This is a genomic window from Streptomyces sp. NPDC048361, from assembly GCF_040651795.1.
Lineage (GTDB): Bacteria > Actinomycetota > Actinomycetes > Streptomycetales > Streptomycetaceae > Streptomyces.
The window spans coordinates 57,672-105,573 of the sequence record NZ_JBEZKW010000024.1 but is presented as its reverse complement, the minus strand read 5'-3'; the positions used below and the strand labels follow the sequence as shown (position 1 = coordinate 105,573).

Sequence of the window (47,902 nt, the reverse complement as noted above, 5' to 3'; positions counted from 1 at the left end):
CCTGGCCCTTGAGGCCTTGGGGGAGATTGAGGACGAGCGCCCTCAAGGCGCGAACCGGGGTCTGGGGCGGAGCCCCAGGTGCGCCGGGGTCAGGTCAGCGGGAGGCCCGGGGCCGGGTACGTGGCCAGGAGGTCGGCCACCTCGGAGCGGATGGCCGCGAGGGCACCCTCGTCGGCGGACCGGGCCGCCGCGACACCCCGCTCGATCCAGCCCGCGACCAGCGGCATGTGCTCGGCCCCAAGACCCCGCGACGTCAGGGACGGCGTACCGATCCGGATCCCCGAGGGGTCGAACGGCTTGCGGGGGTCGTACGGCACGGTGTTGTAGTTGACGACGATCCCCGCCCGGTCGAGCCCCTTCGCCGCGACCTTGCCCGACACGTCGCGCGAGGTCAGATCCATCAGGATCAGGTGATTGTCCGTGCCGCCCGACACGAGGTCGAACCCCCGGTCCAGCAGCGCCTGCGCGAGCGCCTTCGCATTGGCCACGACCTGGTGCGCGTACGCGCAGAACGCCGGCTGCGCCGCCTCGTGCAGCGCGACGGCGATCGCCGCGGTGGTCTGGTTGTGCGGCCCGCCCTGAAGCCCGGGGAAGACCGCCTTGTCGATGGCCTTCGCGTGCTCCTCGCGGCACATCAGCATCGCGCCCCGCGGCCCCCTCAGCGTCTTGTGCGTCGTCGTGGAGATGACGTCCGCGTACGGCGCGGGCGAGGGGTGGGCGCCGCCCGCGATGAGCCCCGCGATGTGCGCCACGTCCGCGACGAGCACCGCGCCCGCCTCCTTCGCGATCTGGGCGAAGGCGGCGAAGTCGATCGTGCGGGGCAGCGCCGTACCCCCGCAGAAGATCACCTTGGGCCGCTCCTTCAGGGCGAGGTCGCGCACCTCGTCGAAGTCGATGAGCCCCGTGTCCGCCCGCACCCCGTACTGCACCCCGCGGAACCACTTGCCGGTCGCCGAGACGCCCCAGCCGTGCGTGAGGTGGCCGCCCATGGGCAGCGCCATGCCCATCACGGTGTCGCCCGGCTCGGCGAAGGCGAGGTACACGGCGAGGTTGGCGGGCGAGCCCGAGTACGGCTGGACGTTGGCGTGCTCGACGCCGAACAGGGCCTTGGCGCGCCGCACGGCGAGCATCTCGACCTTGTCGATGTTCTGCTGGCCCTCGTAGTAGCGCCGGCCCGCGTACCCCTCGCTGTACTTGTTCTGCAGCACCGTCCCCGACGCTTCGAGGACGGCCGTCGAGACGTAGTTCTCGCTGGGGATCAGGCGCAGGGTGTCGGACTGGAGCCGCTCCTCGGCGGCGACCAGACCGGCCAGCTCGGGGTCGGCGGCCAGCAGGGCGGGGTGGGAAAGGGGAAGGCTCATGGCGTCCTCCGGGGTCCGTGGTCGGGTTCCCGGGGTGCCCAGGCGGGCGGCACCTCTGCGGCAGGCCGCGCGCGGCTCCCCCGGGGTCGCTTCCCCGCTCGCCAGTCGCCGCGCGTACCGACCACCCTACCGGCCGCCTCGAACGGCAAGGTTTCCCCGTCCGGCATCCGAGCGACGATAGAAAAGGGCACCATCGACGCCCCATGCCGCATGACGATCGGAGAACCCGTGTCGACCCACGCAGCGACCGAAGACGCCATCCGTTCCGCCGAGGCACACAGTGCGCACAACTACCATCCCCTGCCCGTCGTCGTCGCCTCCGCCGAGGGCGCCTGGATGACGGATGTCGAGGGCCGGCGCTATCTGGACATGCTGGCCGGATACTCGGCGCTCAACTTCGGCCACGGCAACCGCCGTCTCATCGACGCCGCCAAGGCCCAGCTGGAGCGCGTGACGCTCACGTCGAGAGCGTTCCACCACGACCGCTTCGCCCAATTCTGTACGGAACTCGCGGAGTTGTGCGGCAAGGAGATGGTGCTGCCCATGAACACGGGGGCGGAGGCGGTGGAGACCGCCGTCAAGACCGCCCGCAAGTGGGGGTACAAGGTCAAGGGCGTACCGGACGGGCAGGCGAAGATCGTCGTCGCCCGGAACAACTTCCACGGCCGTACGACCACGATCGTCAGCTTCTCCACCGACCCGGAGGCCCGCGCGGATTACGGCCCCTACACGCCGGGCTTCGAGATCGTCCCGTACGGCGACCTCACCGCGATGCGCGCCGCGGTCACCGACACCACCGTGGCCGTGCTCATCGAGCCGATCCAGGGCGAGGCGGGCGTACTGGTCCCGCCGCCCGGATACCTGGCGGGTGTACGGGAGTTGACGCGCGAGCGGAACGTGCTGTTCATGGCGGACGAGATCCAGTCCGGGCTCGGCCGCACCGGGAAGACCTTCGCGTGCGAGCACGAGGGCGTGGTGCCCGACGTCTACATCCTCGGCAAGGCGCTGGGCGGCGGCGTGGTGCCGGTGTCGGCGGTCGCCGCATCGGCGGAGGTGCTCGGCGTCTTCCGGCCGGGCGAGCACGGCTCGACGTTCGGCGGCAACCCGCTGGCCTGTGCGGTGGCCCTTGAGGTCATCGCGATGCTGCGCACCGGCGAGTACCAGCAGCGGGCCACCGAGCTCGGCGACCATCTCCACCGCGAGCTGGGCCTGCTGACCGGCGGGGGCGCGGTCGAGGCGGTCCGCGGGCGCGGCCTGTGGGCGGGCGTGGACATCCATCCCTCGTACGGCACCGGGCGCGAGATCTCGGAGAAGCTGATGGGCCGCGGGGTCCTGGTCAAGGACACCCACGGCTCGACCATCCGGATCGCCCCGCCCCTGGTCATCAGCAAGGAGGACCTGGACTGGGGGCTGGACCAGCTGCGCTCGGTACTCGACGAGCGCTAGGCACTCAAGCGTCAACTCGGTGTGGCTGAGGGGCAGTTCGAGCCCGCACAGAACACGCTGAGTGCAGTCTTGAGGGTGTTCTCCTGTTCGGGCCACGCGTCGGCGGGGGCGGCGGACAGGACGGCGTACTGATCGCCGCCGGGCGTCAGGAAGGCGTAGTCCGCCACCTGGCGCCGGTGGCCGAGCTCCTGGTTGTCGTAGGCGTACACGAGACGCGCCACCGGTCCGGTGATGCCGGGCACGGTGGCGTCGTCGGCGAGGCTGATCTCCTGATACCCGGGGTTCTTCGCGAGCTCGCCCGAGGTCTGCTTCAGCGCGTCGTACGGGGTGAGGGCGGACCCGCCGAGCGCGTAGACCTGGATCAGCCGCTTGCGGTCGGGGGAGTTGAAGAAGACACCCTTGGCGCCCTGGTCCTCGCGGGTCCAGCCCTGCGGCACGTAGAGCCTGAACCCCTTGGGATCCTGGGCGAGTTGGAAGCCGACGGGCACGGTCGCGCTCGGTGACGCCGACGGTGACGGTGATGCCGTGAGCGACGGGCCGCCCTTGCCGTCACCGGTGCGGTCCGGGGTGTCGGAGGGTGCGCCGGACGCGGACGAGGAGGGTGCGGCCTTGGCGTGGCCGTGGCCGCCGCGCGCCATCAGATAGCCCCCGCCCGCGCCGGCCACCGCGACGACGATCAGCGCGACCAGGACGGCGACGGGCACGCGCCGCCCGCGGCGCGGCTCGGCGGGCGCCAGGGGGTCGGGCCGGTACCCGGACACCGGGTAGCCATCCGGGTTCCAGGACACGGGGTAGCCATCCGGATTCCCGGACACCGGATACCCGTCCGGGTTGCCGGACACCGGATACCCGTTTGGTGTCCGGGAGCCGTCACTCCCCGGCGCGGGCGATGCGGACGGGGGCCCGGGCGGCGCGGCCGGCGCCGGAGGAGCCGCCGGGGGCACCGCCGGGACGGCCGGTGCCTGAGGAGCCGGGGGCCCGGACGTCACGGGCGGAGCCGAGGGCCCGGGCGCCGCCGGAGGAGCCGCGGATCCGGACGTCACCGGCTCCCACTTCTGGGTCTCCGCGTTCCAGCGGACCTCGCCGTGGCCACCGCTCACCGCGCGCTCACCCGCCGATCAGGGCGTGGACGCGCTGGACCAGCGCCTCGCCGGACGCGAGCAGGCCCGTGAGGGAGGTGGCGCCCGCGAGGAGTTCACCGAGCCGGGCCAGACGCCCCGGCGCCGCCCGGCCGTCGGTGCGGATCTCGTCCTCGGTGTCGGCGAGTTCGGCGTCCAGGACGCGGGTGCGGTCGTTGACCACGAGCTGGGTGAGCCCGGCCCTGAACTCGACGATGGCGTCCAGGAGTTGACGGTGGGCCTCGTCGTCGGCGGAGCCCGCGTGGTAGGTGCTGTGCACCGTGTTGTGGTCGCCCACCGAGACCGATCCGGTCACTCCGCTGATCTGCACGGACCGCTGGGCGCGGTCCCGGCGCGCCTGGTCCCGGCCCGCCTGGTCCCGGTCCTGCTGCGTGCTGTCCTCACCCGGCATGGTCATCTCAGCCCTCGTTCGTGACGGTGTTGTGGTCGCCGACGCTGATAGCCCCGCGGGCGTTCTCGATCATGACGCCGCCCTGGGCGATCTGGACGATCTTCTGCTCGAACTGCCCGGTGTCGTAACCGGCTTCGTACAGCGCGCTGCGCACGCCGCTGGTCACCCGGTCCTCGATGGACTTCACGTAGCGCCGGCAGTCCATCGCCTGGAAGAGCGAGGCCTCGGGCGCCGCGGCGAGCTCGCGCACCGAGCGGGCCGGACCGTCGGGCAGCGCCCGCGCGTACCCGCCGGTCAGGCGGACCCAGCCGGAGCCGACGGCGCGGACCAGGACGACCAGGGAGGCCACGAGCGAGCCCGGGGTGCGCCGCAGCGCCCAGCCGGCCTTGCCGAGCGGGGAGCGGCAGCCGAAGTCGTGCGCGGTGCGGTCGGCGCGGAAGAAGTCCTCGCGCAGCGGGGCCAGGATGTGCGGGGCGATCTCCAGGACCAGCATGCCACCCTGGGTGTGGACGCGTACGAAGACGGTGGTGACGAGGTGTTCCTCCCAGCCGCCGACCCGGATCCGCAGGAAGTGCCGGCGCGCCTCGCCGCCCTCCTCCAGAGCGGCCGAGCGGTGCTGCTCGAAGTCGCCGTCCCGGTACGGGGCGGCGGTGCGCGAGGGCAGTCCGTCGACGGGCAGGAAGACGTACTCGGCCACCTCCAGCTGGCGCAGCCGGTCGCGTACGGCGGTGGCCCGGTCCGGCGCGGTCGGCGCGGGGATGCGCAGCTGCGTGATGAGGGGCTCGACGATGCGCAGGATCTCCGCGTTGCTGATCGGCTCGGGGCGTTGTTCGCCGAGCGACTTGCGGGGGCGCAGCTGGATGGAGACCGACCAGGGGTCGAGGGCGTCGCCCGCGCCGCGGAAGGGCGCGTCGGCGCGGTAGACCGCGAGCGGGGCGTGCTGCTCGGCGCGGATCAGGGCGCTGAGGCGCTGGAGCCGGCCGTTGTCGTTGTTCTGCGCGGGGTCGGCGGCGAAGTCCTTGAAGCCGTCCGGGGAGAGCTCGTTCGCCATGATCCGGCCGAGCTGGAGGCGCCGCAGGACCACACAGAGCGCGAGGACGGCGAAGCAGCCGAGGATGCCCCAGCCGAGGCCGGGGCTGAACCCCTCGTCCGCCGCGGTGACGGCGGTGCCGCCGAGGAGCTGGGCGGGCCCCGCGACGAGCGGCGGGACGGCGTTGCCCGAGCTGCCGTAGGCGTCGCCGTACGGGTCCTCGTAACTTCCGTAGGAGTCGTGCGTGGAGGAGTCGTAACCGCCGAAGAGGGAGATGACCACGGCGATGGCGAACACGGTCAGCAGAATGCGGCCCCACCAGCGCAGCAGGAAGGCGGGCACGGTGCGGTACCAGGGCGCGGTGCGCGCCGTGCCGCGGACGAGGCGGCCGACGCCGATGTAGAGGGACGGCACCACGAACAGGAAGAGGATGGCGTAGCGGGTGACGACCGCGCTGAGCACCCAGAAAGCCAACGTGCCGACCGCCCAGGCGAGTTCGAGGGTACGGGCGCGCAGCGCGTGGGCCAGGACGCGGGCCGCGTCGAAGCCGAGCGAGGGCGCGGTGACCCGCTCCTCGTGGACGTACAGCTCGTCGATGACCGCGTCGCGGTACTCCCCGTCGAGATAGGTGCCCGCCGCCATCAGGCGGGTCGCCTCGCTGAGCGAGGGATGCACCGGCGGCAGCCCGCCGGGCCGCGCATCCGACGGTTGTGCCTGCTGCGGCACCTGAGCGTGCGTCATGTCCTGTTCCCCCGGGGCGACGGGCGTACGCCGCATGCCTCAACCCGCTTGGGCGGAAGAGGTGTTCCAGGGCGCCGCCAGCTGGACATGGTAGCGGCGCGTCACCTCGCGCGCCGCCCTGTTCACACCCTTCCCACCACCCTGCGGGGGGCATCACGCGGGAGCAGAAGGGGCACGCGGGGGCGCACCGCGGGTCGGGCGCGGCCCGCCGGGCAACAGCCATGGGACTCGTACGGCCCGCCGGGCGACAGCGGTCGGGCTCTCGCGGTGCGCCACGGCGACGGCCGTCAGGCTCTGATCACGTGTGGCAGGAACCTGGCGTACTCGTCCGTGATGAGCCCCGACGACTCGCGGATGCCCAGCCCCGCCGCCTCGTCCTCCACGACCCATGCCCCGAGGACGACCCGGTTGCCGTCGAAGTCGGGCAGCGGCGCCAACTCCTGGTAGCAGCACGCCTCTTCTGGCGTGGGGGCCGGCCCGGAGCCCGGCGGGTGGAGGGTGACGCCCGCGCCCTCGCGGCCGAGCAGCGGCTTGGCGGCATATCCCCGCCCGGTGGGGAGGTCGCGCGGCCCGTCCAGGTAGGCCGGGACCAGGTTGGGGTGGCCGGGGTACAGCTCCCAGAGGATCGCGAGGAGCGCCTTGTTGGAGAGCAGCATCTTCCAGGCGGGCTCGATCCAGCACGTCGTGCCGGTGCCGCCGCCGTTGTCGAGGGTGTCGAGGACCTGCGGCCCGAACACGTCCGAGGCGAGCCACTCCCACGGGTACAGCTTGAAGCAGGCGCGGATGAAACGGAGCCGCTCGTCGACGAAGCGGCCGGTGACGCTGTCCCAGCCGATGCTCTCCACCGACAGGGCAGCGGTGTCGAGGCCGGCCTGCTCGGCGGTCTCGCGCAGATAGGCGACGGTCATGAGGTCCTCGCCCAGCTCGTCGCTGTCCGAGTGGGCGAAGTGGACGGGCCCGGGCGGCAGCAGCGGGGCCTGGCGCCGCCAGGCCTCGACGAGGCGTTCGTGCAGCGAGTTCCACTGGTCGGCACCGGGGAAGCGGTCCTCCATCCAGAACCACTGCGCGCTCGCCGCCTCGACGAGGGAGGTCGGGGTGTCGGCGTTGTACTCCAGCAGGGTGGCGGGTCCCGTGCCGTCGTACCGCAGGTCGAACCGGCCGTAGAGGGAGGGTAGTTCGGCCCGTCTGCGCCAGGATTCGGCGACCAAGTCGGCGAGGCGGCCGTCCATGATGCCGAGGTCGGCGAAGCGTCCCTTGTCGACGATGTGGGCCGCCGCGGCGAGGCACATGGCGTGCAGCTCCTCGACGGTCTCCTCCAGCGCCTCGACCTCGTCCGGCGTGAAGGAGTAGTAGGCGCTCTCGTCCCAGTAGGGGCGCAGCGAGTCGTCGGGGTAGCGGGTCAGCGGGTAGATCACGCCCTGTTCCTCGACCGTCCGCTGCCAGTCGGGGCGCGGCTGTATGCGATGGCGTTCCATGTGGTGGCCCTACGTCGTTCCTGTGCCCGTGGGGGGCGGGTGGCCGGGTAGCCGGGTAGCCGATGCGGCCGTAGCCCCTCAGCCGTCGGCTACTCGGCTACTCAGTTACTCGACTACTCAGTTGCTCGACTACTGAGTTACTCAGCCGCCACTGCTGCCGCCGTCGCTGCCGTGGCCGAACCCGCCGCGCGAGACCCCGGACTTGTCGAAGGAGCCGCCGGAGAGCTTGCCGCCCCGGCTCTTGCCGCCGTAGTAGTACTGACCGGTGCCGCCGCTCTTGCACTGGTACGACGGCAGTTCCTTGTACGTGTGCGGGTCGACGCACCGCTTGTCGGGCTCGTCGCTGCACGCGGTGAGCGTGGCGGCGAGCACACCCATCCCGCCGAGCACCACCGTGGTGGACCTGAACCTGCGCATCGTGCGACCTCCCCCGTCGACGTACTGGCTTAAGTGGGACGCGTTCGGGCCACACCCTAGTTCCCGGGATCCGGCGACCCACCCCCGGGCTTTCTCCGGCGGCCCGGCCTGCGACTACAGTCCCGGTGTGTTCCTTGGGATGATCTGCGCGCTCGCCTCAGCGGTCTGCTTCGGCACGGCCACCGTCCTCCAGGCCGCCGCGACGCGCGCCGCCGAGCCCAGTACGGGGGCGGGGGCCGGTTCCGGGGTCGACGCGGCGCTGCTGCTGCGCGCGGTGCGCCAGTGGCGCTATGTCGTGGGGCTCGCGCTCGACGGGCTCGGCTTCGTCTTCCAGATCGTCGCCCTGCGCTCGGTGCCGATCTACGCGGTGGGCGCGGCGCTCGCGGCGTCCCTCGCGGTGACGGCGGTGGTCGCGGCGCGCGTCCTGAAGGTACGGCTCTCCGGTACGGAGTGGGGGGCGGTCGCGGTGGTGTGCGCGGGGCTCGCCATGCTCGCACTGTCGGCCGGCGCCGAGGGCGACGACGCAGGCCCGGCCTCGCTGCGCTGGTGGCTGCTGGGCGTTGCGGCGGCGGTGCTGGCAGCCGGGGCGCTCGGGGGCCGGCTGCCGGGACGCGCCCGCGCGCTGGTGCTCGGCCTCGGCGCGGGCTGCGGCTTCGGCGCGGTGGAGGTCGCGGTGCGCCTCATCGACGACCCCTTCGACCTCACCAACCCCGCGTTGTACGCGCTGCTGCTCGGCGGGGGCGCCGCGTTCCTGCTGCTGACGTCCGCCCTGTCGCGCGGCTCGGTCACCACGGCGACGGCCGGCATGGTCATCGGCGAGACCATCGGCCCGGCCGTGGTGGGCGTCGCCTGGCTGGGCGACCAGTCCCGCGCGGGCCTGGGCTGGCTGACGATCGCGGGCTTCGCGGTAGCGGTCGCGGGCGCCCTCGCGCTGGCCCGCTTCGGAGAGGCGCCGGGGACGGCGCCGGCGCCGGTGCGCGAGGGCCAGGGCCAGGGCTAGGGCTTGGGTGCCGTCGGCGGGCGCGCTGCCCCGGCTCACCTCCGAGTGCCGGGCCGCTCCTGGTAGCGGGGGCTCAACGGCCGGACCCGCCTCCCTGGGCGGCGGGTAGCGGGGGGCCCAGCCACCCGCCCCGCGCCCTCAGGGCAGCACCCGCATCAGCGCCTCCAGCGCCCCCGCCCATTCGCTGTCCGAAGGCGTTCCGTAGCCGATGACCAGGGCGTCACGGCGGGGTTCGCGGGCGGCGGGGTGGTGGTAGCGGGAGAGCCCCTCCAGGGCGAGGCCCTGCCAGGTGGCGCCCTGGACCACGGAGCGTTCGGTGCCGGGCGGGAGTTCGAGGAGGACGTGCAGGCCCGCCGCGACGCCGGAGACGTGCAGGTGGGGGGCGTGTTCGGCGAGGGCCGTCACCAACTGGTCGCGGCGGCGCCGGTAATGGAGGCGCATGCCGCGTACGTGGCGGTCGTACGCTCCGGAGGAGATGAACTCGGCGAGGGTGAGCTGGTCGAGAGCGCCGCACGACCAGTCGGCCGCGCCCTTGCCCTCGGCGACCTCGCCCACCAGGTGTTCCGGCAGCACCATCCAGCCGAGGCGGAGCCCGGGGGCGAGGGACTTGCTCACGGTGCCGAAGTAGACGACGTGCTCGGGGTCGAGTCCCTGCAACGCGCCGACCGGCTGGCGGTCGTAGCGGAACTCGCCGTCGTAGTCGTCCTCCAGGATCAGGCCGCCGGTGGTGCGCGCCCAGTCGACGGCCGCCGCCCGCCGGTCGGGCAGCAGCGGAAGACCGATCGGGAACTGGTGCGCGGGCGTCAGCAGCACCGCGCCCACACCGCGCCGCTCCCCCAACTCGCGGGTCCGCGTGCCCAGTTCGTCGAGGGGCAGCGCCGCGGTGCGCAGCCCCGCCTCGGTCAGCACCTTCCAGTGGAAGTCGAGCCCGTACGCCTCGACGGCCACCTCACGCACCCGGCGGGCCCGCAGCGCCCGGCTCATCAGCATCAGCCCGTGCACGAACCCGGAGCAGACCACGATGCGTTCGGGCGAGGCGTACACGCCGCGGGCGCGGGCCAGATAGTCGGCGAGGGCCGTGCGCAGCTCGATCCGGCCGCGGGGATCGCCGAGTCCGAACGCCTCGTGCGGGGCGGCGGTCAGCGCCCGGCGGGCCGCCTTGAGCCATTCGGCGCGCGGGAAGGCGGCGAGGTCGGGCGAGCCCGCCAGCAGGTTGTAGGTGGGGGTGCGGCGGGTGGGGAGGCGGCGGGTGTGGCTGCGGTCCTGGCGGGCCTCGGCACGCCGGGCCACCCGCGTGCCGGAGCCCTGGCGCGCGGTGAGCCAGCCCTCCGCGACCAGCTCGGCGTAGGCGTCGGCGACGGTGTTGCGGGCGACCCCCAGGTCGGCCGCGAGCGTGCGCGAGGACGGCAGCCGGGTACCGGGCGTGAGGCGTCCGCTGCGTACGGCGTCGCGCAGGGCGCCCATGAGACCGGCGCGCAGGCCGCCCGCGCCGCCCAGGTCGATGTGCAGATCGACACCGAGTGTTTCCGTGGAAGTGGCCCAAGATCTCACCATGGAAATGGACCATACCCGTGTGCCACACGCACCGTACCTTCGTTGCATGACGACGAACGAGAAGACGAACCAGACCGCGCAGTACGCGCCCGAGCACACCCCCCGCCTCGCCTGGGCCAAGGCCGCGCCCGAGGTCTACAAGGCCATGATCAAGCTGAACGCCGTCGCCGAGCAGGGCTTGGACCCGGTCATCGCCGAGCTGGTCAAGATCCGCGCCTCGCAGCTCAACCACTGCGCGCTCTGCCTGGACATGCACACCAAGGACGCACTGGCGGCCGGCGAGTCGGTGGAGCGGATCATCCAGCTCAGCGCCTGGGGGGAGTCCGCGCATTTCTACACCGCGAAGGAGCTCGCGGCCCTGGAGCTGACCGAGGCGATCACCGTCCTCACCGACGGCTTCGTACCGGACGACGTGTACGAGAAGGCCGCCAAGCAGTTCGACGAGCCCGAACTCGCTCACCTCATCGCCGTCATCACCGTCATCAACGCCTGGAACCGCTTCGGCGTGACCACCCGTGGCGTCCCGGGCCACTACACCGCAGGCATGTACAAGTGAGCTTTGGCGTACGGGAGTTCCGGGTTCCCGGGCAGGTCTACCTGAGTCTCGCGGGGCTCGGTGCGGCCGCCAAGCGGGGCCTGGGTGACCCGGCCCTCGCCGAACTGGTGATGGTCCGGGCCTCCCAGCTCAACCACTGCGCCTTCTGCCTGGACATGCATCTGGCCGCGGCGCGCGAGGGCGGCGAGTCCGAAGAGCGGCTCGGTCTCCTCGCCGCGTGGCAGGAAGCCGGTTCCGTCTTCAGCGAGCGGGAGCGGGCCGCGCTCGCCTTCACCGAAGCGGTCACGGTCCTCACCGAAGGCTTCGTACCGGACGATGTGTACGAGGGCGCCGCCGCGCACTTCACCGAGGCCCAACTCGCCCATCTCATCGCGGCGATCACCGTCATCAACAGCTGGAACCGGCTGATGGTGACCCGCCGTACAGCACCTGGAGAGACGCAATGGCACAGCTGAACCCCGCCGCCACCTTCCGCGCCCTGCACCAGGGACGCGCCACCGGCGACCCGCTGATCCTGCCGGGACCGTGGGACGCGGCCAGCGCCCGCGTCTTCGAGGAGGCCGGCTTCCCGGCCCTGGCCACGCCGAGCGCGGGGGTGTCGGCGTCGCTGGGGTACGAGGACGGATCGACCCCGGCGGACGAGATGTTCGCCGCCGTGGCCCGGATCGTCCGGTCGGTGTCGATCCCGGTGTCGGCGGACATCGAGGCCGGCTACGGCCTCGCGCCCAAGGAGCTGGTGGAGCGGCTCCTGGAGAGCGGCGCGGTCGGCTGCAATCTGGAGGACTCCGAGGACGGCGCCCTGAAGGACCCGGCGCGGCACGCCGACTGGCTGGCCGAGGTACGGGCCGAGGCGGGCGACCGGATCTTCGTCAACGCCCGCGTCGACACGTATCTGCGCGGCCGGCCCGAACGGGACGAGACCATCGCGCGGGCCCGCGCCTATGTGGCGGCCGGCGCGGACGGCGTCTATCCGATCGCCGCGCCGCCGGAGCACCTCCCCCAGATCGCCGCGGCCGTGCCGGTACCGGTCAACATGGCGGCCCTGCCCGACGCCCCGACACCGCGCCGCCTGGGCGAACTGGGCGCGGGGCGCGTCACGTTCGGCCCCGGTCTGCACATCCGCGCGACGCAGGCGCTGCGGGACATCGCCCGCCAGGTCCGCGAACTGTAGCGGCGGTACGCGTGCGGGGCGCCCCCGGTCGGCGGGCGGCGACCAGCAGCCGCCTCCGGACCCCCGTGTGTCAGGGTTTGATGTACAGGAACACAACGAGCGGGGAGTTCGTCATGGGCAATTTTCTTGGTTCCTTCGGCCGCAAGGAGCTGTCGGTCCTGACGGTGCGCGACGCCGATGACATCGTGGCGGCGCTGCGTACGGCGCTGACGGACGCGGGCGAGGTCGAGCGGCCCGGGCTTGAGGCGGCGCTGCGGGTGGCGGAGGAGGCGGCGGCCGTGCCGGAGCGCGAGCTGCGCGGGCGCTGGGTGCGCGAACAGCGGGCATCGGTCGGCTACCTGGGCCCGGACGACGAGTCGGTGCGCGCCGTCAAGGCGCTGCGCGATGCCCAGCCGGAGCTCAGCCTGCTCGCCGCGGTCCAGCTGACCCGGGACGCGGTGCGCGCGTAGCCCACACGCGCCGGAAGAACGGGCGAAGCCCCGGCAGTGGCTGCCGGGGCTTCGTCACGGGTACGTCAACAGACGCGCGGGCGGGCTCAGAAGGCCCGCAGGTACGTCGACCCCCGTACGGGCGGGCTCAGATGAGGCCGAGCTCGCGGACCGCGTCGCGCTCCTCGGTGAGCTCCTTGACGGAGGCGTCGATGCGCTTGCGCGAGAACTCGTTGATGTCCAGGCCCTGGACGATCGAGTAGACGCCGTCCTTCACGGTGACCGGGAAGGAGGAGATGATGCCCTCGGGGACGCCGTAGGAGCCGTCGGAGGGGATGCCCATCGAGGTCCAGTCGCCCTCGGCGGTGCCGTTGACCCAGGTGTGCACGTGGTCGATGGCGGCGTTGGCGGCCGAGGCGGCCGAGGACGCGCCACGGGCCTCGATGATCGCCGCGCCGCGCTTGGCGACGGTCGGGATGAACGTGTCGGCCAGCCACTGCTCGTCGTTGACGACCTCGGCGGCGTTCTTGCCGGCGATCTCCGCGTGGAAGATGTCGGGGTACTGGGTGGCCGAGTGGTTGCCCCAGATGGTCAGGCGCTTGATGTCGGAGACCGTGCTGCCGGTCTTCTTCGCCAGCTGAGAGATCGCCCGGTTGTGGTCGAGGCGGGTCATCGCGGTGAAGCGCTCGGCCGGAATGTCCGGGGCCGAGGCCTGCGCGATGAGCGCGTTGGTGTTGGCCGGGTTGCCGACGACGAGGACCTTGATGTCGTCCGCGGCGTTGTCGTTGATGGCCTTGCCCTGCGGCTTGAAGATGCCGCCGTTGGCGGAGAGCAGGTCACCGCGCTCCATGCCCTTGGTACGCGGGCGGGCGCCGACGAGCAGGGCCACGTTGGCGCCGTCGAAGGCCTTGTTGGCGTCGTCGGTGATCTCGATGCCGCGCAGCAACGGGAAGGCGCAGTCGTCGAGCTCCATGGCGGTGCCCTCGGCGGCCTTCAGGGCCGGGGTGATCTCCAGGAGGCGCAGGTTGACCGGCACGTCCGGGCCGAGCAGGTGACCGGAGGCGATGCGGAAGAGCAGCGCGTAGCCGATCTGGCCGGCCGCGCCGGTGACGGTGACATTCACGGGAGTGCGGGTCATGGCGATCTCCGTAAGAAACAGCAGGTGGTGGGGGGTTTCCCCTCGGCTCCGGGCACCCCGTAAACGCCGGGAACCCGACGTGCGACCGTCTGAATCTTGACGTGAAGAGATGTCCAGCGGTCAGGCTATCCGACCGTGGGGGTTCTACACCCCCGGCGCCCTGTGGGACGGCTCACGCTGATCGATCATCGGCCGGTTGTGGTCGTCGCCGACCACCGGCGACCGCGACAGCCGTCCCTCATCGGCGACCGGGGGGCCGTGGTCGGTCATCGGCGACCAGGGGCCGTGGTCGGTCATCGGCGACCAGGGGCCGTGGTCGGTCATCGGCGACCAGGGGCCGTGGTCGGTCATCGGCCGGTTGTGGCCGTCCCCGTGGCGCAGCCGCTCCTGCCGTCCTTCAGCGTGGCGCATGCCTTGGCGGCCGCGGGCCCGGCCACGGCGAGCATCTTGGTGTAGACGTCGCGGCGGGCGCCGGCCACCACCGCTTCCTGCGCCGCGGCGCCCGCGCCGATCCGCACCCGGTCACCGGGGGCGACCTGCCGGAGCCGGGCCCAGGCGGCACCGCACGTCTTGCTGTAGCGGACCTCGACGACCGCGACGCCGACCTTGACACTGCCCACCGTGCGGACCAACTGGTCGGAGCAGCCCATCACTTCGGGGTCCTGGCCGGCGCACGAGGCGGCCACGCACTTCACCCCCGCGGGCGGCACGGGCGCCGGGGCCGGGTGGCTGGGCGACGCCGACGGACGTGCGGCCACGGGCGCCGTGTCGCTCTTGCCGCGGTCGGTCAGAAGGACCGCCGATGTGACGACGAGGAGCGCGCCGACGACCCCGGCCAGGAACATGACGATCCGGCGCCGGCGCCCCGGCCCGGCGGGCGGCCCGCCCGGTGCGGGCCCCCCGGGTGCCCGGTCGGCGCCCTTTCGCCGTGGCGGCCGGTCGGCATACTCGGCAGCCTTTGCCGCGGCGCCCGGTCCGCAGGCCCGACATCCCCTTGCCGCGGCGGCCATTCGGCGGGCCCCGCAGGCCTCGCGTTCCCCTGCCGCGGCGGCCGGTGGGCGAGGCCCGTGCTCGGTGTCCCGGCGCGCGCCCCGCCCGGCGCCGCGGGTGGCCCGGACGCGCCGGGCGCGGTCCGCGTCCGGTCGGCCCGCATCGCCTCCACCGTGCGCTCGTGCCGCTGCTCGGAGCGGCTCCAGGCCCGCTCGGCCAGCTCCCACATGGTGGTCAGATGGACGGGGTTCGTGCCGGTCACCTCGGCGAGCGCGACGACGGCCGCCTTGGGGGCGAGCAGACGCCCGCCCAAGTACCGCTCCCACGACGTCCTGCCGTACCCGGTGCGGTCGGCCATCGCCGCGACGCTGAGCCCGCTGCGGTCCACCAGCCTGCGCAGCTGACTCGCGAACTCCCCCACCTGCGGGTCGAGTTCGTCCGGCAGCGCCTTCCAGCGAGGCATCGCTTCCCCCAGAGTCGTCGATTCCCCCGGCGTGCACGGCACGCACCCGCCCAGGATGGCAGTTCCCGGGGTGGCGCGCACCGGCGCGCGTTCGGGCGAAGGCGGCGGACGGCGGGTGGTCAGGGGCGGGGGCCGCCCGGGGTGACCAGGCCCGTCTCGTACGCCATCACCACGGCCTGCGCCCTGCTCGCGAGGTCCAGTTTGCTCATGGCGCGGTTGAGGTGGGTCTTGACCGTGGCCTCGCTGATGAAGAGACGGCCCGCCATCTCCAGGTTCGACATGCCGCACGCGGTCAGGCGCAGCACCTCGGTCTCGCGGGCGGTGAGGGCGTCGAGTTGCGCGACCGGGCCGGTCTCGGGCCGCCGGGCGAAAGCCTCGACGAGACGGCGGGTGACGCTCGGCGCGAACAGTCCGTCGCCGCCGACGACGGCCGCGACCGCTGCGAGCAGCCGTTCGGGCCCCGAGTCCTTCAGCAGGAATCCGCAGGCCCCGGCGCGCAGCGCGCCGTAGACGTACTCGTCGAGGTCGAAGGTGGTCAGGACGAGGATGCGCGGCGCGGGGTCGACGGCCTCGGCCAGGATGCGTTCGGTGGCCTCGATGCCGGTCATGCCGGGCATCCGGATGTCCATGAGGATCACGTCGGGCCGGGTCGCGGCGGCCTGGCGCACCGCTTCGGCGCCGTCGCCCGCCTCGCCCACCACCTCCATGCCGGGGGCGGCCCGCAAGAGCCCGGCCAGGCCGGCCCGGATGAGGAACTGGTCGTCGACGACGAGCACCCTGGTCATCCCGATGCGTCTTCTTCCCCCGGAGCCGCCGCTGCGGAGGTCGGCAGGGTCAGGGTCACGGCGAACCCGCCTCCGCTCCGCGGGCCGACGCGGACCGACCCGCCGTAGAGCTTGGCCCGCTCCCGCATGCCAATCAAGCCGTGGCCGCCCCCCGCGCCCACTCTGTCCGAAATCACCTCCCGCCGTTCGCCGCTCGTTCCCTGGTTGACTATGGAGACCACCAACTGGCGTGGTGCATAACGGAGTTCCACATCCGCCCGGGTATCTGCCGCGTGCTTGAGTACGTTGGTGAGGGCTTCCTGCACCACGCGGTAGGCGCACAGCTCGACGCCGGGCGGCAGCGGGCGCGGGGTGCCGGTGACGCGCAGGGCGACGGGCACGCCGGCAGCGCGGATGCGTTCGGTCAGCTCGGCCACGCGGTCGAGGCCGGGCATCGGGGCGCCGGGTGCCTCGTCCTCCACCTCGCGCAGCACCTGGAGCATCCGGCGCAGCTCCTCCAGGGCCTCGGCGCTGGTGCCGGAGATGGTGGCAAGCGCGGCCCGCGCGGTGGGTGGATCGGAGGCGAAGACGAACCCGGCGAGCCCGGCCTGCACGGAGATGACCGACATGTGATGGGCGACCACGTCGTGCAACTCCCGTGCGATGCGGCCGCGTTCGGCCAGGACCTCGCGCCGGGCCCGGTCGGCCTGCTCGACGCGGAGCCGGCGCGCGAGCTCGGTGGAGCGGCGGGCCAGCACTCCGAAGCGGAGCAGGACGAGCACGAAGACGAGGGCCTGGGTGACGACGGAGGGCATGGCGCTGTGCGGGCTGACCACCCCGGCGTACATCCACGCGCCGGCCATGAGGACCCCGCAGGCGACCGCCGTGCGCAACGGGCGCAGCGAGGCCACCGTGTACGTCGAGAGCATCGGCCCGAAGCTCGTCACCACCGGCCAGTACCCATCGGCCACGTACACGACGAAGACGAGGTGCGACCAGAGCAGCACCGCGACCGGCGCCCGGACGCGGAAGGCGAGCGGCAGCCCGGCGAGCGCGGCCAGGGCGTACCCCCAGGCGTCCAGGGCGTACCAGCCCTGCTGCGCGGACTCCTGCGCGAGCACCACGGAGGCACACGTCAGCGCCACGGCCATGAGCGCATCGGCGAACTGGGGGCGGATCCGCATCGTCGCAGCGTAGTCGCGGTGCGGCGGTGGGGCGTCAACTGGGCGTGGTACCACGCAGGTTGTAGTGCGCTCCGGTCTACTGCCGTGGTGGGTAAGGGAGTTCAACCCGGCGCGGGACGACGCGGGCCGCGGGGCGCCCGTAGCGTCCTGGTCCATCAGCACGCGGCGCCGGCCGACCACCGGCACCGTGCGCACCGCACCACGGGCCACAGCGGGGGACCCAACGGGGGGACCCGGCCCGCCCCTTGAAGGGAAACGATCACCCATGAACGTATCGAAGCGCCTCGTCCTGGCCGTGGCGACCGCCGCGCTCGGCACCGGACTCGCCGTGGCACCGGTGGCGTCGGCGGCACCGGCCTCCGCGAGCGTGGTCGGCACGTACGGCTGCACGTACACCGACAGCCAGCCGGAGATCAGCCGGGGCAGTGCCGGGTCCGCGGTGAAGGAGGCCCAGTGCCTGCTCAAGCACTGGAACGTCAACATCGGCCGGTACGGCGTCGACGGCCAGTTCGGCGCCGACACCGACCACGCCGTGCGTGAGTTCCAGTCCCGGGTGAAGACCATGTGCCACATGCCCGTCGACGGGATCGTCGGGCCGAAGACGTGGAGCGCTCTCAAGCACACCGTCTGCTGAGCACGCGGCTGCCGAGCACCGGAGCATCCACCGAAGAAAGAGACGGCCCGCACTCACCCGGGGGAGAGTGCGGGCCGTCCGCTGCCCGGGGTGCGGCTAGCGCACGGTGAAGTGGACCGCGTCCTCAAGGAACGGCACGTTCAGCCAGGGGCGGGGCTGGGCCATGAGGGCGAGCAGCACGATGGCCACGCCGAGTACTCCGTAGGTGGAGATGTCGGTGAAGCGGGACCTGACGGCGAGCATGCCGACGGACGGCAGCGTCCAGCGCAGGGCCGCGCCCGCCATGAGGGCGGCTCCGATGATGACGAGCCCGACCCGGAAGGCGCTGCCGAACGGCTCGACCGCCACCATGAGCAGCCCGAAGCCGACCGCGAGCAGCACGGAGAGCAGCGGCCACTGGCGGGCGGGCGCGGGTGCGTCGCCCCCTGCGGCCCGGCCGCCGCCCTCGGGGCGCGCGGTGTCCCGGGTGACGGAGGGAGGCCGGCGCGAGCCGCTCGCGCGAGAGGCCGCGTCGGGTTCGCCCTCCACGGGCGCGGAAGGCTCCGCGTCCTTGGACGGCTCGTGACTCGTACCAGCACCCATGGGGTCAGGCCCTTTCGTGTCAGCCCGCAGCGGCGAGCTCGGCCGCTTCGACGACGTTGACGAGCAGTTGGGCGCGGGTCATCGGACCGACGCCGCCCGGGTTGGGCGAGAGCCAGCCCGCGACCTCGGCGACGCCCGGGTGCACATCGCCGACGATCTTGCCGGTCTCGTCGCGGCTGACGCCGACGTCGAGCACGGCCGCGCCCGGCTTCACGTCCTCGGGCTTGATCAGGTGCGGGACACCGGCCGCCGCGACGATGATGTCGGCCTGGCGCAGGTGCTTGGACAGGTCGCGGGTGCCGGTGTGGCACTGGGTGACCGTCGCGTTCTCGGAGCGGCGAGTGAGGAGCAGCGGCATCGAGCGCCCGATGGTGACGCCGCGTCCGACCACGACGACCTCGGCGCCGTTGAGCTCCACGCCGTGCTTGCGGAGCAACTGGATGATGCCGTACGGGGTGCAGGGCAGCGGGCCCGGCTCGTTGAGGACGAGACGGCCCAGGCTCATCGGGTGCAGCCCGTCGGCGTCCTTGGCCGGGTCCATCAGCTCAAGGATGCGGTTCTCGTCGATGCCCTTGGGCAGCGGCAACTGGACGATGTAGCCGGTGCACTCGGGGTTGTCGTTCAGCTCCCGCACCACCGCCTCGATCTCGTCCTGCGTGGCGGTCGCGGGCAGTTCGCGCTGGATGGAGGCGATGCCGACCTGGGCACAGTCGCGGTGCTTGCCCGCGACGTACTTCTGGCTGCCGGGGTCCTCCCCGACGAGCACCGTCCCCAGACCGGGGGTAATGCCCCGCTCCTTCAGGGCCGCCACACGGACGGCCAGTTCGGACTTGATCGCTGCGGCGGTGGCCTTGCCATCGAGAATCTGGGCGGTCATGTTTCCCATTCTTTCAGGGCGACGCATGATCGCCCAAGTTGCACTTGCACAACACATCCAGCGTTCGGCTGGACAAACTTATGTCTTATTTAGAACGATGATCCGCGCAGTGCCGCGGGCAGTGCCGGGGGGCATCCGCTCAGAACAGCTACTCCTCCGCTCGGGCCGCGTCGTCCCCGCACCACCAACGGAGGAAATCCGCCATGAGCTTCGGCGACCCGAACAACCCCTACGGGCAGCAGCCCCAGCAGCCCCCTCAGGGCGCCAACCCGTACGGCCAGCAGCAGGGCGGCCAGCCCGGCTACGGCTACCCGCAGGGCCAGCAGGCCCCGCAGGGCGTCCCGCAGCAGGGGTACGGATACCCGCAGCAGCAGTACGGCGGTGACCCCGCGGGACCGCAGACGATGCCCGGAACCGTCTCCGCGGCCCGCGTGATGCTGTGGGTCATCGCCGGCCTCCAGGCCATCGGTGCCGTGATCATGGTGATCGGGGCGGTCGGCGTGAGCGCCGCGAAGGACCGGGCCGCAGCGCGGGACGACGTCCAGTTCCAGCAGCTCGCCGACTACCCGGTGGGCGTGCTCTACGTGTTCGCGGCCTTTGCGGTGGCCTGGCTCGTTTTCGCCGTCGTGCTCGCCGTGAAGTTCGGCAAGGGCGGCAACGGACTGCGCGTCACCACGATGGTTTTCGCCATCGTGACAGCGGTGCTCGGCATCTACCCGTTCGTCGTCATCGGGCTGATCCACACGGTACTGGCCATCCTGATAGCCGTGTTCGTCGGCAAGGAGAGCGGCGCCCAGTGGTTCAAGCGCCCGCGCTACTGAGCCGGTGAGCTTCGGAGCGCCCGGCTCCGGCCGCTGAACACGAGGGCCGCATCCCGCACGGGGTGCGGCCCTTCGCGCTTCGCGTATCCGAGGCCGCCGGCTCAGTGGAAGAAGTGCCGCGTGCCGGTGAAGTACATCGTCACGCCCGCCTTCTTCGCCGCCTCGACCACCAACTCGTCGCGGACCGAACCGCCGGGCTGGACCACGGCCTCGACCCCGGCGTGGGCCAGGATCTCGAAGCCGTCGGGGAACGGGAAGAACGCGTCGGACGCGGCGTACGAGCCGCGCGCGCGCTCCTCGCCGGCCCGCTCCACCGCGAGCTTCGCGGAGTCGACCCGGTTGACCTGGCCCATGCCGACGCCGACCGACGCACCGTCCTTGGCGAGCAGGATCGCGTTGGACTTGACGGCCCGGCAGGCGATCCACGCGAAGGCGAGTTCCTTCAACTCGGCCTCGCTCAACGCCTCGCCACTGGCCAGCGTCCAGTTCGCGGGGTCGTCGCCCTCGGCCTGGAAGACGTCGGTGTGCTGGAGCACCGCGCCGCCCGATACGGCCTTGAGGTCGCCGGGCTGGTGCGGGGTGCCGTCGACCTTGAGCACCCGGATGTTCTTCTTGCGGGCCAGCACCTCGACCGCGCCGTCCTCGTAGCCGGGGGCCGCGATGACCTCGGTGAAGATTTCGGCGACCTGCTCGGCCATGGCCACCGTCACCGGCCGGTTGACGGCGATGACGCCGCCGAACGCGGAGAGCGGGTCGCACTCGTGGGCCTTGCGGTGCGCGGCCGCGAGGTCGGCGTCGACCGCGATGCCGCACGGGTTGGCATGCTTGATGATCGCGACGCAGGGCTCGTCGTGGTCGTAGGCGGCGCGGCGCGCGGCCTCGGTGTCCACGTAGTTGTTGAAGGACATCTCCTTGCCGTGCAACTGCTCCGCGTTGGCGAGCCCGCCCGGCTGACCGTCGGTGTAGAGGGCCGCGGCCTGGTGCGGGTTCTCCCCGTAGCGCAGGGTCGACTTGCGCTCCCAGGTGGCGCCGAGGAACTCGGGCAGCTGGGCGTCGCCCTCCTCGGGCGCGTACACATTGGTCATCCAGGACGCGACGGCCACGTCGTACGCAGCGGTGTGCTGGAACGCTTCTGCGGCCAGGCGCTTTCGGGCGGTCAGGTCGAAGCCGCCGTTCTTGACGGCGTCGAGGACGGCCGCGTACCGCTGCGGGCTGGTGACGACGGCGACCGAGGGGTGGTTCTTGGCGGCGGCGCGGACCATCGAGGGGCCGCCGATGTCGATCTGCTCCACACACTCGTCGGGGCTCGCGCCGGAGGCGACGGTCTCCTTGAACGGGTACAGGTTGACCACGACCAGCTCGAAGGGGCGCACGCCGAGCTCGTCGAGCTGCGCCCGGTGCGCGTCCAGGCGCAGGTCGGCGAGGATGCCGGCGTGCACCTTGGGGTGGAGCGTCTTGACCCGCCCGTCGAGACACTCGGGGAACCCGGTGAGCTCCTCGACCTTGGTGACGGGCACCCCGGCGGCGGCGATCTTCGCGGCGGTCGACCCGGTGGACACCAGCTCGACCCCGGCCGCGTGGAGCCCTTGCGCCAGCTCCTCCAGGCCCGTCTTGTCGTAGACGCTGACCAGCGCCCGCCGGATGGGCTTGACGGTGTCCGTGTTAACCGAGTTCACCGATCTGAACCTTTCGTCCCTCAATGCGGTAGCCGTTACGGGCCAGGCGCCCCACGACATCGACGAGCAGCGCTCGCTCGACTTCCTTGATCCGCTCATGGAGAGCGGCTTCATCGTCCTCGTCCCGGATCTCGACCACGCCCTGGGCGATGATCGGGCCGGTGTCGACGCCGTCGTCGACGAAGTGGACGGTGCACCCGGTCACCCGCGCGCCGTACGCGAGCGCGTCGCGTACGCCGTGGGCGCCGGGAAAACTGGGCAGCAGCGCGGGGTGGGTGTTGACCACACGCCCCCCGAACCGGGCGAGGAATTCCTTCCCCACGATCTTCATGAACCCGGCCGATACGACCAGGTCCGGCGCGTACGCCTCGGTGGCGGCGGTCAGCGCCGCGTCCCACTCCGCGCGCGAAGCGTGGTCCTTGACCCGGCACACAAAGGTCTCGATTCCGGCCCGCTCGGCGCGCTCCAGGCCGGCGATGGCGTCCCGGTCGGCGCCCACCGCCACGATCTCGGCGCCGTACCCGGCGGGATCGGCCTCGATGGCATCCAGCAGGGCCTGCAGATTCGTACCGGAGCCGGAGACCAGCACCACGAGGCGCGCGGGGCGGGTACTGCCGGGTGGGATCTCGTCAGGGGAGGCGGACGCGGAGGGGGGCGGGGAGGCCACAGCGGGGCTCTTTCTCGCGGACGTACGTCTTTGTGTGGTCATACGAACGAATCGTGCCCCTCGATACGGGGAACTCTACGAAAGCGCCGACCGTCAGCAACGATACCGGCACACCGGACGGCCCCCACGGGACGGGGGCCGGACCGCCAGGTAGCGTCTGCGAGGACGCCGCGAGACGAGACCAGCCCCCTGTGGGCGCGACCAGCCCTCCAGCGGGCGCGTACCAGCCCTCCTGCGGGCGGGACCGGGAACAGGACCGGCCTCACCCACGTGTTCGACTTGACCGACGACGTACTTGTTTCACTTACATGCGAGATGCGACCCCTCTGGCCGGACCGGCCGGTCGCGGGTCCGAGGGGAAGACGTTCACCAGATGCCGGACCGACGCCACCAGCTGTTCGCAGCCCGCCAGTCCTCCTCCCCCGGCTCCTCTCATTCGACGGACCCGGAGGACTCGGGACCGCAGGGCACGGGGAACGGCACCGGAGCGGGCCCCGCCGACGACAACCCCTTCGCCCCGCCGCCCGAGGGCCGGCCCGACCAGCCGTGGCAGCCGCGTCATCCGGTGCACGGGGGACAGGGCGGTCAGGGCGGTCAGGGGGGACAGAGTGGCCACGGCGGCCAGGGCGGCCCTGGTCACGGCCCCGGGCCTGGTCACGGTCCCGGCCAAGGTCCTGGTCAGGGTTCGCCGTGGGGCAGTCAGTGGAGCGACCGGCAACCGGGGCGCGCACCGGGCGGTTTCGGGCAGCGGCCCGAGCGGCCCGAGAGCGGCCCGGGCCAGAACCCGCCGCCCACGCCCGGCCTGCGCTGGGACCCCACCGACCCGGCACAGCGCCGCGCCCGTTACGCGCTGCTCTCCGGAATGTGGGCGTTCTTCTTCGCCCTGTTCGACATGCCGGAGATCGCGCTGCTGCTCGGGTCGCTCGGCCTGTACTGGGCGATCAGCTCGCTGCGAGCCAAGCCCGAGACGCCGCGGGACGCGTCGGCGGCGCCCGCCGACGCCGGGGCTCCGCCCCTGCCGCAGGCCCCGGCGCAGCCGGCCGCGCAGGCCGCACCCCGGCCCGCGCCTCAGCAGGCTCCGCGGCCCGCGCCGGGCAGGCCGCAGGTGACGGCGGCGGTGACCGGTCTGGTCACGGCCGTGCTCGCGCTGATGGTGGTGGCGTCGAGCTTCACCATGCAGATCGCGTACCGCGACTACTACAGCTGCGTGGACGACGCCCTGACCAAGACGGGCCAGCTGTCCTGCAACGACCTCCTGCCGAAGAAGCTGGTTCCGCTCTTCGGCGTGAAGGAGTAGCTGTCCGGAACGGGGCTGTCCGGAACGGAGCTGTCCGGATCTGTCCAGGCAGCTCCGGACTGGGCTATCGGTCGCTCGGAGGCGGTGCGTGTGGGCCGCTGGGGCCGGGTTCCGCTTCCGGTCCCGGTTCCGGGTTGGACGCCGGCGCCGACGCCGGCTTCGGCTGCGATGCCGCTTCGGGGTCGGGTTCAGGTCCGGGTTGAGGCCCGGACTCTCCCCGCGGCGTGTGCTGTGGTCGGCGTTCCGGAGCGAGGCCCTGCGGGAGGTCCACATCTCCGCCGGGCGGGGGAGCGTCCGGGGCGCCGACAGGACGCGGGGCCGGGGGGACGCTGGCCGGGGGGAAGTCTGCCGCCGCGGAGAAGTTCGTGGCGGGGAAGTCCTTCGTTACGGGGATGTCCTTCGCCGCGGGGAAGTCCTTCGTTACGGGGATGTCCTTCGCCGCGGGGAAGTCCTTCGTCGCGGGGATGTCCTTCGCCGCGGGGATGTCTGCCATCAGGCCGCCCGACGCCTCCTTGAGCGCGGCCCAGCGAGCCTCGCGTGCCCCGTCCTCGTGCCACAGCCCGGCCCCGCCGACCGGCAGGAAGTCGTACGGCTCGTAGTCGCCGTCCGCCGCGGACCCGTACCCGCCATACCCGGCGTACCCGTCGGCCGGGGGCGCCGACACCGCGGCCGGGGCCTTCCCGCGCCGGCCCGGTCGCCACGAGAACACCCCGACGATCCGGGCCCGCGCAGAGGCACGGCGGGTCGCCGGCACCGACGTCGTCGGCTCCGGCTCCGCCGCGGAGTGCGAAGCAGCCGCGCGCAGGCGCAAGCCCCGCAGGAGTACCGCGCAGGGCGCACCCACGACCGCCGTCCACAGCAGCGCCGCGCCCCCGGTACGCCACCACACCGGCCCGAGGGCGGCGAGGGCCCCGCTGCCGAGCGGCCCGCTCGCGAGGGCGGCGAGGGCGGCCAGGGCGCAGCCGCACAGGGCCGCGCCGAGCAGGGCGATCCGCGCGGTCTCCCGGCGCCCCCAGCCCTCGGCCACGGCGGCCCGTGCGGTGAAGCGGGCCAGGAGGAGACCGGCCGCGAGCGGTACCGCGGCGGCCGCCCAGTTCCACCAGGAGCCGTGTCCGCCCGAGGGCACCGCCGCGAGCAGCGGGAAGTGCGGCAGGGCGGGGGCGCCCGCCGGGGCGAGCGGGCTCGCCACCGCCCCCGCGCCGACGGCGAAGCCGGGCCCCAGTCCGTAGGCGGCGCCCCACACCGCGGCGTTCGGCACCAGGGCGAGGGCGAGCAGCAGGAGCGCGAACCGTCCCGACCAGTCCTCCGCGAGCCGCAGGAACGCGTCCTCGGCCACCCCGATGTGCCAGGCGAGCCCGACGGCCGCGAGCAGCGCGCCCCCGCCGAACAGCGTCGCCGCGCCCGCTCCGGCGGCGCGTGCCGCGGTGCTGTTACGGAGGTCGAGGAGGGTGCTGCGAACCCGGGCCGGGACCCGCGCGGGCAGCGGTCCCAGCGGGCGGCCGTGCGCGGTCCAGACCCCGGCGGCGGTCGCCAGGACCACGGTGAGCGGCAGGTGCAGCGCGGCACTCAGTGGGGCGGCGGGGAGTGGGCCGGCGGACGCGTACAGCACGGTGGCGCCCGCGACCAGCAGGTAGCCGCAGCTGACGGCCGTGAGCACGAGCCACCCCGAGGGCAGCGGCGCGGCGTCCTCCGCTTCGTACGTCTCGTCGCCGTTCTCGTCCTGGTCCTCGCCGGGCATGAGCGCGTCGCGCGCGGCGCGGTGGGCGAGCCAGACCGGCAGCGCCGTCAGGAGGAGCGGGACGATACCGACCGGGGCCGGCGTTCCGGTCAGCGTTTCGGGTCTGACCAGCTGCGTTCCATGGGCGAGCAGCCAGAGCGAGGCCGCGGTGCGCAGGGCGCCGCCGGGGCCGCTGTCGGGGTACGGAGAGCTGATCCACAGCACCATCACGAGCACGGCCAGGGCGCCGAGCCCGAGCCCCGCCGCGATCGCGCCGCGCAGCAGGCAGGCGGCGAGCGCGGAGGAGCGCGCCTGGACGGAAAGCAACGGCAGGCCGCGGTCGGTCACTTGGGTCACGCCACCCATGCTCCCAACGACACGCGCTTTCTCCGCGTAATAGGCGAATACCCGATGTGTCGCTCAATATACGGTTATGTACTTTTTCACCCGGGTCCCTACCGAGCCGCCTCGCCCCGGGTGCACGCGCCGACACGGCCTTCGCGGGGAGTCCTGGGAGCCCTTGATGACACAGAGCACGGCCGGTACCGATGAAACCGATGCCATGTCCCCCCTGCCCACCCCCAAGGAGCGGCGCCGTCTGCGCGAGGCGAAGGCGCTGAGTGAAGCGCAGGTCGCGATGGCCCTCGGCGTGACGCGGGCGACCGTCCGCTCCTGGGAGACCGGCCGCACCACGCCGCGCGGACGCAGGCTCGCCAGTTACGCGAGGCTGCTTGCCGCGTACGAGGCAGAAACGTCACCGCACCCGCCGGGGCCGCCGGGGTCGACCCCGTCGGCCTCGCCGACCCCGTCGGACCCGTCGAGCCCGTCGACCCCGTCGACCCCGTCGGCTCCAGGGGTGAACGCCGCGGACAGCGGGGGCCGCGGGGCCCGCGGGGTCAGGAGCCCCGATGCCCCGCGCGGCTACGCCCCGACGGGCGCGGACACGCGCGACTGCGCCACGACCGGCCCTGCCCCGGCCGACGCGGACACGCGCGACTGCGCCCCAGGCGACGCGGACGGCGCGGACGACTCGGACTGCCCGGACGCGAGGGGCGCGGACGGCGCGGACACCGACGGCGTCCGCCCCCGCAGCCGCGCCACCGCCGGCAACGGCGGCGCGGGCCCGCGCGGGACCGGCGAAGGCGTCGGCAGCACGAACGCGAACACCACTGGCGAAGGCCCCGGCCGCCCGGGTGGTGGTGGCAGCGAGCGGGGTGGGGAGCCTCGGGGCGACCGGCATGCCGCCGCCCGCGCCCAGTCGGCGAACCCCGCCAAGCCGCCGGCCAAGCCGCACGCGGTGAACACCCGGCCCAAGCCCGCCGCCGACGGCGCCGCCCCCAAGTCGTCGCGGCCCGGGGGCAGGACCGCCAAGCCCTCCGCGTCGCCGCACCCGGCGTCGGCTCCGACTCCGGCTCCGACGCCCGGGGGACCCTCCTCCCCCGCCGCCGTCGCCGTGCCCGAACCCGCCAAGGAGGCGCTCAAGTCCAACGCGCTGACGCGTACGGGCGCGCCGGCCAAGGGCGGCGTCCGTACTCTTCCCGAGCGGCCGCCGGAGTCCGTCGACGAGCTCTGCACGGCCGCGCCCGGCGAACCCCACGGCGGCGCCACGCCGAAGGCGCGCACCGCGCCCGCCGGCAACCCCGCCTCCCCCACCGTGGACGAGCACGCTCCGGATGCCGGGCCGTCGTGCGCCGCCTCGGCCGGGCTCACCCCCGCCGAGGCGTTCGACGCGCTGTACGCGGCGACCGCGTCCGGCCTCGCCCAGCAGGCCTATCTGCTCACCGGGCGCACCCGCCTCGCCAGGGAATCGGTGACGCACGCGTTCCATCTGGCCTGGGAGAACTGGCCCCGGGTCGCCACCGACCCCGACCCGGTGGGGTGGGTGCGGACGGCGGCGTACGAGTACGCGATGGCGCCCTGGCACCGCTTCCGGCGCACCCACAAACACCCCGACCAGCCGCCCGTCGAGCCTGAACGCCGGGCGCTGCTCGACGCGCTGCTCGCCCTGCCGCCCGTCTACCGCCGCACGGTCCTGCTCTACGACGGGCTCGGGCTCGACCTTCCCGAGACGGCGGCCGAGACGGAGGCGAGCACCCCGGCCGCCGCGAACCGGGTGCTGAACGCGCGCGCCGCCATTGTCGACCGGGTGCCCGCGGCGGGCCACGCCGGGACCCCGCAGGCCCTCTCCTCGGTGCTGCGTGAGCGCATCACCGATCTCGCGCAGGCGGGGCCCGCGTCCCTGACCGCGCTGCCGAAGGCCCGGGTCGTACGTGTCGGGGGCGAGCGGCGCCGCCGGTTCTGGACCCGGGCCGCGATCGCCTTCACGACACTGATCGTGGGCGCGACGGCCTTCACCGTCGTGACCGTCCCGCCCCACCATGTGCGCCCGGTGCCGGTCGGCCAGAGGGTCGGCGGCATCCCCGTCAGCAGTGGCCCGCAGCGGCTGACCGTCGAGGACATCGAACTGCGCGACAAGCTGCGGAGGGAACCGGCACGCGGCCCGCACCGCCTGGTCCTCGACATCCGCTGACGCGGTCCCTTCGGCACGACCCGCCACCGGCTCCGGCGACCCGACCGCAGGCCACTGAGCCGGGCACGCACGAGGGCCCGCACCCCGAGGTGGGGTGCGGGCCCTCGTGCGAACGCATGCGCGTGGAGCTTCAGCTCCACGAGGCGGTGCTCAGACGGTGCTCGGGAAAAGCTCAGTTGCCGAGGATGGCGCGCGCGAGCTTGGCGGTCTCGGTCGGCGTCTTGCCGACCTTGACGCCGGCGGCCTCCAGGGCCTCCTTCTTCGCCTGGGCGGTGCCGGAGGAGCCGGAGACGATGGCGCCGGCGTGGCCCATGGTCTTGCCCTCGGGCGCGGTGAAGCCCGCGACGTAGCCGACGACCGGCTTGGTGACGTTGGCCTTGATGTAGTCGGCCGCACGCTCCTCGGCGTCGCCGCCGATCTCGCCGATCATCACGATCAGGTCGGTCTCGGGGTCGGCCTCGAACGCGGCGAGCGCGTCGATGTGCGTGGTGCCGATGACCGGGTCGCCACCGATGCCGACGGCGGACGAGAAGCCGATGTCACGCAGCTCGTACATCATCTGGTAGGTCAGCGTGCCGGACTTCGACACCAAGCCGATACGGCCCGGCTTGGTGATGTCGCCCGGGATGATGCCGGCGTTGGACTGGCCCGGCGTGATCAGACCGGGGCAGTTCGGGCCGATGATGCGGGTCTTGTTGCCCTTGGAGTTCGCGTACGCCCAGAAGGCGGCGGAGTCGTGCACCGCGATGCCCTCGGTGATGACGACGGCGAGACCGATCTCGGCGTCGATGGCCTCGACGACGGCGGCCTTGGCGTGGGCCGGCGGCACGAAGAGGACGGAGACGTCGGCGCCCGTCTTCTCCATCGCTTCCTTGACGGAACCGAAGACCGGTACGTCGGTGCCGTCGAAGTCGACCGACTGGCCGGCCTTGCGCGGGTTCACGCCACCGACGATGTTGGTGCCGTCGGCCAGCATGAGCTTGGTGTGCTTCATGCCCGTGGCGCCGGTCATGCCCTGGACGATGACCTTGCTGTCCTTGGTGAGGAAGATAGCCATGGTGGTGTCTTAACCTCTTCCCTTACTTCGCAGCCGCGAGCTCGGCGGCCTTGTCGGCCGCACCGTCCATGGTGTCCACGCGCTGCACCAGCGGGTGGTTGGCGTCGCTGAGGATCTTGCGACCCAGCTCCGCGTTGTTGCCGTCGAGACGGACGACGAGCGGCTTGGTAACCTCTTCGCCCTTCTCGGCGAGCAGGGCCAGCGCCTGGATGATGCCGTTGGCGACCTCGTCGCAGGCGGTGATGCCGCCGAAGACGTTGACGAACACGGACTTGACGTCCGCGTCGCCGAGGATGATCTCCAGGCCGTTCGCCATCACCTGGGCGGACGCGCCGCCACCGATGTCGAGGAAGTTGGCCGGCTTCACGCCGCCGTGGGCCTCACCGGCGTACGCGACGACGTCCAGGGTGCTCATGACGAGACCCGCGCCGTTGCCGATGATGCCGACCTCGCCGTCGAGCTTCACGTAGTTGAGGTTCTTGGCCTTGGCGGCCGCCTCGAGAGGGTTGGCCGCGGCCTTGTCCTCAAGAGCCTCGTGGTCGGGCTGACGGAACTCGGCGTTCTCGTCGAGCGACACCTTGCCGTCGAGGGCGAGGATGCGGCCGTCCTTGGTCTTCACCAGCGGGTTGACCTCGACGAGGAGCGCGTCCTCGGCGACGAAGGTCTTCCACAGGGTGACCATGGCCTCGGCGACGCCCTCGGCCACGTCGGCCGGGAACTTCGCCAGGGCCACGATCTCGCGGGCCTTCTCGATGTCGACGCCGTCGACGGCGTTGACCGGGACCTTCGCGAGGGCCTCGGGGGTCTTCTCCGCGACCTCCTCGATGTCCATGCCGCCCTGCACCGACGCCATGGCGAGGAAGGTGCGGTTGGTGCGGTCGAGGAGGTACGAGACGTAGTACTCCGCCTCGATCTCCGGGGACAGCTCGGCGATCATCACCTTGTGGACCGTGTGGCCCTTGATGTCCATGCCGAGGATGTCCGTCGCGCGGGCGACGGCCTCGTCCGCGTCGGCCGCCAGCTTCACGCCGCCGGCCTTGCCGCGGCCACCGACCTTCACCTGCGCCTTGACGACCGACTTGCCGCCGAGACGCTCAGTGGCCTCGCGCGCCGCCTCAGGCGTGTCGATCACTTCACCGGCCAGCACCGGTACACCGTGCTTGGCGAAGAGGTCCCTCGCCTGGTACTCGAACAGGTCCACGCGCGTCCGTCCCTTTTCAGTGGTATCGCGGTTGCGTTGTCTGCTGGGCGTGCCGCGAAGGGCAACGTGACGGCGCTGTCACTGAGGGAGGCGTACACGGTGTCCGAGTACGCGGCATGTCCGTCTCGCAGGTTATCTCCGCAGGCCCTGCCTCCCTAAATCGCAGATCACACCTGAGCGGTGATACCTGTCACAGATCACCTGCCCGGGCGCGCGCCCGGGCAGGGCTCGCCTCACGCGTCGGGTATCGGCAGCGGCCTGCGCTCGATCGCGGCGGCCATCACGTCGGGGAAGAGGTCCGGGGTGCAGGCGAATGCCGGGGCGCCGAGAGCGGCCAGCGCGGCGGCGTGCTCGCGGTCGTACGCGGGGGCGCCCTCGTCGGAGAGGGCGAGCAGGGCCACGAACTGGACGCCCGAGGCCTTCATCGCGGCGACCCGCTTCAGCATCTCGTCCCGTATCCCGCCCTCGTAGAGATCGCTGATCAGCACGACGACGGTGTCGGCGGGACGGGTGATCTGCGCCTGGCAGTACGCGAGGGCCCGGTTGATGTCGGTGCCACCGCCGAGCTGGGTGCCGAACAGGACATCGACGGGGTCGTCCAGCTGATCGGTGAGGTCGACGACAGCGGTGTCGAAGACGACCAGGCGGGTGGCGATCGAGCGCATCGAGGCGAGCACGGCGCCGAAGACGGAGGCGTAGACGACCGATGCGGCCATCGACCCCGACTGGTCGATGCAGAGCACGACGTCCTTCTTCACACCCCGCGCCGCCCGCCCGTACCCGACGAGGCGCTCGGGAACGACGGTGTTGTACTGCGGCAGGTAGTTCTTGAGGTTGGCCCTGATCGTGCGGTCCCAGTCGATGGAGTGGTGGCGGGGGCGGCTGACGCGGGCGCTGCGGTCGAGGGCGCCGGTGAGGGTGGCCCTGGTGCGGATGGCGAGCCGCTTCTCCAGGTCCTCGACGACCTTGCGCACCACGGCGCGCGCGGTCTCCCGCGTGGTGTCGGGCATCGCCTTGTTGAGCGAGAGCAGGGTGCCGACGAGGTGGACGTCGGCCTCGACGGCCTCCAGCATCTCCGGTTCGAGGAGCAGCGCGGCGAGGCCGAGCCGTTCGATGGCGTCGCGCTGCATGACCTGCACCACGGAGCTCGGGAAGTACGTACGGATGTCGCCGAGCCAGCGCGCGACGGACGGCGCGGACGCACCGAGCCCGGCGCCGCGGTCCTTCGCCGTGCCCTTGCCGTTCTTGCCGTTCTGACCGTTGTTGCCGTTGCCGGCCCCGCCGTAGAGGGCGGTCAGGGCGCCGTCCATCGCGGCGTCCTGCCCGGTGAGCTCCCGGCCGGTACCGTCGGCGCCGGGCTCCCCGCCGAGCACAAGACGCCAGCGCCGCAGCCGCTCGTCGTCACTTGGTCGCGTGCTGGTCGTCATCTGCCCACCTCCACGGGGTAGTTGAAGCCTTCAGAGCTGTTGAAGCCTTCAGGGTTGTTGGAGTCTTCCAAGCCGCGTGAGCCATCGAGGTCGTCGGGTCCGTGAGGGCCGTCGGGTCCGGCAAGGGCGTCGATTCCTTTCAGTACGTCAGGATCGGTGAGGGCGCCGGTGTGATCGCGGGCGGCCGCCGCGGAGGGCGCGGCCATGCCCGAGGTTTCGGCTCGGCGGCCGTGGCCGTGTGATCCGTCCCGGCCGAGGAGCAGGGCCAGGAGCGGCAGTACGGCGTCGGCGCGCGCGGCGTCGAGGGCGGCGCCGAAGCCGGGGGCGGCGGCGTCCGCGGGCGCGGTGCGCACCGTGGACCCGCGCCGCGCCAACTCCCCCAGGGCGCGCCGCACACCGGCCTCGTAGGCGGCGAACGTGCGGCGCAGCAGCGGCAGTACGTCGGTGAACGCCTCCGGGGTCACGCTCGTCAGCCAGCCGTCGACCAGGGCGCGCAGCCGGTCGTCGTGGACCAGCAGCATGCCGCCGCCCGATGCGCCGCCGACGAACCCCTCGATCCACGCGGCCGCGTCGGCGGGTGCCGTGCCCGGAGAGAACGCGAGTCCCATGTACCGGGCGGCTTCCTCGCTCTCGACGCGCCCGTCGTCGAGGAGCAGCCGTACGGCGCGGCCGCGGAGCACGCCGGGCACGGTGTCCCGCGCGGCGAGCCGGGCGAGCATCGCGGACCAGCGTTCGCGCAGCGCGCCCGCACCGGGGCCGACCGGCCCGGTCGGGTCGGTCGGGTCGGTCGGGTCGGTCGGGTCGGTCGGGTCGGTCGGGTCGGTCGGGTCGGTCGGGTCGCCGAGGAGACAGATCGAGGCGTGGACGGCGTCGAGGTGCGTACGCATCTCAGCCGCGCCTTCGGCGTCGAGGCCGGCGCAGGCAGGCGGCAGGCCCACGCAGATCCGGTCGGCGAGGCCCCATGCGACCTCGGCGAGGCCGGCGGCGGGGGTGCCGCGGACATCGCCGTAGCGCAGGGTGCGGGCGAGGGCCGGCAGGGCCTGCGCGAGATGGGCGACGTCCGTGTCGAGCGCGGCCCGGTCGGCGAGGGCACGCATCACCACCGGCAGCGCGCCCGGCAGTTCGGCCGCGAGGCAGCGCTCCGCGAGGGTGGCGAGCGCGCCGAGGGCGGTCGTGGCGACGGCGTCCGACTCCGCCTTCGCGGTGGCGGCGGCCTCCACGGTGGTGCCCCAGACCCCGGCCTCGGCGACCCGCACCGACAGCTCGGGCTCCCAGCGCAGCCGCCAGTTCTCCCGGAAGGTGCCGGTGGAGCGGGCCCGGGCCTGCTCGCCCCAGCCGATGCCGAGCAGCCGCAGCCGGTGCAGCAGCCGGCTTCGCCCCGCGTCGGTCTCCTTGCGCAGATCGAGCTCCACCTCCCGCTCCAGCGCCTCGGGTTTGAGCCGCAGGCTCCGCTGGGCCCGTACGAGATCGCGCTGGAGCGGCACGGCCGGGGCGGTGTCGGGCACCTCCCCGAGGACATCGCCCACGATGAGACGGTCCTGGATGAGGGCGAGCGGCACGTCGGACCCCTCGCACATCACGGCCCGTATGGCGTCCATGGTCTCGGCGAGGCCGGGCAGCGGGCGTCCGCGCATCGCGGCAAGCGTCTCCGCGAGCCGGACGGCCTCGATGACATGGGCCGACGAGACGAGGCGGTCCTCGGCGCGGAGCAGCCCGGCCACCTTGGTCATCCAGCGCTCCAGGGGGCGGTCGGGGGCGCTGAAGAGGTGCCCGTACCAACCGGGCGAGTCGATCCCCGCGCCGTAGCCGCTGCGCCGGGCGAGCCTGCGGTGCGTCCAGGGCACCCAGGTCATGTCGGTCCTGACTTTGGGCAGCCCCTTGAGCAGCGCGCGGTCGGCGGCGACGGTGAACCTCCCGGCGAGCGCCGGCATGTGCCAGGCACCGCAGACAACGGCGACCCCGTTCGGCCCGAACTCCCTTGTGGCCGACCGCAGTTGCTGTCGCATGTACGCCTCGCGGACCAGATCGCGCGGGGCGCCGCCGTCGCCGTACGTCTCGCGCAGTGCGGCCATCGCCGCGCCGAGCGCGGCGAACGGCGCCCGAGGGTCCCCCGCGGTGTCCCGGTGCTCGACCACGTCCTCCCACCAGCGCTCCGGATCGTCGTATCCGGCGGCCTCGGCGAGCGCGCCGATCGGGTCGATCGGGTCGACGGGGTCGGGCACCGGGGCGCCCTCGGCGTCGGGCAACGGGCCGCCCTCGGCGGGGACCGAGGCCGTGGGAAGCTCCGGGTCCGGGCCCGGGCCCGTCGGGTGGCTCTCCATCGCGAGCGAATGGGCGGCGGGCAGGTCGATGAAGCGGACCTCGGCGCCGTGGGCGAGCGCCCAGCGGATCGCGACCCACTCCGGCGAGAACTCGGCCATCGGCCAGAACGCGGCCCGTCCCGGGTCATCGACGACATGGGCGAGCAGCGCGACCGGCGGACGCATGGCCTCGTCGGCGGCGAGCGCCAACAGAGCGTTGCCCTCGGGAGGCCCCTCGACGAGCACGGCGCGCGGCATGGCGGACTCCAGCGCGGCACGCACCGCCCGGGCCGAGCCGGGCCCGTGATGACGCACGCCGAGCAGCAGTGGTCCTTCCGCGCCGGCCGGGACGGCGCCCGGCTCGGGCGCCGTCATACCGTCACCTCGCGGCAGGCGCGGTAGAAGTCCTTCCAGCCGTCCCGCTCGCGGACCACCGTCTCCAGGTACTCCTGCCAGATGACGCGGTCCGCGGCCGGATCGCGCACCACGGCCCCGAGGATGCCCGCGGCCACGTCGCCGGACCTGAGCACCCCGTCGCCGAAGTGGGCGGCGAGCGCGAGACCGCCGGTGACGACGGAGATCGCCTCGGCCGTGGAGAGCGTCCCCGAAGGGGATTTGAGCTTGGTACGGCCGTCGATGGTCACCCCCTCGCGCAGCTCGCGGAAGACGGTGACGACCCGGTGGATCTCCGCCATGCCGTCGGGGACGGCCGGCAGGTCGAGCGAGCGGCCCAGCTGGTCGACCCGGCGCGACACGATGTCCACCTCGGCATCGGCGGTGGCGGGCAGCGGCAGCACCACCGTGTTGAAGCGGCGGCGCAGGGCGCTGGACAGGTCGTTGACACCGCGGTCGCGGTCGTTGGCGGTGGCGATCAGGTTGAAGCCGCGTACCGCCTGTGTCTCCGACCCCAACTCCGGGATCGGCAGGGTCTTTTCGGACAAAATCGTGATCAGCGTGTCCTGCACGTCGGCCGGGATGCGGGTCAGCTCCTCGACGCGGGCGGTCATGCCCTGCGCCATGGCCCGCATGACGGGGCTCGGCACCAGCGCGTCCCGGCTCGGGCCGTGGGCGAGCAGTTGGGCGTAGTTCCAGCCGTAGCGGATCGCCTCCTCCGGGGTGCCGGCGGTGCCCTGCACGAGAAGGGTCGAGTCGCCGCTGACCGCGGCCGCGAGATGCTCCGACACCCAGGTCTTGGCAGTGCCGGGCACGCCGAGCAGGAGCAGTGCGCGGTCGGTTGCGAGCGTGGTGACGGCCACCTCGACGATGCGCCGCGGGCCCACGTACTTGGGGGTGATCACGGTGCCGTCGGGCAGGGTGCCGCCGAGCAGATAGGTGGCGACGGCCCACGGCGAAAGGCGCCAACGGGCCGGACGCGGGCGGTCATCGGCCGCGGCGAGCGCCGCGAGCTCGTCCGCGAAGGCGTCCTCGGCGTGCGGACGCAGGGCCTCCTGCGCCGCGCCCTCCGCGGGCGACGCGGAAGGCGCCGCAGCGCGGGCATCCGTACGCGCCGCGCCGTAGGAATCGGCGCGGGAATCGGCGGGCGATTCGGCGCGGGCGGGCTCGGTTGCGCATGCTGCCGCGCACCCGTTTTCGGACACGGTCATGGCTCCCCCTCCAGATCGTTCGACACGTTCGACCGGCTTGTGTCCCAACCGTGCACCACGCCACTGACAATGACCCCCCGACAGGGAATCGCCGCAGGTCAGAGCCGATTGTCAGTGGTCACCCGTACCGTCGGGGACATGACTCAGCAGGGGGTCCGCTGGACGGCGGAGCAGGTGCTCGCGCTGGCGCCTGACGATGCGTCACGCAAGGCGGGAAGCAGGCTCGGCGCGGCCGGGCCGTGGTCACAGGGCGGGTACGACGGATCGGGGGCGGTGTGGGGCCTGTGCAAGGGCAGCGGCTGCACGCCGTACCGGACGGTGGTGGACACGACCGGCCCCGCGTACAAGTGCAGTTGCCCGAGCCGGAAGTTCCCGTGCAAGCACGCGCTGGGGCTACTGCTGCTCTGGTCGGGCGACGAGCGGGCGGTGCCGGACGGGGCGCCGCCGGACTGGGCGGAGCAGTGGCTCGCGGGGCGCGGGCACGGGCGCGCAGGGACGGGGGAAGAGGGGAAGGAGCGTGACGCCGCACCGGCCGGCGACGGCGGCGTCGCCGACCCCTCGGCGGCCCGGCGCAGGGCCGAGAGGCGGGCGGAGCGGATCACCTCGGGGGCCAGGGAGTTGGAGCGGCGTCTCGCGGATCTGCTGCGCGGCGGCCTCGCGGCGGCGGAACGGCCCGGATACGGCCTGTGGGAGGAGACGGCGGCCCGCATGGTCGACGCCCAGGCACCCGGACTCGCCGCGCGGGTAAGGGAGTTGGGGGCAATACCGGGCTCGGGCGCAGGATGGCCGACACGGCTGCTCGAGGAGTGTGCGTTGCTGCATCTGCTCGACCGGGCCTGGCTCGGCCGGGACGCACTGCCCGAGCCGCTGGTCGCGACGGTACGCACCCGGGTCGGCGCACCCGCCCCTGCGCAGGGCCCCGCGATCCGCGACAGCTGGCAGGTCCTCGCCCAGTACGACACGGCCGACGCGAAGCTCACCACCCGCCGGATCTGGCTGCACGGAAAGGAGTCGGGCCGCTCGGCGATGGTCCTGGACTTCGGCGCCGCGGGCCGCGCCCCGGCGGTCGCCCTGCCGGTGGGCCTGGCGATCGACGCCGATCTGACGCCCTACCCGGGCGCGGGCCAGGTGCGGGCGGCCCTCGGCGAGCGCTACGCGCCCCCGGTCGCGGCCGGGGGTCCGCCACCGGGCGGCACGACGACCGAGGCGGTGGAGCGGTATGGCCGGGCGCTCCTGACCGACCCGTGGCTCGAAGCGTGCCCGGCGACGCTGACCGAGGTGATCCCGGTGCCACCGGAGGACGCCACAGGCGACTGGCAACTAGCCGACGCCAAGGGCGAGTTGGCCCTACCGGTCACCGCGCCCGGGCCCACCCGCGCCGGACTGTGGCGGCTCCTGGCGGTGTCCGGTGGCGCGCCGGTCACGGTCTTCGGCGAATGCGGCCACCGCGGTTTCACGCCGCTGGCGGTGTGGGCGGGGGGTGGAGGGGAGGCGGTGGCGCTGACGTGAGGGGATGGGTCGGCGGGGGCGTGCTCGGGCTGGGGCCGACGGGGCGTTCAGGCTGGGGTCGGCGGGGCGTTCAGGCTGGGGCCGGCGGGGACGTGCTCGGGCTGCCTCCGACGAGGTGGGTCAGCGGGGGCGCGCAGGTCGGCGCAGCCGGCACGGCGCGGCGTCGGTGGATCGACAACGACAGAAGACGCACGTCGGAAGACGGAAGACTGCGGAACGAGGGAGCCGATGACCAGTACCGGAGCCAGCACGACCACCAATACCGATACCGAGACCGATGCCGAGACCGATATCGGAGCCCTTGCCCATGTCGATGCCTACTCGGACATCGAGGCGGGAATCCATGCGGATGCCGGCCCGCGCTCCTGGGACGAGTTGGTGACCGCGGCGCTTCTCGGTACCGAGCGGCGCCCGGCGGCAGGCACCCCGGAGCAGGTTCTCGACGCCGCGGTGACCCGGACCGTACGGCGCAGGGCGGGGCTGGTCCCGGCGGCCGCGGGCGGGCTTCCGAGCGCCGCGCCGCCGGACGGGCGCCCAGCGCTGCCGGACGCGGCCCGGCGTCGCCTGGCACTTCTCCTCGCGGACCGTTCCGCACCCGCCCACGCAGGCGGCCGGCGCGGGAGCGCACCCGATCTCGGCGAGCTTCTTCCGCAATGGCTGGCCCTGGCGAACGAGCGAGGCCTGCGTCCGCCGGCGGAGCTGATGCCGGCGCTGCTCGACGCGGCACGCGCCCGCACGGATCTGCGGCCCCAGGCCCTCGCCTTCGCGGGGCCGGGCGGACTGTGGCTCGCCCGGTTCAACCCGGAGTGGCGCTTCGCCCTGCGCGGCGCGTCGGGCGGGGTGGCGCTACCCGACCTCGCGGACGTCGAGGTCGTACAACTCCTTTGGGACGAGGGGCTGTTCGCCGAGCGGGTGACGCTGCTCGGGGCGGTGCGGGCGGGCGACCCGGAGGCGGGGCGGCGTCTGCTCGCGGGGACATGGACGACAGAGCGGGCCGAGGACCGGCTGATGTTTCTGGACTCGCTGCGCTGCGGACTGTCGTCGGCGGACGAGCCGTTCCTGGAGCGGGCCCTGGCCGACCGGAGCCGCAACGTGCGGGCGACGGCGGCGGAGCTGCTCTCGGCGTTGCCCGGTTCGGCGCTCGCGGCGCGCATGGCGCGGCGTGCGGCGTCATGCGTGTCCCTGGACCGCACGGGGGGCCGTACGGGGGGCTGCGCGGGCGACGGGGCGGGCGACGGGGCGGCGATATCGGTGGAGGCGCCACATGAGTGTGACGCCGAGATGCAGCGGGACGGGATCGCCGCGAGGCCGCCGGCCGGACGGGGTGAACGGTCGTGGTGGCTGGGCCAGTTGGTGGAGTCCGCACCGCTCGGCAGCTGGGCAGCACGGCTGGGCGGGCGGAGCGCCGAGGAGATCGTGGCGCTGCCCGTGGCGGACGAGTGGGGTGCGGAACTGCACGCGGCGTGGTGCCGGGCGGCGGTGCGGCAGGGGAACGCGGAGTGGTCCCGGGCGCTGCTCGGCTCCCCGTCGGCGCCGCCCGGGGAGGGCGCGGGCACGGGCTCCCTCGCGGGGCGGGCCAAGCTTTTGTCCGTCCTTCCGCAGGACGAACGGGCGGACTGGGTGGCCCGGTTCATAGCCGCGCACGGGTTGTCGGAGGCGTTTCAGCTGCTCGGGGGGTGTGTGGTCCCGTGGGCGGGGGCGCTGGGGCGGGCCGTGGTGGACGCGCTGGAGATCGCCCGGGATGCGGGCAGTTACCCGTGGAGCTTCAGCGGGGTCATGGGCCTGGCCGAGCGCTGCCTCGATCCTGCGGAGTCGCACCGGCTGGAGGCGCTGACGGCTACGCCGCCGGAGGAGGAGGGGGCTTCGCCGGGGGCGGGGGGGTATTGGGCCGAGGCGTTCCAGCGGCTGGTCGCCACGTTGTCGCTGCGCGCGGCGATGCGAGCCGAACTGTCCGCCTAGCCTCCATCCGCGCAGTTCCTCGCGCCTCTCCCCCGGCGGGTTTCGGGAAGGGGTGGGGCAGGGCCCCCGGGGCCCGGGGCGGAGCACCGGAGGCCCGGCCGTCGCCTGCGGACCGTGCGTGGCTGGTCGCGCAGTTCCCCGCGCCCCTGTAGGGCACCCGGTGCCGAGCGGTCGCGCCCGCCACGGCACAGCCGCACAAACTCACAACCCCGCACCCCTGTAGGGCACCCCGTACCGACCAGCCGCCCCCACCACGGCACAGCCGCACAAACTCACAGCCCCGCACCCCTGGTGGTGGAGCACCTGGTGCCGAGAGGTCGCGATCGCCGGGGCGGAGACGGGGTTCGGGGGTGGGTCAGGCTCCTGCGGGCTGGCGGACGTTCGCGTTGACCCAGGTCACGATCGCCCCCGTGGTCGCCCCGGGCGTGAAGATCTCCGCCACGCCGAGCTCCTTCAGCGGCGGGATGTCCGCCTCGGGGATGATGCCGCCGCCGAAGACCTTGATGTCCTCCGCGTCCCGCTCCTTCAGGAGTTCGATGACCTTCGCGAACAGCGTGTTGTGCGCCCCGGAGAGGATGGAGAGACCGATCGCGTCGGCGTCCTCCTGGATCGCGGTGTCCACGATCTGCTCGGGCGTCTGGTGCAGCCCGGTGTAGATGACCTCCATGCCGGCGTCACGCAGCGCCCGCGCGATGACCTTGGCCCCGCGGTCGTGACCGTCGAGCCCCGGCTTGGCCACCACCACGCGGATCGGACCAGTTACACCCATCACTGCCTCCACATGTCCCACCTGCGCACCCCGCGCCAAAGAGCCGGGGAAGTGAACGAACGTTATCCACAGCATCCCGCACCCCGCCGTTTCGCGGTGGGGAGGGAGGGGGAAATCACACGTGGGACACGTTCGTTTTGCACCGTACCCGCATGAGTCGGCCCTCGGCAGTAGCCGGAGCGCCCTCCCATCCGGTCGGGCGCGGCGCAAGGGGAGCCGCTACGAAGGCGCCGCACCACCGTGCTGCCAGCCGCGCAGCACGGTGGTCCGGCCCTCGCTTTTTCGGGGCCGGTCCCGGCGGCGGCCCTTCACCGGCGGAGCCCCATGAGCGCATACGGGGGACGCCAGTGGCCTTCCGTATGCCATTCGGGAGGTCGCCGCCGTGCCGGTCTTGTCGCTCTTACCGCTCGCCCTGCCACCACTTCTGCGCCGGGCCTGGCTGTCGGCGGCGCTGATCCGCGCCACCGCGCTCGACCTGGCGGTGCTCGCCGGGCACCTGCTCCTCTATCCCTCGGGCCTGACACCGGAGCGCCGCCCCGTGACCGACCCCGCCGCCACACCGCAGCTGCCCACCTCGGGCCGGTCGCACCCGCCCGTGGTCCTGCTGCACGGCTTCATCGACAACCGTTCCGTCTTCGTTCTGCTGCGCCGCTCGTTGGCCCGGCACGGATGGCGCCATCTGGAATCCCTCAACTACTCGCCGCTGACCGTCGACATCAGGGTCGCCGCCGAGCTGCTCGGCCGCCATGTCGAGGACATCTGCTCCCGCACCGGCCACGCCGAGGTGGACATAGTGGGCCACAGCCTGGGCGGTCTGATAGCCCGCTACTACGTGCAGCGGCTGGGCGGTGACGCACGGGTCCGTACGCTCGTCACCCTGGGCACCCCGCACTCCGGGACCCGCTCGGCACACCTCGCGTACGCGCACCCGATCGTGCGGCAGATGTGCCCCGGATCCGAGCTCATCAAAGAGCTGCGCGCCCCCGCGCCCGGCATCCGCACCCGCTTCGTGAGCTTCTGGAGCGACCTCGACACGCTGATGGTCCCGGTCGGTACGGCCCGCCTCGACCACCCCGATCTGCTCGCCCAGAACATCCGGGTGACCGGAATCGGCCACCTGGCCATGCCGGTTCACCCCGCCGTAGCGGCCGGGGTGCGCCAGGCGCTCACCGCGGGCGAGCCGGAATCGGCCGACCAGGACGCGTTCTCGGTCGCGTGAGCCCGGCACGACCAGCACCGGAGCTCGTCGGGGCGTTCCCACTTCCTCATGGCCGGATGACATCCCTCGCACACCGAACACACGTCGAACGCATCTCGAACGCAGGGCCAAGGCTCTTCCCATAGCCCGCCGAAAGGCGGCCGATTGCCCGTTTCCCGCGATCTCGGAACCCACCGAAGATTGTCGGTGTCGCGTACCGCCGGGTACAGTCACGCCACTGCTGCCCCCGGGACCCCCACCCCAGTGGGGACCCCGGCCGCAGGTTCTGTTGCCGAGGCGAGAGAGAAGTTGGTGACTGACCAGCACGCCCACGCCGGGTACGTCGGACACGACGATTACCCCAGCGGCAGCAACGACCCTGGCGGCAGCGGCCCCCACGCGCACAGCACCGGCGGCTTCGACGTCGATCCGCTCTTCGGGGCGATGCAGGACGCGCCGCAGGACGGGCTGCGAGGCGGTACTCGGGGCGGCATGCGGGGCGGGCAGAGCGCTCCGGCCGGTCCCACCGCACCGAGCGGCTACGCGGCAGGCCACACAGGCCAGTTCGACACCGGCGCGCTCCACACCGGCACCTTCGACACGGGAACGCACCCCACCGGCACGCACCACACCGGCGCCTTCACCTCCCCGTACGACACCACCGGCCAGTGGACCGTTCCGGCCCAGGCGACGGCGTACGAACCGGACGGCGCGACCGGCACGCACCACACCGGCCAGCTCGACTCCGGCTCGCACCACACCGGCTCGCACCACACCGCCCAGTTCGACACCGGCACTTTCCCCGCCAGCACCTTCGACACCGGCACCTTCCCCACCGGCGCGTTCCACACGGGCACTTCGCACGACGGCGCCGCCCACACGGGCGCCGCGCACACCGGCACCGCGCACACCGGCGCGACCCAGACCGGCGTGTTCGACACCGGGCAGTTCGACACCGGCAGCTTCGACACGACGGGCCAGTGGGACGCCAACGCCTGGAGTCAGGCGCAGGACACCGGCCAGTGGGACGCCGGCGTCTTCGCGTCCGCGTACGACACCACCGGTCAGTGGGCGGTGCCCGGCACGCACGCCGACACCGGGACCTACGACGCAACCGCGTGGAACGCGGCGCCGGCCCCGCAGGCGGCCCCGACCCCGACCAGACCGCACCCCGAGCCCCAACTCGCCTACGAGACAGCCGAGTTCCCCCAGGTGGAACAGGATGAGCTCGCGGAGGCGGTCGGTTCCGAGGGACGGGACCGGGACCGGGAGCCCGGCACGCTGGGCGACGCCCTCGGTGGCCCCGCCGGTGACGCGCCCGGCAACGAGAGCGCGGAGCTGCCCCATGGGGCGATCCCGGGTTCGCGGGCCGAGGCACGGCGCGCCGGGAACCGTCGGCGGCGTACCCCCGCCAAGCGGTCGGCGCTGCTCACGGTCGCGGTGCCGTCCGTGTGTGTGATGGGGGTCGCCGGTGTCGCGGTGGCTTCGGTGGGCGGGCTCGGCGGCGGCAAGGACGAGGGCGCCGCCGTGATGGCCGCGTCCGACCCGGCGTCGGTCAAGCCGGTCGCCGCCAACAAGAACCTCGACACCCAGCTCGCCAATCTGAGCGCCGACGCGAACAGCTTCGCCGACCGGGCCAGCCGGACGCAGGAACGTATCGACCTCAAGGCCCGCCAGGACGCGGACAAGAAGAAAAAGGAGGAGGCGGCCGCCGCGAAGGAGGCCGCGCGCCCCAAGTTCGTCCTGCCGGTGACGCAGAAGGGGCTGAGCGCGTACTACGGGCAGGCCGGCGTCAACTGGATGTCGGTGCACACCGGCATCGACTTCCCGGTCTCGATGGGGACCCCCGTGATGTCGGCGATCGACGGCACCGTCCGCACCCAGTGGAACAGCGCCTACGGCAACATGGCCATAGTGACCGGCGCCGACGGCACGGAGACCTGGTACTGCCACCTGTCCAGCACCAAGATCCGCTCGGGTCCGGTGAAGGCAGGCGAGGTCATCGCGTACTCGGGCAGTTCCGGCAACTCCACCGGGCCGCACCTCCACTTCGAGGTGCGACCGCACGGCGGCTCGTCGATAGACCCCCTGCCGTGGCTGCGCAGCCACGGCTTGGACCCGACGTAGCCCCGACGTAACGCGGAACCCGCCTGCCCGCCTACAACTTCTCGACCGGCGCGTACCGCAGCAGCAGCTTCTTCGGGCGTTCGTCGCCGAAGTCGATCGTGGCCTGCGCGTCCGAGCCGGAGCCCGTCACCGTCATCACGGTGCCCAGGCCGAACTGGTCGTGGGTGACGCGGTCGCCGACCGACAGCGCGATCACCGGCTTGTCGCTGCCGCGCCGCGTCGCGAAGCCCGAGGGGCCCGACTTGGAGCGCGACGACGACAGCGAATTGCCGATGCCGCCGCCGAGCGACTTGCCGGACACCGGGCCCGCGGGCGCGGCCATCGGCCCCGTCCGCTTCCACTCCAGATGCGCGACCGGGATCTCTTCCAGGAAGCGCGACGCCGGGTTGTACGAGGGCTGTCCCCAGGCGCTGCGCATCGAGGAACGGGTGAGATACAGCCGCTCGCGGGCGCGCGTGATGCCGACGTAGGCGAGGCGGCGCTCCTCTTCGAGCTCCTTGACCTGGCCGAGCGCCCGCATGTGCGGGAAGACGCCGTCCTCCATGCCGGTGAGGAACACGACGGGGAATTCGAGGCCCTTGGCGGTGTGGAGCGTCATCAGGGTGATGACTCCCGAGCCGTCCTCATCCTCGTCGGGGATCTGGTCGGAGTCGGCGACCAGGGCGACCCGTTCCAGGAACTCGGCGAGGGTGCCCGTGACCGCGCCTTCTCCGCCCTCGACCTGGCTGCGCTCCTGCTCGAACTCCAGGGCCACGGCGGCCAGTTCCTGGAGGTTCTCGATGCGGGTCTCGTCCTGCGGGTCGGTCGAGGCCTGCAACTCCGCCAGGTAACCGGTCCGTTCGAGGACGGCTTCGAGGACGACGGCGGGGCCCGCGCCCGATTCGACGATCGTACGGAGCTCCTCCATCAGCGTGTTGAAGCGCTTGACGGCGTTGGCCGAGCGAGCGGCCATGCCGTACGCCTCGTCGACGCGGCGCAGCGCCTGCGGGAAGGTGATCTTCTCGCGCAGCGACAGGGCGTCGATCATGGCTTCGGCGCGGTCGCCGATGCCGCGCTTGGGCACGTTGAGGATGCGGCGCAGTGGGACGGTGTCCTCGCCGTTGGACAGGACGCGCAGATAGGCCAGGACGTCCCTGACCTCCTTGCGCTCGTAGAAGCGGACGCCGCCGACGACCTTGTAGGGCAGGCCGACCCGGATGAAGATCTCTTCGAAGACTCGGGACTGCGCGTTGGTGCGGTAGAACACCGCGACGTCGCCCGCCTTGGCGTCGCCCTTGTCGGTGAGCCGGTCGATCTCGTCGGCGACGAACTGCGCCTCGTCGTGCTCGGTGTCGGCGACGTACCCGGCGATCCGGGCACCGGGCCCGGCGTCGGTCCACAGGTTCTTGGGGCGGCGGCCCTCGTTGCGCTCGATCACCGCGTTGGCGGCGGACAGGATCGTCTGGGTGGAGCGGTAGTTCTGCTCCAGGAGGATCGTCGTCGCGTTCGGGTAGTCCTCCTCGAACTGGAGGATGTTGCGGATCGTCGCGCCGCGGAAGGCGTAGATCGACTGGTCGGCGTCGCCCACCACGCACAGCTCACCCGGTGCCTGCGCCTCGCCGGAGGGGCCCACCAGTTCCCGTACGAGGGTGTACTGGGCGTGGTTGGTGTCCTGGTACTCGTCGACCAGAACGTGCCGGAAACGCAGCCGGTAGTGCTCGGCCACGTCCGGGAAGGCCTGGAGCAGGTGGACCGTGGTCATGATGATGTCGTCGAAGTCGAGCGCGTTGGCCTCGCGCAGCCTCGCCTGGTACAGCGTGTAGGCCTGGGCGAGCGTCTTCTCGAAACCGTCGGCGGCCTGGCCGCTGAAGGTCTCCTCGTCGATGAGCTCGTTCTTGAGGTTGGAGACCTTGGCGCTGAACGCCTTCGGCGGGAACTTCTTGGGGTCCAGGTCGAGGTCGCGGCAGACCAGCGCCATCAGACGCTTGGAGTCGGCGGCGTCGTAGATCGAGAACGATGAGGTGAAGCCGAGCTTCTTCGACTCGCGGCGCAGGATGCGCACGCACGCGCTGTGGAAGGTCATGACCCACATCGCGTTGGCCCGCGGGCCCACCAGCTGCTCGACGCGTTCCTTCATCTCGCCGGCGGCCTTGTTGGTGAAGGTGATCGCGAGGATCTGGCCGGGGTGCACCCCGCGGGTCGCCAGGAGGTGGGCGATGCGGTGGGTGAGCACCCGGGTCTTGCCGGAGCCGGCGCCCGCGACGATGAGCAGCGGGGAGCCCGCGTGGACCACGGCGGCGCGCTGCTGTTCGTTGAGCCCCTCCAAGAGGGCCGCGCCGTCGATCGCGGGGCGCGGGGCGCCGCCGCGGTAGTACGCGTCGCGGTCCACGGGCGCGTCGAACCGGCCCCCGAACAGGTCGTCCGGCACCGCTTCCGGTGCGTGCGACTCCTCGGGCGGCGGCGGGTGCTCCTCCTGCGAGGGCTGGAGGTCCGCCAGGAAGCTGTCGTCAAAGAGGCTGCTCATCGTCTCCCGAGTCTAGGCCGCCCCTCTGACACCGTGGCCCCGCCTTGGAAATACGGTGCCCCCGCCCTCGGGAACCCGGGCGGGAACGCGGCCCCCAGGGACCGTGATCCGGCCCGGAAGGCCGGAAGTGCCGGAACCCGGTCTCAGTGCCAGAGCAGCGCGATGAAGATGTTCACCACGGTGAGGGCGCCGACCGCGCCGAAGACGGGCTTGGCGATCTTCTCGTCGTCCCGCTTCACATAGACCAGGCCGAGGATGACGATCAGGACGGCGAGCTTCACGCCGATCTTGAGGGTGTTCACGCTCTCGTCATTGGCCTGGCTGAGGCCGACCAGGGCGACGCCGGTGACCAACATGGTCAGGGCGCCGTGCAGCATCCCGGGGACGAAGCGGGCGGTGCCCGCGCTCATCGCCTTCATCTGCGTGAGGAATCCGCCGAGCAGCGCGGCGATGCCGATGATGTGCAGGCCGACGACGACATTGATGAGTACGTCCATGGCCCGGAGCCTAATTCCCGCTTATCAGGCTCCTTGCGGCGGGTGGGGCCCAACCGGCACTTCGGTCACAGCAGGCGCACAGTCCGGGGGCCAACGTCCCGGCTCCGGTCGAATCCGGTCGGCACGACGCCGGAAAGCGGCACTTCCGGTCATGACCTCGCTGGGCCGTGTCGCCCAGGTTTAGCGTCCTTGCCCAGGTGGCCGACTCCCCACCTCCGTCGCACCGCTGGACGGCTGTCGGTCACCCCGCCGAAAGGTCCGGCGGCGGGCCGCTCCCCCTGTGCGGTCCGTCGTCGGAACGGCTCCCCTCCCGGGGCGCCGCAGCGCGCAAGCACTGCCGTACGGAAGGACGTGAAGGCCCTCGTGGCTGCGCACCGAAAGCCCAAGCAGCATCCGCTCACCGGTCCCGCCGCCCGCACCGCCGCGACGCTCGCCCTGGCGTCGGCGGCCACCGCGACCCTCTTCGAGGGGGCCGGGCACGCGGATCCGAAGCTCACACCGGCTCAGGTAAAGGCCAAGGTCGACCAGCTGTACCACGACGCGGAGGTCGCGACGGAGGCGTACGACGGGACGAAGGAGGAGGCGGACGCGGCCGAGCGTTCGCTGAACGCGCTGCGGGACGAGGCCGCGCGCAAGACCCAGCAGCTCAACACGGCGCGCACCGCGCTCGGCTCCCTCGCGGCCGCGCAGTACCGCGGCGGAACCGTCGCTCCGGAGCTCCAGCTGTTCCTGTCGTCCAACCCGACGCGGTTCCTGGACGACGCCGCGCTCGCCCAGCACGCCGGGGACCGGACCGCGATCGCCGTCGCCGGGGTGCGCAAGCAGCTCTCCGAGCTCGACCGGCTGCACTCCACCGCCGACACCAAACTCACCGAGCTGCGCGGCCGCCAGTCGACGCTGCAGAAGCAGAAGAGCGACATCCAGTCGAAGATCACCTCGGCCGAGGATCTGCTCGCCCAGCTCAGCCGACCCGAGCGTGCGGCCTACGAGCAGGCCGACGCGGCGCCCGCCGACGCGCGGGCCAGCCGGTCGTCGGACATCCCGCGCGGGCCCGTCGCGGCCGCGCCCACCTCACGTGCCGCGGCCGCCGTCGCCTTCGCTTACGGTGCGCTCGGCAAGCCGTACGTCTGGGGCGCGACGGGTCCCTCGTCCTTCGACTGCTCGGGCCTGACCCAGGCCGCCTGGCGTTCGGCCGGGGTGCAGCTGCCGCGGACCACGTACACACAGATCAACGCGGGAACCCCGGTAACACGTTCCCAACTCACCCCGGGTGACCTGGTGTTCTTCTACTCGGGCATCAGCCACGTCGGGCTCTACATCGGCGGCGGCAACATGATCCACGCGCCGCACCCGGGGGCTCCGGTGCGCGTCGCGCCGGTCGACGAGATGCCGTTCGCCGGGGCGGTGCGGCCCGCGTGAGGGTGCGGATGCGGATGCGGATGCGGATGCGGGTGCGGGTGCGGGTGCGGATGCGGATGCGGATGTGGGTGCGGATGTGGGTGACGGGCATCAGCTGACGCCCGTTCGGCCCCCCGTCAGACCCCGCGTCCGGCGGCGGGTTCGGCGCCCGCGCCCATCTCCTTGGTCAGCCAGCGGAAGACGTCGGGGACCTGGGCCTTCCATACCGAGCTGGCGTGGCCGCCGCCGTTGAGCCTCACCACGGTCACCGCGGTGGGCGCCTTGGCGGCCTTCTTCAGGGCGA

General features: G+C 72.8%; 41 protein-coding genes and 2 pseudogenes (1 of these 43 running past the window's edge). 16 read left to right on the top strand and 27 right to left on the bottom strand.

The window, feature by feature from the left end; translation table 11 throughout:
* Nucleotides 1-89 precede the first annotated feature (89 nt).
* On the bottom strand, nt 90-1,361 hold the full coding sequence (gene glyA, locus AB0D31_RS16520; RefSeq protein ID WP_362722858.1) for a serine hydroxymethyltransferase: 1,272 nt from the start codon (nt 1,359-1,361) through the stop codon (nt 90-92).
* Between the two features lie 210 nt (nt 1,362-1,571).
* On the opposite strand from glyA, the gene rocD reads away from it, so the two are divergent.
* The gene (gene rocD, locus AB0D31_RS16515) at nt 1,572-2,807 is read left to right on the top strand and encodes an ornithine--oxo-acid transaminase (protein WP_362722855.1); all 1,236 of its coding nucleotides are present in this window, start codon (nt 1,572-1,574) and stop codon (nt 2,805-2,807) included.
* Between the two features lie 11 nt (nt 2,808-2,818).
* On the opposite strand, the gene AB0D31_RS16510 is transcribed toward rocD, so the two are convergent.
* The 5 genes from AB0D31_RS16510 to AB0D31_RS16490 form a co-directional block, all read right to left on the bottom strand.
* Nucleotides 2,819-3,595, bottom strand: a complete 777-nt coding sequence (locus AB0D31_RS16510; RefSeq protein WP_362722852.1) for a hypothetical protein — start codon at nt 3,593-3,595, stop codon at nt 2,819-2,821.
* Nucleotides 3,596-3,914: 319 nt separating this feature from the next.
* Nucleotides 3,915-4,343: a hypothetical protein gene (locus AB0D31_RS16505; RefSeq protein WP_362722850.1), complete on the bottom strand. Its 429-nt coding sequence runs from the start codon at nt 4,341-4,343 to the stop codon at nt 3,915-3,917.
* A gap of 1 nt (nt 4,344) precedes the next feature.
* Entirely contained in the window at nt 4,345-6,108 is a 1,764-nt protein-coding gene (locus AB0D31_RS16500) for a hypothetical protein (RefSeq protein ID WP_362722847.1), read from the bottom strand.
* A 287-nt stretch (nt 6,109-6,395) separates the two neighbouring features.
* Nucleotides 6,396-7,583: a glutathionylspermidine synthase family protein gene (locus AB0D31_RS16495; protein ID WP_362722844.1), complete on the bottom strand. Its 1,188-nt coding sequence runs from the start codon at nt 7,581-7,583 to the stop codon at nt 6,396-6,398.
* Nucleotides 7,584-7,724: 141 nt separating this feature from the next.
* Nucleotides 7,725-8,000, bottom strand: a complete 276-nt coding sequence (locus AB0D31_RS16490) for a hypothetical protein (RefSeq protein WP_362722841.1) — start codon at nt 7,998-8,000, stop codon at nt 7,725-7,727.
* Between the two features lie 139 nt (nt 8,001-8,139).
* Between AB0D31_RS16490 and AB0D31_RS16485 the strand changes: the two genes are divergently transcribed.
* Nucleotides 8,140-9,000, top strand: a complete 861-nt coding sequence (locus AB0D31_RS16485; RefSeq protein ID WP_362722876.1) for a hypothetical protein — start codon at nt 8,140-8,142, stop codon at nt 8,998-9,000.
* A gap of 138 nt (nt 9,001-9,138) precedes the next feature.
* Here the strand turns inward: AB0D31_RS16485 and AB0D31_RS16480 are convergent, their stop codons facing one another.
* Nucleotides 9,139-10,554, bottom strand: coding sequence for a PLP-dependent aminotransferase family protein (locus AB0D31_RS16480; RefSeq protein WP_362722838.1), 1,416 nt, complete (start codon nt 10,552-10,554; stop codon nt 9,139-9,141).
* Nucleotides 10,555-10,600: 46 nt separating this feature from the next.
* Between AB0D31_RS16480 and AB0D31_RS16475 the strand changes: the two genes are divergently transcribed.
* From AB0D31_RS16475 to AB0D31_RS16460, 4 genes are all read left to right on the top strand, one after another.
* Nucleotides 10,601-11,110: a carboxymuconolactone decarboxylase family protein gene (locus AB0D31_RS16475; protein ID WP_362722835.1), complete on the top strand. Its 510-nt coding sequence runs from the start codon at nt 10,601-10,603 to the stop codon at nt 11,108-11,110.
* Nucleotides 11,107-11,565 carry a carboxymuconolactone decarboxylase family protein gene (locus AB0D31_RS16470; protein WP_362722832.1) on the top strand — a complete coding sequence of 153 codons (459 nt, stop codon included), beginning with the start codon at nt 11,107-11,109 and terminating at the stop codon, nt 11,563-11,565. Before AB0D31_RS16475 ends, AB0D31_RS16470 begins: the two co-directional genes overlap by 4 nt.
* Nucleotides 11,553-12,281: an isocitrate lyase/phosphoenolpyruvate mutase family protein gene (locus tag AB0D31_RS16465; RefSeq protein WP_362722829.1), complete on the top strand. Its 729-nt coding sequence runs from the start codon at nt 11,553-11,555 to the stop codon at nt 12,279-12,281. Before AB0D31_RS16470 ends, AB0D31_RS16465 begins: the two co-directional genes overlap by 13 nt.
* A 113-nt stretch (nt 12,282-12,394) precedes the next feature.
* On the top strand, nt 12,395-12,730 hold the full coding sequence (locus AB0D31_RS16460; protein ID WP_362722827.1) for a hypothetical protein: 336 nt from the start codon (nt 12,395-12,397) through the stop codon (nt 12,728-12,730).
* 127 nt (nt 12,731-12,857) lie between these two features.
* Here AB0D31_RS16460 and AB0D31_RS16455 read toward each other — a convergent pair whose 3' ends face one another.
* The 6 genes from AB0D31_RS16455 to AB0D31_RS16430 form a co-directional block, all read right to left on the bottom strand.
* Nucleotides 12,858-13,847: a malate dehydrogenase gene (locus tag AB0D31_RS16455; RefSeq protein ID WP_362722824.1), complete on the bottom strand. Its 990-nt coding sequence runs from the start codon at nt 13,845-13,847 to the stop codon at nt 12,858-12,860.
* 144 nt (nt 13,848-13,991) lie between these two features.
* Nucleotides 13,992-14,198, bottom strand: coding sequence for a hypothetical protein (locus tag AB0D31_RS16450; RefSeq protein WP_362722821.1), 207 nt, complete (start codon nt 14,196-14,198; stop codon nt 13,992-13,994).
* Nucleotides 14,195-14,692, bottom strand: a complete 498-nt coding sequence (locus AB0D31_RS16445; RefSeq protein WP_362722818.1) for a DUF2690 domain-containing protein — start codon at nt 14,690-14,692, stop codon at nt 14,195-14,197. The genes AB0D31_RS16450 and AB0D31_RS16445 overlap by 4 nt, the downstream gene beginning before the upstream one ends.
* Nucleotides 14,635-15,195, bottom strand: coding sequence for a hypothetical protein (locus AB0D31_RS16440; RefSeq protein ID WP_362722874.1), 561 nt, complete (start codon nt 15,193-15,195; stop codon nt 14,635-14,637). Before AB0D31_RS16440 ends, AB0D31_RS16445 begins: the two co-directional genes overlap by 58 nt.
* A gap of 224 nt (nt 15,196-15,419) precedes the next feature.
* Entirely contained in the window at nt 15,420-16,085 is a 666-nt protein-coding gene (locus AB0D31_RS16435) for a response regulator transcription factor (protein ID WP_362722815.1), read from the bottom strand.
* Nucleotides 16,082-17,248 carry a histidine kinase gene (locus AB0D31_RS16430; RefSeq protein WP_362722812.1) on the bottom strand — a complete coding sequence of 389 codons (1,167 nt, stop codon included), beginning with the start codon at nt 17,246-17,248 and terminating at the stop codon, nt 16,082-16,084. The genes AB0D31_RS16435 and AB0D31_RS16430 overlap by 4 nt, the downstream gene beginning before the upstream one ends.
* A 265-nt stretch (nt 17,249-17,513) precedes the next feature.
* Between AB0D31_RS16430 and AB0D31_RS16425 the strand changes: the two genes are divergently transcribed.
* Entirely contained in the window at nt 17,514-17,882 is a 369-nt protein-coding gene (locus AB0D31_RS16425) for a peptidoglycan-binding domain-containing protein (RefSeq protein ID WP_362722809.1), read from the top strand.
* Nucleotides 17,883-17,978: 96 nt separating this feature from the next.
* Here AB0D31_RS16425 and AB0D31_RS16420 read toward each other — a convergent pair.
* Nucleotides 17,979-18,356, bottom strand: a pseudogene (locus AB0D31_RS16420) (DUF3017 domain-containing protein); the annotation flags it as partial.
* 127 nt (nt 18,357-18,483) lie between these two features.
* Complete coding sequence (locus AB0D31_RS16415) at nt 18,484-19,341, bottom strand: bifunctional methylenetetrahydrofolate dehydrogenase/methenyltetrahydrofolate cyclohydrolase (RefSeq protein WP_362722806.1); 858 nt, start codon at nt 19,339-19,341, stop codon at nt 18,484-18,486.
* Nucleotides 19,342-19,544: 203 nt separating this feature from the next.
* On the opposite strand from AB0D31_RS16415, the gene AB0D31_RS16410 reads away from it, so the two are divergent.
* The gene (locus AB0D31_RS16410; RefSeq protein WP_362722804.1) at nt 19,545-20,162 is read left to right on the top strand and encodes a hypothetical protein; all 618 of its coding nucleotides are present in this window, start codon (nt 19,545-19,547) and stop codon (nt 20,160-20,162) included.
* 101 nt (nt 20,163-20,263) lie between these two features.
* Here AB0D31_RS16410 and purH read toward each other — a convergent pair whose 3' ends face one another.
* Nucleotides 20,264-21,898 (bottom strand): bifunctional phosphoribosylaminoimidazolecarboxamide formyltransferase/IMP cyclohydrolase, encoded by a 1,635-nt coding sequence (gene purH / locus AB0D31_RS16405; protein ID WP_362722871.1) that lies wholly within the window; start codon nt 21,896-21,898, stop codon nt 20,264-20,266.
* Nucleotides 21,825-22,505, bottom strand: a complete 681-nt coding sequence (gene purN, locus AB0D31_RS16400) for a phosphoribosylglycinamide formyltransferase (RefSeq protein WP_362722801.1) — start codon at nt 22,503-22,505, stop codon at nt 21,825-21,827. Before purN ends, purH begins: the two co-directional genes overlap by 74 nt.
* 373 nt (nt 22,506-22,878) lie before the next feature.
* Here purN and AB0D31_RS16395 point away from each other — a divergent pair, with 373 nt between their 5' ends.
* Complete coding sequence (locus tag AB0D31_RS16395) at nt 22,879-23,802, top strand: hypothetical protein (RefSeq protein ID WP_362722799.1); 924 nt, start codon at nt 22,879-22,881, stop codon at nt 23,800-23,802.
* A gap of 64 nt (nt 23,803-23,866) precedes the next feature.
* On the opposite strand, the gene AB0D31_RS16390 is transcribed toward AB0D31_RS16395, so the two are convergent.
* A complete protein-coding gene (locus tag AB0D31_RS16390) occupies nt 23,867-25,876 on the bottom strand; it encodes a DUF6350 family protein (protein ID WP_362722796.1) in 2,010 nt (669 codons plus the stop codon).
* Between the two features lie 166 nt (nt 25,877-26,042).
* On the opposite strand from AB0D31_RS16390, the pseudogene AB0D31_RS16385 reads away from it, so the two are divergent.
* Together AB0D31_RS16385 and AB0D31_RS16380 are read left to right on the top strand one after the other, a co-directional pair.
* Nucleotides 26,043-26,255: pseudogene (locus AB0D31_RS16385) on the top strand (helix-turn-helix transcriptional regulator); the annotation flags it as partial.
* A 1,173-nt stretch (nt 26,256-27,428) separates the two neighbouring features.
* The gene (locus AB0D31_RS16380) at nt 27,429-28,049 is read left to right on the top strand and encodes a sigma factor-like helix-turn-helix DNA-binding protein (protein ID WP_362722868.1); all 621 of its coding nucleotides are present in this window, start codon (nt 27,429-27,431) and stop codon (nt 28,047-28,049) included.
* A gap of 172 nt (nt 28,050-28,221) precedes the next feature.
* Here AB0D31_RS16380 and sucD read toward each other — a convergent pair whose 3' ends face one another.
* The 5 genes from sucD to AB0D31_RS16355 all read right to left on the bottom strand — a co-directional run bounded on the left by sucD (nt 28,222) and on the right by AB0D31_RS16355 (nt 35,638).
* A complete protein-coding gene (sucD, locus tag AB0D31_RS16375; RefSeq protein ID WP_362722793.1) occupies nt 28,222-29,106 on the bottom strand; it encodes a succinate--CoA ligase subunit alpha in 885 nt (294 codons plus the stop codon).
* 22 nt (nt 29,107-29,128) lie between these two features.
* Nucleotides 29,129-30,307: an ADP-forming succinate--CoA ligase subunit beta gene (gene sucC, locus AB0D31_RS16370; RefSeq protein ID WP_362722792.1), complete on the bottom strand. Its 1,179-nt coding sequence runs from the start codon at nt 30,305-30,307 to the stop codon at nt 29,129-29,131.
* 233 nt (nt 30,308-30,540) lie between these two features.
* A complete protein-coding gene (locus AB0D31_RS16365; protein WP_362722790.1) occupies nt 30,541-31,734 on the bottom strand; it encodes a VWA domain-containing protein in 1,194 nt (397 codons plus the stop codon).
* The gene (locus tag AB0D31_RS16360; RefSeq protein WP_362722787.1) at nt 31,731-34,409 is read right to left on the bottom strand and encodes a DUF5682 family protein; all 2,679 of its coding nucleotides are present in this window, start codon (nt 34,407-34,409) and stop codon (nt 31,731-31,733) included. The genes AB0D31_RS16365 and AB0D31_RS16360 overlap by 4 nt, the downstream gene beginning before the upstream one ends.
* Nucleotides 34,406-35,638 carry an AAA family ATPase gene (locus AB0D31_RS16355; protein ID WP_362722784.1) on the bottom strand — a complete coding sequence of 411 codons (1,233 nt, stop codon included), beginning with the start codon at nt 35,636-35,638 and terminating at the stop codon, nt 34,406-34,408. Before AB0D31_RS16355 ends, AB0D31_RS16360 begins: the two co-directional genes overlap by 4 nt.
* 138 nt (nt 35,639-35,776) lie before the next feature.
* Between AB0D31_RS16355 and AB0D31_RS16350 the strand changes: the two genes are divergently transcribed.
* Entirely contained in the window at nt 35,777-37,147 is a 1,371-nt protein-coding gene (locus AB0D31_RS16350) for an SWIM zinc finger family protein (RefSeq protein ID WP_362722782.1), read from the top strand.
* A 228-nt stretch (nt 37,148-37,375) separates the two neighbouring features.
* The gene (locus AB0D31_RS16345) at nt 37,376-39,106 is read left to right on the top strand and encodes a DUF5691 domain-containing protein (RefSeq protein ID WP_362722780.1); all 1,731 of its coding nucleotides are present in this window, start codon (nt 37,376-37,378) and stop codon (nt 39,104-39,106) included.
* A gap of 355 nt (nt 39,107-39,461) precedes the next feature.
* Here AB0D31_RS16345 and AB0D31_RS16340 read toward each other — a convergent pair whose 3' ends face one another.
* Nucleotides 39,462-39,875 (bottom strand): cobalamin B12-binding domain-containing protein, encoded by a 414-nt coding sequence (locus tag AB0D31_RS16340; protein WP_362722778.1) that lies wholly within the window; start codon nt 39,873-39,875, stop codon nt 39,462-39,464.
* Between the two features lie 382 nt (nt 39,876-40,257).
* Between AB0D31_RS16340 and AB0D31_RS16335 the strand changes: the two genes are divergently transcribed.
* Both AB0D31_RS16335 and AB0D31_RS16330 read left to right on the top strand, forming a co-directional pair.
* A complete protein-coding gene (locus tag AB0D31_RS16335; RefSeq protein WP_362722775.1) occupies nt 40,258-41,094 on the top strand; it encodes an alpha/beta fold hydrolase in 837 nt (278 codons plus the stop codon).
* A 291-nt stretch (nt 41,095-41,385) separates the two neighbouring features.
* A complete protein-coding gene (locus AB0D31_RS16330; RefSeq protein ID WP_362722772.1) occupies nt 41,386-43,200 on the top strand; it encodes a M23 family metallopeptidase in 1,815 nt (604 codons plus the stop codon).
* Between the two features lie 31 nt (nt 43,201-43,231).
* Here the strand turns inward: AB0D31_RS16330 and pcrA are convergent, their stop codons facing one another.
* Nucleotides 43,232-45,703 (bottom strand): DNA helicase PcrA, encoded by a 2,472-nt coding sequence (gene pcrA / locus AB0D31_RS16325; protein WP_362722769.1) that lies wholly within the window; start codon nt 45,701-45,703, stop codon nt 43,232-43,234.
* 143 nt (nt 45,704-45,846) lie between these two features.
* Nucleotides 45,847-46,200 (bottom strand): hypothetical protein, encoded by a 354-nt coding sequence (locus AB0D31_RS16320; protein ID WP_362722766.1) that lies wholly within the window; start codon nt 46,198-46,200, stop codon nt 45,847-45,849.
* 363 nt (nt 46,201-46,563) lie between these two features.
* Here AB0D31_RS16320 and AB0D31_RS16315 point away from each other — a divergent pair, with 363 nt between their 5' ends.
* Nucleotides 46,564-47,619 carry a C40 family peptidase gene (locus AB0D31_RS16315; RefSeq protein WP_362722763.1) on the top strand — a complete coding sequence of 352 codons (1,056 nt, stop codon included), beginning with the start codon at nt 46,564-46,566 and terminating at the stop codon, nt 47,617-47,619.
* Between the two features lie 116 nt (nt 47,620-47,735).
* On the opposite strand, the gene AB0D31_RS16310 is transcribed toward AB0D31_RS16315, so the two are convergent.
* A protein-coding gene (locus AB0D31_RS16310) for an alpha/beta hydrolase-fold protein (RefSeq protein ID WP_362722761.1) crosses the window boundary here: on the bottom strand, nt 47,736-47,902 show its end. The gene runs 970 nt beyond the window's last position; 167 of the gene's 1,137 nt are visible here — the last part of the coding sequence; its start codon lies off the right edge, out of view; the stop codon is at nt 47,736-47,738.

Excerpts from the sequence above, each read along its gene's own strand:
- glyA (WP_362722858.1), bottom strand. The coding sequence starts at position 1,361 with ATGAGCCTTCCCCTTTCCCACCCCGCCCTGCTGGCCGCCGACCCCGAG.
- rocD (WP_362722855.1), top strand. The coding sequence starts at position 1,572 with ATGACGATCGGAGAACCCGTGTCGACCCACGCAGCGACCGAAGACGCC.
- AB0D31_RS16505 (WP_362722850.1), bottom strand. The coding sequence starts at position 4,343 with ATGACCATGCCGGGTGAGGACAGCACGCAGCAGGACCGGGACCAGGCG.
- AB0D31_RS16500 (WP_362722847.1), bottom strand. The coding sequence starts at position 6,108 with ATGACGCACGCTCAGGTGCCGCAGCAGGCACAACCGTCGGATGCGCGG.
- AB0D31_RS16495 (WP_362722844.1), bottom strand. The coding sequence starts at position 7,583 with ATGGAACGCCATCGCATACAGCCGCGCCCCGACTGGCAGCGGACGGTC.
- AB0D31_RS16490 (WP_362722841.1), bottom strand. The coding sequence starts at position 8,000 with ATGCGCAGGTTCAGGTCCACCACGGTGGTGCTCGGCGGGATGGGTGTG.
- AB0D31_RS16485 (WP_362722876.1), top strand. The coding sequence starts at position 8,140 with ATGATCTGCGCGCTCGCCTCAGCGGTCTGCTTCGGCACGGCCACCGTC.
- AB0D31_RS16480 (WP_362722838.1), bottom strand. The coding sequence starts at position 10,554 with ATGGTGAGATCTTGGGCCACTTCCACGGAAACACTCGGTGTCGATCTG.
- AB0D31_RS16475 (WP_362722835.1), top strand. The coding sequence starts at position 10,601 with ATGACGACGAACGAGAAGACGAACCAGACCGCGCAGTACGCGCCCGAG.
- AB0D31_RS16465 (WP_362722829.1), top strand. The coding sequence starts at position 11,553 with ATGGCACAGCTGAACCCCGCCGCCACCTTCCGCGCCCTGCACCAGGGA.
- AB0D31_RS16460 (WP_362722827.1), top strand. The coding sequence starts at position 12,395 with ATGGGCAATTTTCTTGGTTCCTTCGGCCGCAAGGAGCTGTCGGTCCTG.
- AB0D31_RS16455 (WP_362722824.1), bottom strand. The coding sequence starts at position 13,847 with ATGACCCGCACTCCCGTGAATGTCACCGTCACCGGCGCGGCCGGCCAG.
- AB0D31_RS16450 (WP_362722821.1), bottom strand. The coding sequence starts at position 14,198 with ATGACCGACCACGGCCCCTGGTCGCCGATGACCGACCACGGCCCCTGG.
- AB0D31_RS16445 (WP_362722818.1), bottom strand. The coding sequence starts at position 14,692 with ATGTTCCTGGCCGGGGTCGTCGGCGCGCTCCTCGTCGTCACATCGGCG.
- AB0D31_RS16440 (WP_362722874.1), bottom strand. The coding sequence starts at position 15,195 with ATGGCCGACCGCACCGGGTACGGCAGGACGTCGTGGGAGCGGTACTTG.
- AB0D31_RS16435 (WP_362722815.1), bottom strand. The coding sequence starts at position 16,085 with ATGACCAGGGTGCTCGTCGTCGACGACCAGTTCCTCATCCGGGCCGGC.
- AB0D31_RS16430 (WP_362722812.1), bottom strand. The coding sequence starts at position 17,248 with ATGCGGATCCGCCCCCAGTTCGCCGATGCGCTCATGGCCGTGGCGCTG.
- AB0D31_RS16425 (WP_362722809.1), top strand. The coding sequence starts at position 17,514 with ATGAACGTATCGAAGCGCCTCGTCCTGGCCGTGGCGACCGCCGCGCTC.
- AB0D31_RS16415 (WP_362722806.1), bottom strand. The coding sequence starts at position 19,341 with ATGACCGCCCAGATTCTCGATGGCAAGGCCACCGCCGCAGCGATCAAG.
- AB0D31_RS16410 (WP_362722804.1), top strand. The coding sequence starts at position 19,545 with ATGAGCTTCGGCGACCCGAACAACCCCTACGGGCAGCAGCCCCAGCAG.
- purH (WP_362722871.1), bottom strand. The coding sequence starts at position 21,898 with ATGTCGTGGGGCGCCTGGCCCGTAACGGCTACCGCATTGAGGGACGAA.
- AB0D31_RS16395 (WP_362722799.1), top strand. The coding sequence starts at position 22,879 with ATGCCGGACCGACGCCACCAGCTGTTCGCAGCCCGCCAGTCCTCCTCC.
- AB0D31_RS16380 (WP_362722868.1), top strand. The coding sequence starts at position 27,429 with ATGGCGCCCTGGCACCGCTTCCGGCGCACCCACAAACACCCCGACCAG.
- sucD (WP_362722793.1), bottom strand. The coding sequence starts at position 29,106 with ATGGCTATCTTCCTCACCAAGGACAGCAAGGTCATCGTCCAGGGCATG.
- AB0D31_RS16365 (WP_362722790.1), bottom strand. The coding sequence starts at position 31,734 with ATGACGACCAGCACGCGACCAAGTGACGACGAGCGGCTGCGGCGCTGG.
- AB0D31_RS16360 (WP_362722787.1), bottom strand. The coding sequence starts at position 34,409 with ATGACGGCGCCCGAGCCGGGCGCCGTCCCGGCCGGCGCGGAAGGACCA.
- AB0D31_RS16355 (WP_362722784.1), bottom strand. The coding sequence starts at position 35,638 with ATGACCGTGTCCGAAAACGGGTGCGCGGCAGCATGCGCAACCGAGCCC.
- AB0D31_RS16350 (WP_362722782.1), top strand. The coding sequence starts at position 35,777 with ATGACTCAGCAGGGGGTCCGCTGGACGGCGGAGCAGGTGCTCGCGCTG.
- AB0D31_RS16345 (WP_362722780.1), top strand. The coding sequence starts at position 37,376 with ATGACCAGTACCGGAGCCAGCACGACCACCAATACCGATACCGAGACC.
- AB0D31_RS16340 (WP_362722778.1), bottom strand. The coding sequence starts at position 39,875 with ATGGGTGTAACTGGTCCGATCCGCGTGGTGGTGGCCAAGCCGGGGCTC.
- pcrA (WP_362722769.1), bottom strand. The coding sequence starts at position 45,703 with ATGAGCAGCCTCTTTGACGACAGCTTCCTGGCGGACCTCCAGCCCTCG.
- AB0D31_RS16320 (WP_362722766.1), bottom strand. The coding sequence starts at position 46,200 with ATGGACGTACTCATCAATGTCGTCGTCGGCCTGCACATCATCGGCATC.